The 57,671-nt window shown below is 70.1% G+C and carries 49 protein-coding genes and 2 pseudogenes (1 of these 51 running past the window's edge); 30 read left to right on the top strand and 21 right to left on the bottom strand.

From position 1 onward, the window contains the following. The 4 genes in view from IE107_RS12580 to IE107_RS12565 are tightly spaced (at most 17 nt apart) and all read left to right on the top strand, a layout consistent with a single transcriptional unit that may run on beyond the window. A protein-coding gene (locus IE107_RS12580) for an amino acid ABC transporter ATP-binding protein (protein ID WP_189543827.1) crosses the window boundary here: on the top strand, positions 1 to 649 show its 3' portion. Its footprint begins 95 nt before the window's first position; only the last 649 of its 744 coding nucleotides appear in the window; its start codon lies off the left edge, out of view; the stop codon is at positions 647 to 649. 14 nt (positions 650 to 663) lie between these two features. Beyond that, positions 664 to 1,575, top strand: a complete 912-nt coding sequence (locus IE107_RS12575; RefSeq protein WP_189544055.1) for a glutamate ABC transporter substrate-binding protein — start codon at positions 664 to 666, stop codon at positions 1,573 to 1,575. Positions 1,576 to 1,592: 17 nt separating this feature from the next. Next, positions 1,593 to 2,237 (top strand): amino acid ABC transporter permease, encoded by a 645-nt coding sequence (locus IE107_RS12570; RefSeq protein ID WP_189543826.1) that lies wholly within the window; start codon positions 1,593 to 1,595, stop codon positions 2,235 to 2,237. Next, positions 2,234 to 3,106 carry an amino acid ABC transporter permease gene (locus IE107_RS12565; RefSeq protein ID WP_189543825.1) on the top strand — a complete coding sequence of 291 codons (873 nt, stop codon included), beginning with the start codon at positions 2,234 to 2,236 and terminating at the stop codon, positions 3,104 to 3,106. Before IE107_RS12570 ends, IE107_RS12565 begins: the two co-directional genes overlap by 4 nt. Positions 3,107 to 3,165: 59 nt before the next feature. Here the strand turns inward: IE107_RS12565 and IE107_RS12560 are convergent, their stop codons facing one another. Together IE107_RS12560 and IE107_RS12555 are read right to left on the bottom strand one after the other, a co-directional pair. Continuing rightward, the gene (locus IE107_RS12560; RefSeq protein WP_189543824.1) at positions 3,166 to 4,761 is read right to left on the bottom strand and encodes a CocE/NonD family hydrolase; all 1,596 of its coding nucleotides are present in this window, start codon (positions 4,759 to 4,761) and stop codon (positions 3,166 to 3,168) included. 138 nt (positions 4,762 to 4,899) lie between these two features. Next, positions 4,900 to 6,120, bottom strand: coding sequence for a L,D-transpeptidase (locus IE107_RS12555; protein ID WP_373302432.1), 1,221 nt, complete (start codon positions 6,118 to 6,120; stop codon positions 4,900 to 4,902). 225 nt (positions 6,121 to 6,345) lie between these two features. On the opposite strand from IE107_RS12555, the gene IE107_RS34830 reads away from it, so the two are divergent. The 13 genes from IE107_RS34830 (at position 6,346) to IE107_RS12495 (ending at position 21,613) form a co-directional block, all read left to right on the top strand. Beyond that, a complete protein-coding gene (locus IE107_RS34830) occupies positions 6,346 to 7,512 on the top strand; it encodes a lipid II:glycine glycyltransferase FemX (protein WP_229866868.1) in 1,167 nt (388 codons plus the stop codon). Next, entirely contained in the window at positions 7,509 to 9,173 is a 1,665-nt protein-coding gene (murJ, locus tag IE107_RS12550; protein WP_229866867.1) for a murein biosynthesis integral membrane protein MurJ, read from the top strand. The genes IE107_RS34830 and murJ overlap by 4 nt, the downstream gene beginning before the upstream one ends. Before the next feature lie 66 nt (positions 9,174 to 9,239). Further along, positions 9,240 to 9,923 carry a response regulator gene (locus IE107_RS12545; protein ID WP_189543822.1) on the top strand — a complete coding sequence of 228 codons (684 nt, stop codon included), beginning with the start codon at positions 9,240 to 9,242 and terminating at the stop codon, positions 9,921 to 9,923. After that, on the top strand, positions 9,920 to 11,356 hold the full coding sequence (locus tag IE107_RS12540) for a sensor histidine kinase (RefSeq protein WP_189543821.1): 1,437 nt from the start codon (positions 9,920 to 9,922) through the stop codon (positions 11,354 to 11,356). The genes IE107_RS12545 and IE107_RS12540 overlap by 4 nt, the downstream gene beginning before the upstream one ends. Next, positions 11,353 to 11,880: a hypothetical protein gene (locus IE107_RS12535; protein ID WP_189543820.1), complete on the top strand. Its 528-nt coding sequence runs from the start codon at positions 11,353 to 11,355 to the stop codon at positions 11,878 to 11,880. Before IE107_RS12540 ends, IE107_RS12535 begins: the two co-directional genes overlap by 4 nt. Before the next feature lie 764 nt (positions 11,881 to 12,644). Continuing rightward, positions 12,645 to 12,815, top strand: coding sequence for a hypothetical protein (locus IE107_RS12530; protein ID WP_189543819.1), 171 nt, complete (start codon positions 12,645 to 12,647; stop codon positions 12,813 to 12,815). Positions 12,816 to 12,959: 144 nt separating this feature from the next. After that, complete coding sequence (locus IE107_RS12525; protein WP_189543818.1) at positions 12,960 to 15,977, top strand: lantibiotic dehydratase; 3,018 nt, start codon at positions 12,960 to 12,962, stop codon at positions 15,975 to 15,977. Beyond that, the gene (locus tag IE107_RS12520) at positions 15,974 to 17,275 is read left to right on the top strand and encodes a lanthionine synthetase C family protein (RefSeq protein ID WP_189543817.1); all 1,302 of its coding nucleotides are present in this window, start codon (positions 15,974 to 15,976) and stop codon (positions 17,273 to 17,275) included. The genes IE107_RS12525 and IE107_RS12520 overlap by 4 nt, the downstream gene beginning before the upstream one ends. A 65-nt stretch (positions 17,276 to 17,340) precedes the next feature. Then, positions 17,341 to 18,186, top strand: coding sequence for an HTTM domain-containing protein (locus IE107_RS12515; RefSeq protein WP_189543816.1), 846 nt, complete (start codon positions 17,341 to 17,343; stop codon positions 18,184 to 18,186). After that, positions 18,170 to 19,159 (top strand): alpha/beta fold hydrolase, encoded by a 990-nt coding sequence (locus tag IE107_RS12510; RefSeq protein ID WP_189543815.1) that lies wholly within the window; start codon positions 18,170 to 18,172, stop codon positions 19,157 to 19,159. The genes IE107_RS12515 and IE107_RS12510 overlap by 17 nt, the downstream gene beginning before the upstream one ends. Then, positions 19,156 to 19,689 (top strand): hypothetical protein, encoded by a 534-nt coding sequence (locus IE107_RS12505; protein ID WP_189543814.1) that lies wholly within the window; start codon positions 19,156 to 19,158, stop codon positions 19,687 to 19,689. Before IE107_RS12510 ends, IE107_RS12505 begins: the two co-directional genes overlap by 4 nt. 37 nt (positions 19,690 to 19,726) lie before the next feature. Further along, positions 19,727 to 20,719: an LLM class flavin-dependent oxidoreductase gene (locus IE107_RS12500; protein ID WP_308434221.1), complete on the top strand. Its 993-nt coding sequence runs from the start codon at positions 19,727 to 19,729 to the stop codon at positions 20,717 to 20,719. Positions 20,720 to 20,872: 153 nt separating this feature from the next. Next, positions 20,873 to 21,613 (top strand): GNAT family N-acetyltransferase, encoded by a 741-nt coding sequence (locus IE107_RS12495; protein WP_189543813.1) that lies wholly within the window; start codon positions 20,873 to 20,875, stop codon positions 21,611 to 21,613. A 310-nt stretch (positions 21,614 to 21,923) separates the two neighbouring features. On the opposite strand, the gene IE107_RS12490 is transcribed toward IE107_RS12495, so the two are convergent. The 6 genes from IE107_RS12490 to IE107_RS12465 form a co-directional block, all read right to left on the bottom strand. Further along, entirely contained in the window at positions 21,924 to 23,234 is a 1,311-nt protein-coding gene (locus IE107_RS12490; protein ID WP_229866865.1) for an MFS transporter, read from the bottom strand. Between the two features lie 248 nt (positions 23,235 to 23,482). Further along, the gene (locus IE107_RS12485; RefSeq protein ID WP_229866863.1) at positions 23,483 to 24,298 is read right to left on the bottom strand and encodes an IclR family transcriptional regulator; all 816 of its coding nucleotides are present in this window, start codon (positions 24,296 to 24,298) and stop codon (positions 23,483 to 23,485) included. A gap of 108 nt (positions 24,299 to 24,406) precedes the next feature. Continuing rightward, positions 24,407 to 24,910: a MarR family winged helix-turn-helix transcriptional regulator gene (locus IE107_RS12480; protein ID WP_189543810.1), complete on the bottom strand. Its 504-nt coding sequence runs from the start codon at positions 24,908 to 24,910 to the stop codon at positions 24,407 to 24,409. A gap of 49 nt (positions 24,911 to 24,959) precedes the next feature. Beyond that, positions 24,960 to 25,826 (bottom strand): fumarylacetoacetate hydrolase family protein, encoded by an 867-nt coding sequence (locus tag IE107_RS12475; RefSeq protein WP_189543809.1) that lies wholly within the window; start codon positions 25,824 to 25,826, stop codon positions 24,960 to 24,962. A 33-nt stretch (positions 25,827 to 25,859) separates the two neighbouring features. Beyond that, positions 25,860 to 26,897 (bottom strand): cupin domain-containing protein, encoded by a 1,038-nt coding sequence (locus IE107_RS12470; protein WP_189543808.1) that lies wholly within the window; start codon positions 26,895 to 26,897, stop codon positions 25,860 to 25,862. A 23-nt stretch (positions 26,898 to 26,920) separates the two neighbouring features. Next, positions 26,921 to 28,135 (bottom strand): FAD-dependent monooxygenase, encoded by a 1,215-nt coding sequence (locus IE107_RS12465; protein WP_189543807.1) that lies wholly within the window; start codon positions 28,133 to 28,135, stop codon positions 26,921 to 26,923. A 396-nt stretch (positions 28,136 to 28,531) separates the two neighbouring features. Here IE107_RS12465 and ggt point away from each other — a divergent pair, with 396 nt between their 5' ends. Both ggt and IE107_RS12455 read left to right on the top strand, forming a co-directional pair. After that, positions 28,532 to 30,340, top strand: a complete 1,809-nt coding sequence (gene ggt / locus IE107_RS12460) for a gamma-glutamyltransferase (RefSeq protein WP_189543806.1) — start codon at positions 28,532 to 28,534, stop codon at positions 30,338 to 30,340. A 169-nt stretch (positions 30,341 to 30,509) separates the two neighbouring features. Then, positions 30,510 to 31,223 carry a glycoside hydrolase family 75 protein gene (locus IE107_RS12455; RefSeq protein WP_189543805.1) on the top strand — a complete coding sequence of 238 codons (714 nt, stop codon included), beginning with the start codon at positions 30,510 to 30,512 and terminating at the stop codon, positions 31,221 to 31,223. Positions 31,224 to 31,244: 21 nt separating this feature from the next. Here IE107_RS12455 and map read toward each other — a convergent pair whose 3' ends face one another. After that, a complete protein-coding gene (map, locus tag IE107_RS12450) occupies positions 31,245 to 32,012 on the bottom strand; it encodes a type I methionyl aminopeptidase (protein ID WP_189543804.1) in 768 nt (255 codons plus the stop codon). A 41-nt stretch (positions 32,013 to 32,053) separates the two neighbouring features. Between map and IE107_RS12445 the strand changes: the two genes are divergently transcribed. Both IE107_RS12445 and IE107_RS12440 read left to right on the top strand, forming a co-directional pair. Further along, entirely contained in the window at positions 32,054 to 32,323 is a 270-nt protein-coding gene (locus tag IE107_RS12445; RefSeq protein WP_189543803.1) for a helix-turn-helix domain-containing protein, read from the top strand. A gap of 77 nt (positions 32,324 to 32,400) precedes the next feature. Then, complete coding sequence (locus tag IE107_RS12440) at positions 32,401 to 32,763, top strand: leucine-rich repeat domain-containing protein (RefSeq protein ID WP_189543802.1); 363 nt, start codon at positions 32,401 to 32,403, stop codon at positions 32,761 to 32,763. Between the two features lie 221 nt (positions 32,764 to 32,984). Here the strand turns inward: IE107_RS12440 and IE107_RS12435 are convergent, their stop codons facing one another. Continuing rightward, a complete protein-coding gene (locus IE107_RS12435) occupies positions 32,985 to 33,230 on the bottom strand; it encodes a helix-turn-helix domain-containing protein (RefSeq protein WP_229866862.1) in 246 nt (81 codons plus the stop codon). A gap of 200 nt (positions 33,231 to 33,430) precedes the next feature. Next, a complete protein-coding gene (locus tag IE107_RS12430; RefSeq protein WP_189543801.1) occupies positions 33,431 to 33,739 on the bottom strand; it encodes a hypothetical protein in 309 nt (102 codons plus the stop codon). A 503-nt stretch (positions 33,740 to 34,242) separates the two neighbouring features. Here IE107_RS12430 and IE107_RS12425 point away from each other — a divergent pair. Both IE107_RS12425 and IE107_RS36280 read left to right on the top strand, forming a co-directional pair. Beyond that, positions 34,243 to 35,013, top strand: coding sequence for a hypothetical protein (locus tag IE107_RS12425; RefSeq protein WP_229866861.1), 771 nt, complete (start codon positions 34,243 to 34,245; stop codon positions 35,011 to 35,013). Positions 35,014 to 35,518: 505 nt separating this feature from the next. Continuing rightward, positions 35,519 to 35,748: pseudogene (locus IE107_RS36280) on the top strand (DUF7848 domain-containing protein). A 122-nt stretch (positions 35,749 to 35,870) separates the two neighbouring features. On the opposite strand, the gene IE107_RS12420 reads toward IE107_RS36280, so the two are convergent. The 4 genes from IE107_RS12420 to IE107_RS12405 all read right to left on the bottom strand — a co-directional run bounded on the left by IE107_RS12420 (position 35,871) and on the right by IE107_RS12405 (position 40,170). Continuing rightward, the gene (locus IE107_RS12420; RefSeq protein WP_189544052.1) at positions 35,871 to 36,209 is read right to left on the bottom strand and encodes a VOC family protein; all 339 of its coding nucleotides are present in this window, start codon (positions 36,207 to 36,209) and stop codon (positions 35,871 to 35,873) included. Between the two features lie 97 nt (positions 36,210 to 36,306). Next, on the bottom strand, positions 36,307 to 37,545 hold the full coding sequence (locus IE107_RS12415) for a serine/threonine-protein kinase (RefSeq protein ID WP_189543800.1): 1,239 nt from the start codon (positions 37,543 to 37,545) through the stop codon (positions 36,307 to 36,309). A gap of 143 nt (positions 37,546 to 37,688) precedes the next feature. Next, positions 37,689 to 38,786 carry a Rieske 2Fe-2S domain-containing protein gene (locus tag IE107_RS12410; RefSeq protein ID WP_189543799.1) on the bottom strand — a complete coding sequence of 366 codons (1,098 nt, stop codon included), beginning with the start codon at positions 38,784 to 38,786 and terminating at the stop codon, positions 37,689 to 37,691. Positions 38,787 to 38,901: 115 nt separating this feature from the next. Beyond that, the gene (locus tag IE107_RS12405) at positions 38,902 to 40,170 is read right to left on the bottom strand and encodes an aspartate aminotransferase type Ic (protein WP_189543798.1); all 1,269 of its coding nucleotides are present in this window, start codon (positions 40,168 to 40,170) and stop codon (positions 38,902 to 38,904) included. A gap of 291 nt (positions 40,171 to 40,461) precedes the next feature. On the opposite strand from IE107_RS12405, the gene IE107_RS12400 reads away from it, so the two are divergent. The 5 genes from IE107_RS12400 (at position 40,462) to IE107_RS12380 (ending at position 47,162) form a co-directional block, all read left to right on the top strand. Continuing rightward, entirely contained in the window at positions 40,462 to 41,304 is an 843-nt protein-coding gene (locus tag IE107_RS12400; protein ID WP_189543797.1) for a nitrilase-related carbon-nitrogen hydrolase, read from the top strand. Beyond that, entirely contained in the window at positions 41,301 to 42,584 is a 1,284-nt protein-coding gene (locus IE107_RS12395; RefSeq protein ID WP_189543796.1) for an aspartate aminotransferase family protein, read from the top strand. Before IE107_RS12400 ends, IE107_RS12395 begins: the two co-directional genes overlap by 4 nt. A gap of 492 nt (positions 42,585 to 43,076) precedes the next feature. Then, entirely contained in the window at positions 43,077 to 44,477 is a 1,401-nt protein-coding gene (gene hydA, locus IE107_RS12390) for a dihydropyrimidinase (protein ID WP_189543795.1), read from the top strand. An 11-nt stretch (positions 44,478 to 44,488) separates the two neighbouring features. After that, positions 44,489 to 45,490 carry a TIGR03842 family LLM class F420-dependent oxidoreductase gene (locus IE107_RS12385; RefSeq protein WP_189543794.1) on the top strand — a complete coding sequence of 334 codons (1,002 nt, stop codon included), beginning with the start codon at positions 44,489 to 44,491 and terminating at the stop codon, positions 45,488 to 45,490. Between the two features lie 112 nt (positions 45,491 to 45,602). Next, positions 45,603 to 47,162, top strand: coding sequence for an NCS1 family nucleobase:cation symporter-1 (locus tag IE107_RS12380; RefSeq protein WP_189543793.1), 1,560 nt, complete (start codon positions 45,603 to 45,605; stop codon positions 47,160 to 47,162). On the opposite strand, the gene IE107_RS12375 is transcribed toward IE107_RS12380, so the two are convergent. From IE107_RS12375 to IE107_RS12365, 3 genes and pseudogenes are all read right to left on the bottom strand, one after another. Continuing rightward, complete coding sequence (locus IE107_RS12375) at positions 47,125 to 47,907, bottom strand: hypothetical protein (protein ID WP_189543792.1); 783 nt, start codon at positions 47,905 to 47,907, stop codon at positions 47,125 to 47,127. The genes IE107_RS12380 and IE107_RS12375 overlap by 38 nt on opposite strands. Positions 47,908 to 48,427: 520 nt before the next feature. Beyond that, a pseudogene (locus IE107_RS34815) lies at positions 48,428 to 48,895 on the bottom strand (nucleotidyl transferase AbiEii/AbiGii toxin family protein); the annotation flags it as partial. A 374-nt stretch (positions 48,896 to 49,269) separates the two neighbouring features. Continuing rightward, positions 49,270 to 49,932 carry a hypothetical protein gene (locus IE107_RS12365; RefSeq protein ID WP_189543790.1) on the bottom strand — a complete coding sequence of 221 codons (663 nt, stop codon included), beginning with the start codon at positions 49,930 to 49,932 and terminating at the stop codon, positions 49,270 to 49,272. 232 nt (positions 49,933 to 50,164) lie between these two features. On the opposite strand from IE107_RS12365, the gene IE107_RS12360 reads away from it, so the two are divergent. Both IE107_RS12360 and IE107_RS12355 read left to right on the top strand, forming a co-directional pair. Then, positions 50,165 to 51,631: an amidase gene (locus tag IE107_RS12360; protein ID WP_189543789.1), complete on the top strand. Its 1,467-nt coding sequence runs from the start codon at positions 50,165 to 50,167 to the stop codon at positions 51,629 to 51,631. A gap of 92 nt (positions 51,632 to 51,723) precedes the next feature. After that, entirely contained in the window at positions 51,724 to 54,237 is a 2,514-nt protein-coding gene (locus IE107_RS12355) for a SpoIIE family protein phosphatase (protein ID WP_189543788.1), read from the top strand. A 36-nt stretch (positions 54,238 to 54,273) separates the two neighbouring features. Here IE107_RS12355 and lplAB read toward each other — a convergent pair whose 3' ends face one another. From lplAB to IE107_RS12340, 3 genes are all read right to left on the bottom strand, one after another. Next, on the bottom strand, positions 54,274 to 55,329 hold the full coding sequence (lplAB, locus tag IE107_RS12350) for a lipoate-protein ligase LplAB (protein WP_189544051.1): 1,056 nt from the start codon (positions 55,327 to 55,329) through the stop codon (positions 54,274 to 54,276). A 111-nt stretch (positions 55,330 to 55,440) separates the two neighbouring features. Next, positions 55,441 to 56,607, bottom strand: a complete 1,167-nt coding sequence (locus IE107_RS12345; protein ID WP_229866860.1) for a sensor histidine kinase — start codon at positions 56,605 to 56,607, stop codon at positions 55,441 to 55,443. Then, positions 56,604 to 57,299: a response regulator transcription factor gene (locus tag IE107_RS12340; protein ID WP_189543787.1), complete on the bottom strand. Its 696-nt coding sequence runs from the start codon at positions 57,297 to 57,299 to the stop codon at positions 56,604 to 56,606. The genes IE107_RS12345 and IE107_RS12340 overlap by 4 nt, the downstream gene beginning before the upstream one ends. Positions 57,300 to 57,671 lie beyond the last annotated feature (372 nt).

Raw genomic sequence — 57,671 nt, 5'->3', positions numbered from 1 at the left:
GGAGGTGGTGGTGGTCATCGGCCCCTCCGGCTCCGGCAAATCGACGCTCTGCCGGACCATCAACCGGCTGGAGACGATCGAGTCCGGCCGTATCGCGATCGACGGCAGACCCCTCCCCGAGGAGGGCAAGGGCCTCGCCCAGCTCCGGGCCGAAGTGGGCATGGTCTTCCAGTCGTTCAACCTGTTCGCGCACCGGACCGTGCTGGCCAATGTCTCGCTCGCCCAGCTCAAGGTCCGCAAGCGCAAGAAGGACGAGGCGGACCGGCGCTCCCGCGAACTGCTGGAGCGGGTCGGACTGGCCTCGCACGCCGACAAGTTCCCCGCCCAGCTCTCCGGCGGCCAGCAGCAGCGCGTCGCCATCGCCCGCGCCCTCGCCATGGACCCCAAGGCGCTGCTCTTCGACGAGCCCACCTCGGCGCTCGACCCGGAGATGATCAATGAGGTGCTGGAGGTCATGCAGCAGCTCGCCCGGGACGGCATGACGATGGTCGTGGTCACGCACGAGATGGGCTTCGCCCGCTCCGCCGCCAACCGCGTGGTCTTCATGGCCGACGGACGCATCGTCGAGGACCGCACTCCCGAGGCGTTCTTCACGGCTCCGGAGAGCGACCGCGCCAAGGACTTCCTGTCCAAGATCCTCAAGCACTGACGGGGGGTTCCGTGTTGCGTACGAGAAGAGTTCTGGCCGCCTGTGCCGGCCTCCTGCTGGCCGTGCTCGCCGCCGCGTGCGGCAAGGAGGGCAGCCCGCCGGTGAAGGGCCCGAAGCCCGAACAACTGCCGGTCTACAAGGTCGACACCGCCTTCCGGCTGCCCGCCTCGCCGACCTGGACGAAGGCGAAGAAACGCGGCTATCTCCGGGTCGGTGCCAAGGAGGACCAGCCCTACCTGGGCGAGAAGGACCCGGCCACCGGCATCTACTCCGGCTTCGACATCGAGATCGCCAAGATGATGGCGGCCTCGCTCGGCTTCGATCCGAAGACGATCCGCTTCAAGACCATCGCCTCCGCCAACCGCGAGACGGCGCTGCAGAACGGGCAGATCGACTACTACGTCGGCACCTACACCATCAACGCCATGCGCAAGAAGCTCGTCGGCTTCGCCGGTCCCTACTACATGGCCGGACAGGGCCTCCTCGTCCGCACCGACGAGCACGACATCAACGGCCCGCAGGACCTGGCCGGCAAGACGGTCTGCTCGGCCGCCGGGTCGACCCCGTACCAGCGCATCGCCGCCGATTATCCCAAGGCGATCCTGGTCGCCTACGACACGTACTCGATCTGCGTCGACAACCTGCTGACCTACCAGGTCGACGCCGTCACCACCGACGACGCCATCCTGCTGGGCTTCGCGGCCAAGGCGCCCAAGGAGATGAAGGTCGTGGGCAAGCCGTTCTCCGAGGAGCCGTACGGCATCGGAGTCCCGCGCAGCGACAACGCGCTGCGGTTCGCGCTCAACGACGCCCTGGAGGCGAACGAGAAGAACGGCAACTGGAAGAAGGCGTTCGAGGCCACGCTCGGCCTGTCCGGGGCGCCCGCGCCGCAGCCGCCGCCCATCGACCGCTACCCGGCGACCTGAGAGGGCGGGCATCGACCATGGACGTACTCACCGAGAATTTCTCGCTCTATGCCCAGGGTTTCCTGGGCACGGTCGAACTGACCGTCTACTCCTCGATCCTGGCCCTGCTCCTCGGCTTCGTCATGGCCTCCTTCCGGGTGGCCCCCGTCGGTTCGCTGCGCGTGCTCGGCACGGTCTGGGTGACGGTGCTGCGCAACACCCCGCTGACGCTGCTCTTCTTCGCGGTCCTGCTCGGACTGCCGCGCTTCGGTCTGGTCCTTCCCTTCAAGGTCTTCGCGGTCCTGGCGCTCGGCTGCTACACCTCCGCGTTCATCTGCGAGGTGCTGCGCTCGGGAATCAACACCGTGCCGACGGGGCAGGGCGAGGCGGCCCGCAGCCTCGGCATGACGTTCGGCCAGACGCTGAACACCGTGGTGCTGCCCCAGGCGTTCCGGTCGGTGATTCCACCGGTCGGATCCACCCTCATCGCCCTCGCCAAGAACTCGGCGATCGCCGGGGCGTTCAGCGTCACCGAGCTGCTCGGCACCTACAAGAACCTCAACGAGCTGGGTTACAGCATCATCTGGACCTTCGTCTGGATCGCCGTCGGCTACCTGATCATCACCCTGTCCATCAGTGCGCTCTTCAACCTGATGGAGAAGCGCTGGGGAGTCGCCCGATGACCACCCGCACCGCGCCGTCCGCCACCGCCCTCTACGACATCCCGGGCCCGGCGACCCGCAGGCGCCATCTCCTGTACGGCGTCGTCTCGACGGCCCTGATCCTCGCCCTGATCGGCTGGGTCGTCTATCTGCTCTTCGACACCGAACAGTTCACCAGTGCCAAGTGGACCCCCTTCACGTACAAGGGGATCCAAAAACTGCTGCTGCGCGGACTGGGCAACACCCTCAAGGCGTTCGCGTACGCCGCGGTGCTCTCCCTCCTGCTCGGCGCGGTCCTCGCCGTGGGCCGGCTCTCCGACCACCGGCCCGTGCGCTGGATCGCCACGGTGCTCGTGGAGTTCTTCCGGGCCATGCCCGTACTGGTGATGATCTTCTTCATCTTCGTGGCGCTGAAGGTGCAGCCGCTGCCCGCCCTGGTCACCGGTCTGACCCTGTACAACGGCTCGGTGCTCGCAGAGGTGTTCCGTACCGGGATCAACTCGGTGGAGCGCGGCCAGTCGGAGGCCGCGTACGCGCTCGGGCTGCGCAAGACCCAGGTCACCACGTTCGTGCTGGCCCCGCAGGCCGTGCGCGCCATGTTGCCCACCATCATCAGCCAGCTGGTCGTGGCACTGAAGGACACCTCGCTCGGCTATCTGATCACCTATGAGGAATTTCTCCACGCGGGCAAGCTCATCGCGTCCAACCTCGACTACGATCTGCCCTTCATCCCCGTGGTGATGGTGATCTCGCCGATCTACATCGGGATGTGCATGCTGCTCTCCTGGTTCGCGACCTGGGTGGCCAAGCAGGAACGGCGCAATCCGAAGGTGAAGGCCGTGGAGATCGCACCGGCCGAACCAGGAACGCTGCTGCCGGGAGTGCAGTAGCCGGGGCCCGCCGCGAGGCGGTCCCAGCGGAGCGTTGCCCGCCCGGCAGCAGCCGGTGATCACTTCTCGCGCAACGGTACGGACAGGTACGACGGGTCCGCCGGGGACGAGGAGAAGGTCAGCTGTGATCCGGTCGGGTTGTGCTCGATGTAGAGGGGGTCGACGGTGTCGATCACCAGGGTGAGACGGTGACCGGCCGGAACGTCGTAGGCGGTGGAGAACAGCTCCAGGTCTACGGGGAACGGCCGGCCCGGCGTCCGCCCGTGGAAGGTATAGGGGGCGTTGCTGACCAGCTTGCCGAGGCCGAGCGGCCCTTCGTCGTAGAGATACGCGACGAAGGTGCCGCTCTCCTTGTTCGCGGTCACCGTGGTGTGGAGCCGCGCCGTGCCCCGGATGTGCTGCGGTGCCGCGTACTTCCCGGACTGCCAGACGCCCGCGAAGGCACGGGGCAGCAGTGGTACGGAGGCGAGCGGCGGCAGCTTCACGAACTGGTCGAGGGCGTTGGACAGCATGACGAGGCCGCCGTTGGCGCCCGAGTCGACGTTCGCGAGGATCCGCTGTGTGCCGTCGAGCGCGATCCGCTCCTGGGCGGCGCCCACCGACTTCCAGTCCGGGTAGCCCTCGTAACCGCTGTCCGTACGGGACTTGAGCTGGACCGGCGGCTCCTGGTCGATGCCGTTGCGCTCGCCCTTGAGGTAGCGGTCGAACCAGCGGTGGGCATCGGTCCAGGTGTCGTTGGGCAGACCGAGCAGCCCGGTGGCTTCCGCCGTGGCGTGGTCGCCGGGGCGGAACTCCAGGCGCTTGGGGCCGCTGAGCTTCTCGTAGAACGAGGCGTACTGGTTCGGCGGGAAGATCGTGTCGCCCCAGGCGTTGCCCATCATGACGGCCGCGCCGTTGGCGTTGATCTCATCGAGGAAGGCGGCGGGGGAGCGCTTCTTTCCCCAGGCGATCATGTTCCCTTCCTTGGCGAGGTCGGAGCCGAGGAAGCTCGCGAGCGTCCGGCTCAGCTCCTCGCTCGGGCGTCCGGTGAGCAGGCCGGCGCCGCCGAGGAGGGCGGCGGCCTGGAGGTGCTGGGTCCGGCCGCTGTAGATCGATTCGATGAGATCGGCCCAGCCGCTGAGCGCGACCACGGCCTTGATCCGCTTGTCGTGCCCGGCGGCGAGGAGGCTGATGCCCGCACCGTAGGAGACTCCGCCCATGCCGATGCGGTCCGGGTCGGAGGGGGTGTTGGCGAGGGCCCAGTCGATGACCGAGGTGACGTCAGCGAGGTCCGGCGGGCCCGCCACCTCGATTTCGCCGCCGGAGAGCCAGAAGCCCCGCGAGGTGTAACTGACCACCACATAGCCGGAGTCGGCGAGCTCCTGCGCCTGGGCGAAGTACTCGAATTGCGGCATGCCCCAGCTGGTGGGCAGCACGATCAGCGGGTGCTTCGAGCCCGGCTCCGCTCCGGCGGGCGTGAACACATTGCCCTTGAGCGTGATCCCGCCGGAGCCGGGGATGTCGTGGAACTCCGGGCCCGGTGCGGAGGCCGCGGGGGCAGGGGCGGCGGGCAGCGCTGCGGCGGCCGGAGCCGCAGTGAGGGCGGCTCCGGCGAACAGGACGGCGGCTGTTGCGATGGAAGCGGTGGTGCGCAGAGCCGGGTACGGACGTCCCACGGATCACTCCTCACGCGTGCAGGGCGAAGTGAACCGACGGTAACCCTCGCCCCTCAACTGTGGTAACTCACCGGTAAGTTACGTGAGGGTAACAATTGTCGGCCGCCCCGCCGGAGGTCGGGCGCGGCTCCGTGGCCCCTACAGCGCGCTCTTCGCCTGCCAGTCGGACCACGACACGTTCCACGCCCCGTACCCGTTGCCCTCCGCGACCGTGCCCTTGGCGTCCGCGCCGGTGATCTCGAACGGGTCGCCGACCCGCACCTGCCGGTAGAGCGCGGCGGCGTTGGCGTCGCTCATCCCGACACAGCCCGAACTGCGGTTGGCCACCCCGAAGTAGGCCGCGTTCCACGGCGCCGCGTGGGCGTACATCCCCGACCAGGTCAGCCGCATCGACGAGTCGACCATCTTGTCGTAGGCGTCGCCGAGGCCGACCGTCTCGGAGCGCATGTTGATCGTTCCCTCCTTGGACATCAGTACGGCGGTGCCGCGCCAGGACGCCTTCTCGCCGCCGGGGGTGCCGGCCGACATGGGCACGTCCATGACGGTCTTTCCGTCCCGCTTCAGCGCCAGCCGGTGGCGGTCGAGGTCGACCTCGACCACCTGGTCGGCGCCGATCGTGAAGGTGGTCCGGTAGTCGCGTACGAACCAGCCGCCGGAAGGGCCCGAGTCGATGCCGTTGAGATCGGCGTCGAGCGTGACCTTCGTACCCGACTTCCAGTACTCCTTGGGCCGCCAGTCGACGCGGTCCTTGCCGGAGTAGTCCTGCAGCCAGCCCCAGGAGCCCTCGGTGTTGTTCGAGGTGGTGACCTTCAGGGCCTTCTCGACCGCCGCCCTGTCCTTGACCGGGTTGTCGAAGACGATCGAGAGCGGCTGGGCGATGCCGACCGTGGTGTTCTTCCCGGGGGCCAGCGTCAGCTTGTTGACCTTGTCCGCCGCGGCGGTGGTGAAGCCGGCCTCGGCGCTGCCGCCCTCGGTGTTCTTCGCCTCGACGCCGTACGTGGTGCCGGGCGCGGCCGGCCGGTCGGAGGTCCACGTCCTGCCGTCGGCGGATATCCGGCCGGTCAGCGCCTCGCCCCCCTTCGCGCTCACCGTGACCGTCTTCAGCTTCCCGCTGCCGAGCGTCACCTTCACCGGCGACCCGGGAGCGGCCTGGCTGCCCCGGAGGTTCACCGAGATCCTGGCCTCGGAGGCCGGTGCGGCCGCGCCTCCCTTGCCCGAGCCCTTGTCCGAGTCCGACGCGGAGGCACCGGTACAGGCGGTGAGCACGGTACCGAGCACCGCGGTACCGGCGATCAGGGTGAGCCGGACCGGGCGGCCGAGTGGAGCGGTACGGCGTACGGACCGGGGTGCAGCGATCAACGGAAAAACCTCCAAGGCATTGCTTCTCGTCGAGGGAGAGGTGTTCATCCGACGATAGGTTCCGCAAATCGGCCGAAAACCGGGAAATGCCCCGTGTGACATGTGCCGCAGCGCAACGGTCATCGTCCGGTCACATACGTCGCTCGGCTCCGTCACGGACCGCTGTGAGCATCCTGTGCGGCCCCGCAGAGCCGACAGCGGGGCGGACCAGGAAGGGCCACGAACATGTCAGCGCTGCTCGCGACCGGAGACCGTCGCCACGACCAGGAACTGCGGATACGCGGGCTGACCGCCGCCGAGCACCGGGCGTTCCTGTCCACCCGCCCCGGGGCGAGCTTTCTGCAGTACCCGTCGTGGGCGGGAGTGAAGGACCGCTGGACCTCCGAAACGGTCGGCTGGCACGGCGGATCCGGCGAGCTGACCGGCGCCGCTCTGGTGCTCTACCGGCAATTCCCGGGAACCCGCAAGTACTTCGCCTATCTGCCCGAGGGCCCGGTCGCCGACTGGGCCGACCCGGACCTCGACGGCTGGCTCGGCCCGCTGATGGCGCATCTGCGAAGGGCCGGTGCCTTCGCCGTACGGATCGGTCCCTCACCGGCGTACCGCCGCTGGGACTCCGGCCGTCTCAAGGCGGCCACGGGGCCGGGCCGGACGGTGTCCGACGTGCTGGCGAGCGAGGTGGACCCGCTCGGCGCGGCCGTTGCCGAGCGGCTGAGGGCCCGTGGCTGGCACCGCTGCGGCGGTGACGGCGGCGAGGACGCCGACGCACAGCCGCGCCATGTCTTCCAGGTGCCGCTCGCCGGACGGACCCCCGACCAGCTCTGGTCCGGACTCAACCAGGAATGGCGCCGCAACGTCCGCAGGGCCCAGAAGTCCGGGGTGCGTATCGTCATCGGCGGCGAGGCGGAACTCCCCGAGTTCCACCGGCTGCTGCGGATCACCGAGGAACGCGACGGCTTCCGGCTCGGCCGCTCCCTCGCGTACTACCAGCAGCAGTACGCCGTGCTCAACGCCGAACAGCCCGGCCGGATGCGGCTCTACCTCGCCGTCCACCAGGGCGAGATCCTGGCCGCCCACACCATGATCAGCACCGGCCGGCGGGTCTGGTACCAGACCGGGGCGTCCGCCGACCACCGCCGCGAGGTCCGCCCCAGCAACGCGCTGCAGTGGCGGATGATGCTCGATGCCCACGGGCTCGGTGCCGATGTGCACGACATGCGCGGGGTACCCTCCACCCTTGACCCCGACGACCGCCCCTTCGGGCTGCTCCGCTGGAAACTCGGCACCGGCGGTCAGGTCGTCGAGACGCTCGGAGAGTGGGAGACATCGGTGGGCGGAGCCACGAACAACACCCTTTACCGGGCGTTCCAGGCGTACCTGGCCCGCCGGTGACGGCCACCGGAGCGGCCCTCACGAAGGCCGCGGACCACAAGCCCCGCTCGGTGCTGCGCAACGGTGCCGTCATGGCGGCCGGCTCCGTCGTCTCCCGGGCGACCGGCTTCATACGCTCGGCGGTCGTCGTCGCCGCGCTCGGCACCGGACTCGGGGCCGACGGCTACACGGTCGCCAACACCGTCCCCAACATCCTCTACACACTGCTCATCGGCGGCGCGCTCAACGCCGTCTTCGTCCCCGAACTGGTGCGGGCGGCAAAGAACCACGCCGACGGCGGAGCCGCGTACACCGACCGGCTGCTCACCGTCTGCGCCGTCGCCCTCCTCGCCCTCACCGGCGTCACCGTCCTCGCCGCCCCCTGGATCGTCGAGGTCTACGCCCCCGGCTACCACGGCGCACAGGCGGAGATGACCGTCGCCCTGGCCCGCTACTGCCTGCCGCAGATCCTCTTCTACGGACTGTTCACCCTCCTCGGGCAAGTTCTGAACGCCCGGGGCCGGTTCGGGGCGATGATGTGGACCCCGGTCCTCAACAACGTGGTCGTCATCGCCGTGTTCGGGATCTACCTCGCCATCGCGGCGGGCTCCGACGGCACGCTCACCCCGGCGCAGGCCCAGTGGCTCGGCTGGGGCACGACGGCCGGGATCGTCGTCCAGACGCTCGCCCTGGTGCCCGCGCTGCGCGCCGCCGAGTTCCGCTGGCGGCCCCGGTTCGACTGGCGGGGCAGCGGCCTCACCCGGCCGTTGCGCGCGGCCGGCTGGCTGGTCACGCTGGTGCTGACCAATCAGCTCGCCTACTGGGTGGTGACCCGGCTCTCCACCACCATCGGCCAGCGCGCCCACGACATGGGCCTGGCGGGAGGCGCCGGCTACACCGCGTACAGCTACGCCTTCCAGCTGTGGGTGGTGCCGCACGGCATCGTGACCGTCTCGCTCGTCACCGCGCTGATGCCCCGGATGAGCCGGGCGGCGGCCGACGACGACCTGCCGGGCCTGCGGCGCGATGTCTCGTACGCCCTGCGCACCTCGGCCGCGGTCGTGGTGCCCGCGGTGGCCCTGCTGTTCGCGCTGGCACCGTGGGTGATGGGAGCGGTGTACGGGTACGGGGCCACGGACGACGCGGACATCGCCGTGATGGCGGGCATGACGATGGCGTTCGCGCCCGGACTCATCGCCTACTCGGGGCAGTACGTGCTCTCCCGGGCGTTCTACGCGATGGGCGACACCCGCACGCCGTTCCTCCTCAATCTGGTGATCGCGACGCTCAACGCCGGGCTCTCGGCCGCCGCGTATCTGCTGCTGCCGGTCCGCTGGGCCGTGACGGGGATGGCCGGCGCCTACTCCGTGGCACTGTTCGCCGGCTTCGCGGCCACCGCGTACGCGCTGCACCGCAGGCTCGGCCGGGGCGACGTAGCCCGGACCTCACCGGTGCGTTCGCCCGCGCTGTGGGCGCAGTTCCGGCTGGTGGCGGCGTCCGTGCCCGCCGGGCTCCTGGGATACCTGGCCGCCGGGAGCTGCGCGGGGCTCGGGGACTTCGCGGCGGTGGGCGCGGGCTCCTTCGTGCTCCTGCTCACGGTGGCGCTGCTGGCCCGGCCGTTGCGGCTGCGGGAGGTCAGCGCCGTGATCGCGGCGGGCCGGGGGCGGCTGAGGCGGGCGTGACCCGCAGGCACCACCTGCCCACCCGCCCATTCGCATCCATTTCTTGATCGCTGGGATACTGCTGCCATGCCTCGCGTTCTGCTGATCGAAGATGACCCCTCCGTACGGGAAGGGGTCGAGCTGGGGCTGCGGCGGCGCGGCCACGAACTGCGCGCCGTGGAGAGCGGGGAGGCGGGGCTGGCCGCGCTGGGGGAGTTCCGGCCCGATCTGGTGCTCCTCGACCTGATGCTCCCCGCCATGAACGGGGTCCAGGTCTGCCGCCGGATACGCGAGACCAGCCAGCTGCCGATCATCATGCTCACGGCCCGGGGCGACGACTTCGACGTGGTCGTCGGGCTGGAGGCCGGTGCCGACGACTACATCGTCAAGCCGGCCCGCACCGAGGTGATCGAGGCCAGGATCCGTGCCGTGCTGCGCAGGCTCGCCGAACCGACAGGGCGTGGCGGCACCGAGATCCATGGCGAACTGGCCGTCGACCGGGCCGGACTCTCGGTCACCAAGGCCGGGCAGCGCGTCCTGCTCGCACCCTCCGAACTGAAGCTGCTGCTCCACCTTTCGGCCTCGCCCGAGCAGGTCTTCAGCAGGCAGCAGCTCCTCGAATACGTCTGGGAGCACAGCTACCACGGGGACGCCCGCCTGGTCGACGCCTGTGTGCGGCGGCTGCGGCAGAAAGTCGAGGACGTGGCGGGCAGCCCGCGGTACATCCAGACCGTCCGCGGCTTCGGATACCGCTTCGGGCCGCTCGGATGAGGGTCTTCGCCGCCCCGTTCGGGCTGCGCACCCGTCTCGTCGGAGCCTTCCTCCTGGTCGCGGCGATCAGCGCCGCCACCACCGCCACCCTCACCTACCGCGAGGCGCGCTCCGCCATCCTCCAGCAGGCCCAGGACACGGCCGTCGACCAGTTCCGCGACCGGATCGGCTCCCAGTCCGTGACCCTGCCGGTGGACGAGGAGCAGCTGCGGCGGGCCTGCCGCAGCCTCGCCAGGGAGGGCAAGCCGCATCCCTGGATCGTCTTCGCCGAGTACGGGGCGATCCGGGTCTCCTCCTCGAACCGGCCCACCTCCGACGTGATCACGCCCGAACTGCAGGCAGCCGCCCGCGGCAACGCGCACGGCTCCTTCCAGCGGGTCGTCAAGGACGGCGCGCCCTGGCTGACCGTCGGAATGCCCGCGCTCATCGACCGCGGCGACGGAGGCCAGCCCACCGGGCTCGTCCTCTACGCCGTGATGCAGCTCTCCACCGAGGAGGCCAATGTCGAAGCCATGGTGACCGCGGCCCGCGACGGCGCCCTGCCCGCCCTCCTGATCGCCCTGGTGCCCGCACTGCTCGCGGCCCGCAGTGTGCTGCGTCCGGTACGCGACCTGCGACGGGCCGCCGCGGGCATCGGCCGGGGCGAGCTCGACACCCGGATCGAGGTCCGGGGCTCCGACGAACTCGCCGGACTCGCCAGGACGTTCAACGACTCCTCGATCAAGCTCCAGGAGTCCGTGGCGGAGCTCCGGCAGGCCGAGGTGCGGGCCCGGCGCTTCGCCTCCGACGTCTCGCACGAGCTGCGCACCCCGCTCGCCGGAATGCTCGCCGTCACCGAGGTGCTCGACGAGGACGCGGCCCAGCTGAACCCCGACACCGCGGCGGCCGTCCGGCTGATCAGCGCGGAGACGGGCAAGCTCGCCACCCTCGTCGAGGACCTGATGGAGATCTCCCGCTTCGACGCCAAGGCCGCGGATCTCCACCTCGATGAGGTCGATGTCGCCGAAGCGATCCGAAAGACCCTCCAGAGCAGGCGCTGGGAGGACCGGGTTCAGGCCGAACTCCCCGAGGGGATACGGGCGATGATCGATCCGCGCCGCTTCGATGTCGTCGTCGCCAACCTCGTCGGCAACGCCCTGCGGCACGGCGCGGAGCCCGTCGCGGTGCGACTGCGGACCGAGCGGCAGGGCGCGGCGGAACGGCTGGTGGTCGAGGTGGCGGACAGCGGCCCCGGCATCGACCCCGCCGTGCTGCCCCATATCTTCGACCGGTTCTACAAGGCCGACGCGGCCCGTACCCGGTCGGCCGGCAGCGGACTCGGGCTGGCGATCACCCAGGAGAACGTACGGCTGCACGGCGGCACCGTGCGCGCCGCGGGCGGGCCCGGAGGCGGCGCGGTCCTCACGGTCGAACTGCCGCTGGAGGGGCCGTGAGAGGCGTACGCGCCCTCGGCGCCCTGCTTCCTCTTGCCTTGCTGGCGACCGGGTGCGGGATACGGGCCACGGATGTCATCGAGGTCGGCGACCCGGCGGTCGTCGATGTGGCGCCGGGACGCGAGCAGAGCACCCTGCTCTACTTCGTGTCCTCGTCGTCCGCGAAGCGGCTGATGCCCGTCGTACGGCCCATCGAGATGCCGGCGGAATTCCCCTTCTACGGCGGTACGGAAGTGGTGCGAGGGCCGAGCCGGGCGCTCGCCCTGCTCTTCGAAGGGCCGAACAAGGTCGAGGTCGCGACCGGCCTGCGCACCGAACTCCCCTACGCCCGCGCCGCTCCGAACATCGAGCTGGGCCCGGACGGAGTCCTGGTCCGGTTGAACACGGCCGTCACCACACTCTCCGAGGTCGCCCGCCAGCAGTTGATCTGCACTGCCGCACAGGCCCGCACCGCGGACCGGGGCGAGGCGGTGAAGGTGGTCGGTACCGACGGCGTCATCGGACCGGCCCGCTGCTCCGTGTGAGCCGAGGCGGTGCCGTGCCGTGTCCGGCCCGGCCGACCCGGTGAAGAGCGGTACGAGACACGCAACACCGTCGAACGGGCGGTCAACCGCTTGAAGCAGCACCGGGCGGTCGCCACTCGCTGCGACAAGCGCAGCTGTGTCCGCCTCGGAACCGCGACAGCAGCAGCCCTCGTCATCCGGCTGCGAACATGATCGCCCGGACAAGTCCTTGCCGTACAGGAACCTTTCCCGGTCGCCAGGACCTTTACGCCCTCAGTGGGGGAGGGGCATCCGTCTGGCCGGAAATCGCTCCCACCTCGGACTGCCGTGGCATTTCGTTCTCCGGCTTGCCGGCGCGAAGGCTGAAGTGCCGGAATTGTCCCCATGGGTGATGGTTCGATCGGGGGGAGTCACGGCGGCCGCATCTGCCGCAGGGAAGGTGTGGCGGAATTTCGCAGCTCAATCCTTTAATCCGAACTGCATCGAGCGGCCGCGCAAGGGTGGGCGGGCGTCAAGTGCTCGGTGAATTTCAATGGCAGAGTGGCGCGATATAACCCCTGTGGTCAATATTCGCATATGGGGCATACTCCGGAGAATCCTTCCTTCTTTTTGAGGGGTTGTTGACACGTATGATCATCGGCACTTAGGTTCCTGAGCCGTAAGTTCTGGCGTTCGGCGTGGAAACCTGTAGCAGATATTTCTTCCTCGCAGGAGCCGGGCCTTTGGGCCACGGGAAATATCCGTTACTTTCCATGCGCGCCCTGACTATGAACAGGAGTTGCATCATGAGCACGGATCTCCTCATCGCAGCGGCTGACGAGGAACTGGGCGACCTCGACCTCGACGTTCATTTCATGTCGAGTGGCGACGTGGCCGACCAGATGTACAGCTGTGCCGTCGACAGCATGGGTAACGGATCCAGCACCTCCAACGGTTGGCGCACCTGCTGCGCGTAATCATCCCGTGAGGGATCTTCGGAAATGCCAGGCCTGTGAAAAGAGGCTCTGCCTTCTTTTCACGGGCCTGGCGGCTCGTTCTTATGGAGGCAGGGGATGAAGGCGGGTTATTTCACGTCACGGGAACCGCTGATGCTTCGTGCGGTGGCCACTTCTCAAAGCCCGGCCGAAATTCCCTCGCCTCCGGCGAGCGCGACGTACGGCTTCAGCGAAACGGATCTCCTGGCCCAGATCCGGCTTCTGGCGTCGGACCGGCGCCTCCGTGACGCCGTGGCGGTGTCCAGCCCTTCTCTCGACGAGACGTTGGAACGGCTGCTCGATGGCGCGGAACTGCCGCGGAAGCGCCTGATGAAGACGGCCGTCTCGCTCACCAAGTACGCCCTGCGCATAGCCGGCCGGCCGACACCCTTCGGCCTGCACGCCGGAGTCTCTGTTCTGGAGACGGCGGACACCGCGCGCGTGGAGCACACGGAGCGCCGTGTGAGAGCACGGTTCGACGAGGCATGGTTCTCCGAGGTGGCGCGGACCCTGCTGACGTACCCGAGCGTGCGTCACTCGCTGACCGTCGTCGTCACCAACCTCGGCTATGTCCGCGGGGACAGGCTCGTCCTGCCCAGCACACACGCCCCGGCCGGTACGGGGGAGAAGGGCAGCGGCCAGGCGAGTATCCGCATGACACGGCTTCTGGCCACCGTCCGCGAGACGGCGGCGAGGCCGATCCGGTACGCGGAGCTGGCCGACCGGCTGGCCGGCACACTGCCCGAGACCCCCGTCGAGCAGATCGACCGCTACCTCCTCGGGCTCGTGCAGAACGGTGTCCTGCTCACCTCGCTGCGCTCCGACCTCCTCGACGAGCTGCCGCACGACGGCACCTGTCCGGAGTCCGGCACAATGCGGGAACTGCGCACCCGCCTACGGCGATACGAGGAGCGCCCGGAGTCGGCGGAAGGGATCGAGGAGCTCAGAACGGCCTCCCGTACGGCCAAGGGGCTGGCCGAGACGGCCAAGGGCGCCATCCAGGTGGACCTGGAGCTGGGCGTCCGGGCCGCTGTCCCGCCCGGCGTGCTCGCGGAGATCGAGTCGTACGCGTCCACGATGTGGCGCATCACTCCCGACGAGCCCTCGCACCCGCACATGGTTTCGTACTTCTACGCGTTCATGGACCGCTACGGCAAGTACGGCGCGGTCCGGCTCGAACAGCTCATCGACTCGCACCGAGGCCTGGGCTTCCCCACCGGCTACCGCCACCCCCTCGTCAACTCCCGGGTCTTCCCCGACGCCACGGGCACCAAGGACGAGCTCCGCCAGGCGCGGCGCGAGGAGCACGTGGCCGCGCTGCTGCACAGCGGACTGACACACCCGGACGGAGAGGTCGTCCTGGACGAGTCCGATGTGGAACTGCTCGCGGACAGCACACAGTCACCCCCGTACGACATGGATCTCTGCTTCCAGCTCAGGGCCCGGGACACCGACGCCCTGAACGCCGGTGACTTCGAGCTGGTCTCGTCACCGCTGGTGGGCGCGCGCGTCATGGGCGCCACCATGGGGCGGTTCGCGGAACTGACCGGCAGCGTGGACCGGCTTGCCGCGCTCTACCCGTCCGACCACTCCTCCGGTATTCACGCGCAGGTCTTCTTCGAGCCGACCTCGGCGCGCGCCCGCAACGTGATGCGCACGCCGCGCCTCGTCCCCTTCACTCTGCCCATCGGCACCTTCGTCGGCCGGGACGACGGCGGCCGTCCGATCGACTGGCGAGAGCTCGTCGTCCACTCCGACGGAACGAGGCTCCGTCTCCACTGGCCGCGTGAGGACACGGAGGTGCATCCCTTCGTCCCGCACATGCTCGCGCTTCAGGGCGGTGCGCCGAACCTGGCGAGATTCCTCAGCGAACTGCGGTACACGAGCGGCCGGAAGGCCTGGCGCGAATGGAACTGGAAAGGGTACGACGCGCTGCCCATGCTGCCACGCGTCCGCATCGGCAAGGTCGTCGCCTTCCCCAGGACCTGGCGTGCAACCCCGGCCCTGCGCCGGGCCGCAGGGGACCCGTCGGCCTGGCACGAGGCGGTCCCGCGGTGGCGGGACGCGTCACGCGTCGACCGACGGGTCGGCGTCGTGGACCAGGACCGCGTCTACGGGCTGGACCTCGACGACGCCTTCCACCGCGAGATCCTCCGTCGCGACCTGCTCAAGGGCGGGATCACCCTGATGGAGGGACCGGGCATGGGCGAGGAGGACTTCGGCTGGCTCCAGGGCCGGTCCAACGAGATCGTGGTTCCGCTGCGCGGGAATGCCCGGACGGACGAACCCCGGCCGCCGCACCCGCCGGCAGTGATCGAGCCCGTGCACCACGGTCTCGGCGGCGAGTGGGCGTACGTACGGCTGTACGCCGACCTCGACACCCATGACGAGCTGATCGCACGCCATCTGCCCCAAGTGGTGAGGGAGACGGCCGATCTGGCCGACCAGTGGTTCTTCATCCGCTTCAACGATCCGGAGCCGCACCTCCGCCTGCGTCTGAAGAGCGCCGACGCGAGGACGACGGGACGGATGCACGAGCGGCTGCACGAGAATCTGCGGGCGCTCATCCGCAAGGGTCTCCTCCGCCGCGTCGGCGCAGAGTCCTACGAGCCGGAGACCGAGCGCTACGGCGGGCCCGAGGCGCTGTCGCTCGCCGAGAGGATCTTCTGCGTCGACAGTCAGGTCGCCGTCAACCAGATCCGTCTGCTGAACCGTGGCCAGGCCCTCGGTGTCGCCGCGAACACTGTCCTGGTGGCCGGCTACGCGTCCCTGCTGGAAGCCCTCGGGGTGGACTGGACCACGTGGGCGGCGGAACGTTTCATGAAGTCCAGGGACGGGGCCGTCGGCCGTGACCAGATCGACGAGGTGTGCCGGATCGTGACGGCCAAGGACGTCGCACGAAGCGTCACCGAACGCCTTCCGGCGCTCGACCTGGTACGGGCCTGGGGGGACAACGCTGCTGCGCGCGGCTACGGCGAGAGCATCTCGCGGGATCCGTCCCGGTTCTCCGAGAAGCAGCAGAACTACGCGATCTCCAGCCTTCTCCACATGCAGCACAACCGTCTCGTCGGCGTGAACCCGGAGAACGAGGAACGGAGCCTCGTCCTGCTCGGCCATGCGGCGCGAAGGCTGCGGCACCGATGACCGACAGAACCAGCCGTGTGCGCCGAGTCTGCCAGGACGTCTCGGCCGGGCTCGTCGACCCCGCGTCCGTCCTGAGGACGTTCACGGACTCGCTGGGCGACGACGCGACCTCGGCGCAACTGGAAGCACAGGCGCGGAGCCTGGGCAGCGGCCTGCCCGGCGTGGCCCTCCTCTTCGGCGACTGCGCACCTCCCGGCCTGCGGGCGGACCGGGTGGCACACCGGCATTTCACCGCGGCCGTCCAGTTGTTGCAGGGCGGTCCCGCCAGTGACCCCGGCCTGCACTCCGGGCTCAGCGGCCTGGCGTTGTCGCTCCTCCTGTGCCGTGGGAGCGGCAGCGGGTATGGACGCGCCCTGCAGCGGATCGACGCTTCCCTGGGCGCCGTCGTGGCAGCGGTGTGCACCTCCGTCGCACGCGATCCCATCGGCGACCGGGCCCGCTTCGACGCCATCAGCGGTCTGGCGGGCGTGGGCCGGTACGCCCTGTTGAGGGGCGCCCCGATGCGGGACACCCTCGTGTCGGTCCTGAAGACACTGGTCGCTCTCGGAACGAGTCGCTCCGTCGACGGTCACCACCTCCCCGGTTACTGGACGTTGACGAGACCGCGCGGCGGTCTCGTCGCCTCGCCACGCGCCGGCAACCTGAACCTCGGGATGTCGCACGGCATCGCCGGCCCGCTGGCACTGCTGGCCCTCGCCCACGGGCAGGGGGTGTCCGTACCCGGTCAGCTGAAGACGATGGAGACGCTGGCCGGCGTCTACCGGGATCGTGCTCGGGTGGGGGAGCACGGCGTCTTCTGGCCCGACTTCATCTCGTGGGACGAGTGGCTGTCCGGTGACGGCGACGAGGAGAGCGGAAGAACGGCGTGGTGTTACGGCAGTCTCGGTATCGCCTCGGCGCTGCGTCTCGCGGCGGACGCGACCGGTCAGGAGGAACTGCGCCTGCTGGCCCACTCGGCCGTGGAATCCGTGGTCCGCGTACCGCTGAACCGATGGCCGGTGCGGAGCGCCGGACTCTGCCACGGCTGGGCCGGTGCGCTCAACTGCCTCAAGTTCTTCGCGACGGGGCCACTTGCCGAGGAGGTGAACCAGGTTCGCGACGAGATCGCCGACATGGTTCTCCGGCTCCACGACGAACGGGAACCCTTCGGGTTCGGATACCCGGACGAAGACGGGCGTACGACGCTCGCGCTCCCGGGTTTCCTGGACGGCGCCGCCGGTGTCGTCCTGGCACTGGACGCCTACGCCTCGGGAAGCACCGAGGCGGCGCCGTGGGACGCGGCGCTCTTGCTGGCCTGACAGCGGCCCGGCGGACGATCGGAACAGGTGGGGAATCAGACATGCGGTGGTCAGGGAGAATTCGAGTGCCGCGGCCGGGCCGCGCACGCACACTGACGACGACCGAGCAGATTTGCGCGATCACGCATCTGGTCGCAGCTCTCGAGTCGCTGACTATCGAGCGCCGGGCGCACAACGCGCCCCTCGTGGACTGGAACCTGGTCCGTGAGGAGTTCGCGTGGGCACCACCCCCGGTACAACGGGTCCTGGACTTCGTCGGCCGGCCGCGGGTGAGCCGGTCGATTCAGATCGCCCGGGTGGCCGCGGCGGCAACGCTTCTGGTGCCGTCGACAGGGCGCCGGACCAGAGCGGCCGCCGGGTCCTTCCTCGCCCTGTCCTCGCTGGTGGTCAATCCTCGCCAGCACTTCGGGACGGACGGATCCGACCAGGTGGCCTTCACGGTGCAGGGGGTCGCCGCCGTGGCCCGGCTGAGCGAGCGGCAGCCGAAGGTGGTGGACGCCTGCCTCTGGTTCGTCGCACTCCAGTCGGCCCTGTCGTACTTCGCCGCCGGCGTCACCAAGCTCGCTGGACCGGGCTGGCGTTCGGGCGAAGCGCTGCCGGGCATCCTCCGGACCGAGATCTACGGCGACGAGGGAGCCTACCGGCTCACGCAGCGTTTCCCGGAGCTGTCGAAGTACGTGAGCCACGGGGTGCTGTTGTTCGAGTGTGCGTTCCCCGTGATCTTCGTGGCGAACGGGAGGGCGGCTCCGCTCATGCTGGCCGTCTCCGGCTCCTTCCACCTGGTCAATGCCCGGGTCATGGGGCTCTCGCGCTTCGTGTGGGCCTTCTTCTCCACCTATCCCGCGATCCTTTACGTGACGCGGCCGAACAGCATCGGCACAGTGGAGGGAATCCGTGGACACCAGGGATGACGCGCTGCCGCGCCTGATCACCGCGGTGCTCGGTACTGCTCTGCTCACAGGAGCGGTCGCACAGCGGCGGACGGCCCGCCGGGCCGCGCGGGGAACCGGTGCGGAGCGATTCGTACGCACCGGCAGCGGCAGCACCATCGCGTATCGGTTCCGGCGCACACCTCGCCCGGCGCTCGCCACGGATCCCGTGGTGATGCTTCTGCCGGATCTGGGCGACACCGTGGAGCGATGGAGCGCGGTCGAGGCCGCGCTCGGCGAGGACTTCTCGGTCCTGGTGGCCAACCGCGCCGGTTATGGCAGGAGTCGTCTCGGGAGCACCGCCGCGTTCACCCTCGCCCTGCTCGTGGAGGACACCGTGGACCTCGTGCGGGTGACTTGCGAGGGCCGCCGCGTGGTGCTGGTCGGGCACGGACTCGGCGGGCTCCTCGCTCTGCGGGCCGCGGCGGACGCGCCCGGGCTGGTCGACGGAGTGGTGGTGATCGATCCCCGGTACCCGGGCGAGCTCCATCGGTCGAAGCTGCTTCGATCGCTCTCCGAGCAAACCGGGTTCGGCTTCACCCTGATGCCGCGGTCCCTGCGTTGCGGCCTCTCCCCGCTGCTGCTGCCGCCCCCGTGGATCGACCAGGTCCCCCGACGGGTGAGGTCGCTCTGCCTGGATCAGTACCGTGCGGCCTCGACCTGGACCGCGGCGGAACGCGAGTGGCGGGCCGCACATCGTGAACTGACCGAGCCGGCCACGATCCCGAAGGTCCCCGTCCCGGTGTCCCTGCTCATGTCGAGCCCCAGGACCGCCGAGAGCCTCGCGTATCAGGAGATGCATGCGGAGCTCATGGACCTGCCCGGCTTCGCCGGCACCACGGTCCTCGACGACGTCAGGCGAGAAGCAGTGCCGTACGAGGAAGGAGCGAAGGGGATCGTCCATGGGACACAACGCTTTCTGCATGCCCTCTACGAGGTGGAGGCCGACCGTTGAGCCGCAGTGTTCTCGACCGTTCCGTTCGGGCCGCTCTCGCGGGCTGGTTCACCGCGACGGTCCTCAGCCAGCACCCCCACCGGGTGTTCGACGGGCTGCGGCGGTTCGACCGTCTCGGTCTCATTCCGAACTGGCGGTTCTTCGCGCCCATCCCCGCGCAGCACGACTACGTCGTGCTGTACCGCCTCGTGCGCGCCGACCGCTCGACCGGCGGGTGGCGTCGGCCGTCGCAACCGTGCGAGAGGGGCTGGACCTCCGTCCTGTGGTCCCCGCAGCGGCGGCACGTCAAGTCCGTTCTCATGGTCTGCGGCAAGTTGAGCGGGGTAGTCGCTTCCGCCGGTGTCCAGGGGGTCACGGAGAACCACCTGTACCGAATCCTGAGGGAGTACGTCCGCGCCGAGATCGCGTCGCACCCCGCGAGCGAGCGGGAGGATGGTGTGGCGTTCCAGTTCGTCATCGTCAAGAGCGGGGGCTACGATCCGGGCCTCAAGCCCAAGTTCATCTTCTCCTCGCCGTCCGTTCCGCTGTGATCGCGGCCGGACCTCTCTTGTGCATATGGGGGTTGACGTGCGACGGAACACGATGATGCCGGACATCGCGCTCATGATGCCCGTCGGAGGCGCGCGGATGCAGGCCGTCCTGCCCTACGCCGCGCTCGCTCAGTCGCGGGGCGGGCGCACGCTCTGGCTCGGCCAGGTACTGAGCGGCGACACACACCATCCGTTCATTCACGCGGCGGCGGCCGGATTTCCGGTTCCCGCGGGCATCGGTGTGTCGCTGATGCCGCTGCGCCATCCTTACGACGCGGCTGTCCAGGCCCAGTCGGTGGCCGCCGCGACCGGGCACCCGGTCGTCGCCGGCTACGGTCCCGGCAGTGTCTCGTTCCAGAAGAGGCTGCTGGGCGCGCCCTATCGCAGCCAGCTGGGGGCGGTGCGGGAGTACGCGAGCATCCTGAAAGGGCTGCTGGACGGGGGAGAGGTGGCCGTCACGGGCGAGTACTTCTCCTTTCACGGCAGACTCCCCAAGGTCACTCGTCCCCGGGTCGAGGTGGGCTTGGGCGTGCTCCGGCCCGGGATGGCGCGGCTTGCCGGAGAGGTGGCCGATGTCGCGATCACCTGGCTGGCGCCTGCCGCATACATCCGTGACGTCATCCTGCCGGCGCTGCGAGAGGGGGCGGCCACTCGCGGTCGTGCGGTCCCGCGCGTCGTCGCGATGGTGCCTGCCGCGCTCGAAAGGGCCGACCGGGCGGCGGAAGAACTCGTCCTCGCCGGAAACCGGGCCCATCTCGGTCTGCCCCACTACCGGGACATGCTGAGACAGGCCGGCATGGACACCGATGTGGACTCGGATCCGGTGAAGGCGGCGAGGGCCCTCGTGGACGGTGGTGCCTTCCTGTACGGGGACGCGGCCGAGCTGAAGGACCGCGTGACCGAGTACGCGGCGGCCGGCGTGGACGAAGTCGTGGTCAGCGCCGGCGGTGTGGTCGCCCTCGAGGGGCCACGAGCCGGTCTCTCGGAGGCGCAGGCACTACTGACTGCGTTGGGGCATCCCGCGGTCTGACCGATCGCATGCGGCTCGGGACGGCAACCGGGGAGGGGCATGGAGCGGTCGGGGGATCTCCGCCTTGTGGAGGCGGCATCCGAGGGTGCGCCGGGCGCGGATCCGACGGTCGAGGAGTACGTCCTGCGAGTGGGTGCACGGGATGTCGGGTCTGTGCGTCTGGCCACGGGCGGCAAGGCACCCGTCGGCAGGATCCACTCGTTCCAGGTGGAGGACGACGATCACGAACGCCGTCTCGCCCTCCGGGCGGTGCGCGCAGCGGAGCGAGTGCTGTTCAGTGCCGGATGCGATCACGTTCTCCTGACACTTCCCTCCTTCCGGTTCGGCGATCTCCCGATGCTTTCGCTTGCCGGATACAAGGAGTTCGCCTATGACCTGGGCAAGCGGGTCGGCCCGGTCGAGCGGGCCGGCACGGAACCGGGCGAGGGCTATGCGACCGTGTGGACGTCGCAGGCCGGGCGGGAGTCGTGGGAGCGGGGGTTCTTGCGCGGGTACGCGGCGGTGCTGCGCGACCTGGGACTGCCCGGCGGCTACGCGGAGTCCAGCGCGCAAAAGGCCCTCACTTCCCTCGCGCGACCGGGTGGAGCGGCGGGGTCCTATCAGCTCCAGGACCTTTTCCATCAGGGTGAGCGCGTCGGACGTCTGTGCCTCGGCAGGAGCGCGGACGGCCGCACGGGATTCGTCCACGACGTAGGGGTCGAGAAGAAGCATCAGGGACGAGGGCATGGGCGAGTGCTGCTCCAGGTTGCGGAGGACCACGCCGCGTCCACGGGGAACACCGACATGGCTCTGACAGTGTTCAGGCAGAACACACGCGCCGCCAATCTGTACCGGGCGACAGGTTTCAGCCGGACATCCATCCACCTGATGCGACAGCTCATCGGGATGCCGTAGACATGCCCGTACACGGCAGCTGCGCCGTCAGGCTGCTCGCCCGTCCGGCCTGGTCGAGACGGCTGCGGAGCAGCGTCCGGCACAGCCACGCCGCGGCAAAGGCGCAGTCGCCGCCGCTGCTCCCGCCGCAGATGCCCCTTTCGGACGCGTTCCAGGAGGTGCACCTTGAACCCCCGGCCCCGGTACCGCGTACCTGTTCCGTCGTCGGGTGAGGTGCAGGTGTCTGTGAGGTGCAGGTGTCTGCGAAGACGCCCACAGACGCGTCGGCATCCGAGGGCGTCGTCCGCTTGTTCTCCGGATTGCCGGAACGCTATGAAGCCGAGCCGGCGGGCTCCGCCATGGGTGCGGCGCCCGTTGCGGGCCGCTTCGCGCGCATGGTGAACAGGAGCAGGCCCGCTGCGGCGAACACAACACCAGTGGCTACGTAGAGCCCCCGTGGTGTCCAGCCGGAGTGGAGCAGCCAACCCGCCGCGGAGGGAGCGATGATGGCGCCCACGCGACCGACACTGATGGCCGCTCCCACGCCGGTGGCCCGGAGGTGCGTCGAGTAGACGGCCGGTGTGAGGGCGTAGAGGCCGGCGATGCATCCGTTCACAGCCACGCCGATGACCGCACCGGTAGCAAAGGCCAGAGCGAGCACGCCGGTGGAGGCTGCGAACACTGTGACCAGTGCTCCTGCCAGAAGGAGGTAGGCCCGCAGGACGCTGATCAGGGCGAAGCGCGCGGCCAGCGCGCCCAGGAGTGCCGTTCCGAAGATGCCGCCCAGGTTGAGCAGCGTGCCGCCGGTCAAGCCCTGGTTCGAGGACATGCCGGCTTCCACCAGCAGCGTTGGTGTCCAGCTGGTGACGAAGTAGAAGGCCGCCATCACCAGGAAGAAGGCCGCCCAGAGCGTCAGGGTGGGGCGGCGCAGCTCCCCTGCGAGCAGCGGACGGAACCCGGCCGGACGGGATTGCTCGGCCCGGGGCGGGTCGGGAAGCGCGGTGAGTTCGGGATGTCCCATGCGGCGCGCGAGCGAGTTGACCCTGTCCAGGGCGTTCCTGGGCCTCCTCGTGATGAGGAAGTCGAGGGACTCGGGCAGGAGCCAGAAGGTGAGCGGTACGACCACCAGAGTGGCCGTTCCGCCGGCCAGGAACACCGATCGCCACCCGTAGTGGTCGATGAGTGCCACGGACGAGAGCCCGCCGACTGTCGCCCCGATGGCATAGCCGGTGGAGTTGAGGCTCACCGCGAGGCCGCGCCAGCGTTGCGAGGCGAACTCGCCGGCGATGACGTTGCTGCAGGCGAGAACGGCGCCGATCCCGACGCCCGTGACGAGGCGCAGGGTTCCCAGCTGCTGCCAGTTCTGGCTGGCCGAGGAGAGCATCATCCCGACCGCCGCCACGATCAGTCCGGCGAGGATGACGGGCCTTCTGCCGATCCGGTCCGCCCAGGGGGCGACGAGGAGGGCGCCCAGAGCCATGCCGGCCAGACCGCTGCTGAGGAGAAGACCCAGCGTGCCGGAGTCCAGGTGCCACTCACCGGAGATCGTCTTCCCGGTGAAGGACATGACCAGCACGTCGAAACCGTCGAGGGTGTTGAGAAGCACACAGATCACGATGGCGCGCCACTGGAAGCGGCTCATGCGCCCCGAGTCCAGGGCTTCTTGCAAAGAGGGGCTCATCGGACGACTCGCTGAGCGGCGACGCGACTGAAAAACATGTACATGGCAGCACTCCACTGTCGACTGCGGTATGGATGACGGGGCCCGGAGAGGGGCAGATGGCCGGTGGCGGATTCGGCTGTCGGCGCAGACATGTTCCGAGCACCTGCCTCCGGTGGCCAGGGCCTTTTCCGTATGCCGGGAAAGCAATCGTGGCGGGCGCGTGCACCTCAGGAAATAGGTGTGTGAAGTACCCGCGAGATGGCCCGGCTGCTGGTCCGGACGAGATCTGCCAGTGCTCCCACCGGCATGGATCCGTGCCGGACGACGAGGGAGACAGCGGCCGCGACCTCACCGGCGGCGGTCGTGACGGGTGCCGCGACCGAGAGGGTGTCGGCAGACAGCTGCCGGTCACTCACCGCGTAGCCGCACGTCCGCACCTGCGCGAGGACCCTCCTGAGCTGACCGCTGTCGGTCAGGGTGAAGGGGGTGTGGCGCTGAATCCGCCGGGCCAGCGCGGCATCCTGCACATGGGCCGGGGCGTGGGCGAGCAGGACCAGGCCCACGCCGGTGGCCGTGATGGCGAGCCGTCCGCCCACGCGTGTCAGCGTGGGTACGGCGCTGCTGGAGCCGATGCGCTCCACGAAGACGATCTCCGACTCCTCACGGACGGCGAGTTGCACGTTCTCGCGTGTGAGGGCTGCCAGGTCCTCCAGATAGGGCAGCGCGCGCTCACGCAGCCCTTGGGTACGGGGCGCCAGGGACCCGACCTCCCACAAGCGCAGTCCGACGCGGTAGCGCCCGTGCTCGTCCCGTTCGAGGGCTCCCCAGGCGAGAAGCTCTCCCAGCATGCGGTGCACGGTGGACACCGGCAGGCCGGTCTTGCGGGCCAGTTCGCTCAGGGACAGAAGAGGGTGCTGGGCCGTGAAGGTGCCGAGGATCTGCAGGGCGCGGCCGATGACGGGACCGGTGCCGGTGACCAGGCGGGGCTGCGGCTGTTGCCGCAGACCGGCCGGCGCTGCTTCAGGAATGCGAGAGTGAGGCAAGATGTGACTCCTCATCCGGACCCGGGGCCTGGACACCTCTTCCTGCGTTGACACGCGGGATGTCCGGGCGCCGGGTCGGCCGTTGCCGAGGCAGCCGCGTACCGGGTGTTACGCCTCGTCGTGGAACGACCTGTCGTCCATGGTGGCAATTCTGCGGAGGATGTCCACGGCCAGAGCCCGCTCGCTCGCGGGGAGTGCGTTCAGGAGTTGCTCGTTGACCCGTTCTGCCGGAGGGATCAGTGAGTCGAGCAGCTCGGCTCCCTGGTCGGTCAGACTCAGCAGGGTTCGTCTGCGGTCGTCTTCGTCCCGCACCTGACTCACGTAGCGCTGGTCGGTCAGACGGCGGACCATCTGGTTGACCGTGGAGCGGTCCAGCGAGGTGAGGTGCGCGAGTGTGCGCTGGTCGACGCCCGGTTTCTGGCTCAGAGCGTTCAGGACGGAGAACTGCTGGGAGGTGATCTCCCGGGACACGTGCTGGGACCACAGAGCGGTGTGTACCTGTTCCGCACGTCGGATCAGGTGTCCGATGTAGTTGTACAGATCCAGTGCGCGCGCCACAGTGCTCCGTTCGTCCGCTGCCGAGGTGGTGCCGGCCAAGGAGACAGCCGGCACGCCCAGGAGTCTACGAGTGCGCGGCACCACCTCGTGTGCGGCCGGTCCGTCAGCGATCCCGGCTCCCGGGACGCTGCTCATAGGGGGCGGCCCGGGAGCCGTCGACGCCCACTTCCAGGCGACCGACCTGCTCGATCTCCAGAACGACCCGGTCGCCGTGGCTGAGCGGCCCCACGCCGGCCGGCGTGCCCGTCGCGATCACGTCGCCCGGGTGCAGCGTCATGACGGAGGAGGTGTAGGCGATGAGTTCACGGACGCCGAAGATCAGGTCTGCCGTGTTGGTCCGCTGCCGGGTGGCGCCTCCCACGTCGCATCGCAGATCGAGGGTGTCCGGGTCCGGGATCTCGTCCGCGGTCACGACCCAGGGGCCGATGGGGGTGAAAGTGTCGAACGACTTCCGCGTGGAGCGGTCCTCGCCGGACCGGACGGTGATGTCCAGCACGCATGTGTAGCCGAACACGTGGTCCAGTGCGTCATCGGCGCTGACGTGCGTGGCGGTGCGTCCGATGACGACGCCCAGTTCGCCTTCCTGGTCGGTGCGCTTGTCGGTGTAGGGCAGGAGGATGTCCTGGCCGGGGCCGATGACGGACGAGTTCGCCTTGAGGAAGACGCCGAGGTCGGCCACCGAGGTGGTGTACTCCATCTCGGCCTTGTGGTCGAGGTAGTTGACCGGCGCGCCGATGATCTTGCCGGGGCGTGGCAGAGGCGCTTCCAGGACTGCCTCGACGAGCGGAACGCGTGCGCAGCGGGTGAGGTCGATCTCCGCCGCGCCGCCGCGGGCGACGGTCTCGATGTGCTGGTGGAGCGCACCGGCCGCACCGGGGGTGCCGGAGCCGGCGAGTTGTTCGGTCACATCGACGAGTTCGTAGCCGTCGACGAGTCCGAGTCGCCCCTTGTTGAACAGGGCCAGACGCATCATGGCCTCCTTCTGAGGTGTCGAATGGGCGGATCAGGCGCCGGGATCGGCGCCTTCCGTGCGGTAGAGGCCGAGCGAGCGCATGACGGGCTCGTCGCTGTAGGAGAACAGGACGGCGTCCCGCGAGGTGGAGGCGTTCAGGTGCCGGTAGGACGCCCAGCCGGGCACGGCGAAGGTGTCGTTCTCGGACCACTCCAGCCGCACGCCGTCCACGATCGTGGCCCCTTCGCCGCGTACGACGCTGAAGACGGTGGAGGCCGTGTGCCGGCGTCCGGCTCCCTGGAAGCCGGGGCGCAGGCGCTGGATGCGGCATCCGATGGTGGGCATCACCGGACCGCCCGTCCACGGATTCGTGTACTCCAGGACGATGCCGTCGGTATCGCTTCCGTCGGCGCTGTCGGCGATGCCCTCCAGGGCGCGATGTGTTTCCTGCCAGGTGTAGCGGGTGACAGGGGAGTTGGGCCCGTCCTGGGAGAGCCAGAGGGGGGTCAGCCGGCCGTGCAGGAACTGCCTGCTGCCCGCGTCGTCGGGCCGGGTGACAGGCTGGAGACGCCGGGGGTACTGCTCGTAGAAGCCGGCTTCCAGAGCGTTGACGAGGGGGTAGTCGAGAGCGTCGAGCCAGATCATCGGCTCGTCGCCCTCATGGGTGTGGTCGTGCCAGTGCCAGCCGGGAGTGAGCAGCAGATCGCCGGGGGACATGAAGACCCGCTCGCCGTCGACCGTCGTCCACGCACCGCTTCCCTCCAGGATGAACCGGAAGGCGTTGGACGTGTGCCGGTGCGCCTGCGCGGTCTCGCCGGGCAGGATGATCTGCAGGCCCGCATAGAGGGTGTTGACGGTGGCCGGGGGATCGGTCAGGCCGGGATTGACCAGCATCAGGACCCGCCGCTCGGCCTCCTCCAGCGAGAGGGTCTTGGAGAAGTGCAGCAGGTGTGGGCGCAGTTCCTGCCAGCTCCAGCGGTAGGGCACGGCGCGGCTGCGCGGCTGGGCGGGGAACAGGTTCCCGTAGAAGTTCCACAGCGGCGCGGCCCCCAGGCCCTCCAATGCCTTGTAGGCGAGTTCGTCGCTCATCGTCTCCTCCTGTGGTTGCGGGCTCACAGGGCAGGAACGCCGGCCGCGGCCGGTGTCCACACCCAGGAGATGTCGTCGAAGTCGTCAGGCGTACGGGACGAGAGGAGGACGTTGCGCAGGGTGGCCCCCATGCCCTCCAGGTGACAGATCTCGCCGAAGCGGCGGGCGTTGGTCTGGATACGCGCTGCCCGCTCGCGGCGCTGGGCGGCGTACGCCGCGAAGGCGTCGGCCGGGTCGGGGAACCGGCCGAGTGCCTGCCCCAGGGCGACGGCGTCCTCCAGCGCCTGGCAGGCTCCCTGGGCCAGGTACTGCAGCATCGGGTGGGCGGCGTCGCCGAGCAGCAGGATCCGGCCGTGCACCCAGTTGTCGATGGGCAGGCGGTCGTACAGGGGCCAGCGCCGATCGCGCGACACCAGCGGCAGAGAGTCGCGTATGGCCTGGCAGGTGCCGGCGAAGCGTTCCTCGAGCTCCGCCTCGGTGCCCCAGTCGTCGGAGTCCGGCGTGTAGTGGTCGCTCTCGAAGACAGCGACCTGGTTGTACAACTCCCCGCGCCGCACGGGGTATTGCACCAGATGCATGCGGGGACCGGCCCACACCATCACCGCCTCCGAAGCGGCGTGCTGCGACATCCGGCCGGTCATCTTCCCGGTCGGCAGAGCGCCGCGGAAGGCCACGTAACGGGAGCAGACCGGCTCCCCGTCGCCCACCAGGGCCTGGCGCAGACGTGAGTGCAGGCCGTCCGCGGCAACGACCGCGTCCGCGGTCAGGATCGCCGACGATTCGGCGAAGTGCAGCTGCGCCCCGGATGCGTCCTGCTCGACGTGGGTGACGGTGTGCCCCGTGCGAAGTGTGACGGCAGGGTGTTCCCGGCAAGCGGTGAGCAGCGCGGTGTGCAGATCCGTGCGGTGCGTGACCAGGTAGGGATGCCTGAAGCGCTCGGTGTAGGCCGCGCCGCGAAGGTCGAGGGAGGTGATCTGGTCGCCCGTCAGAGCGTCCATCATCACCAGCCGGGGTGGGGCGACCGCGGTGTGCTGAACAGCCGTGAGGACGCCGAGTTCCTCAAGCGCGAGAGAGGCGTTCGGTGCGAGCTGCAGGCCGGCTCCGATCTCGCCGAACCGGGCGGCTCGTTCCACGAGCGTCACATGGTGCCCGGAGCGGGCTGCTGCCAGAGCCGCGGCCAGTCCGCCGATGCCGCCGCCGACGACGGCGATGCGGAGAGGATCAGGAGTCACAGGCATATGGCCTCCTAGCGTCGAAGGAGTGGAGGACACCGAGAGAGGAGCCGGCGAGCGCCGCCCTGAATGATCTGTACGTCAATCATTGGTGTGCGGATCATCTTGCGGTGGTCTTGCCCCGATGTCAATGGGCTGCCGTGAAGGCATCGAGCCCGGTGAACGAACAGGGCGACGCCGACGGGTCATCGAGCACACCGACGCCGTGGCCCACCGGCCACCGCCGACTCGGCCCCGGCGCGGCGCCGATGCCGGCGGTTCTCACACCCGGCGCCATGCCGCGTACGTCGCCCGTCATCAGCAGGAGTGCCGGCGGGTATTCGGAATCGGCTTCACGGCGGCCCTGACGGGGCAGGCGGCGCGGCGTTACCCTGCGCGGACGATCCTGCACTGGAGGTGCGCATGCGACGTTCCGTTGCGCGGAATGTGTCGTTGTCGGCTGTTCTCGCCGCTGTCGTCACGGTCGGGGCGGCTGCCCCGTCCTCGTCCGCGCCACCGTCGGCGGCACCGCCCAAGTCACCTGTCGCGGTGGGCTACGGAGGGGCGGTGGCCAGTGTCGACGCGGATGCCTCGGCCGCCGGTATCGAGGTGCTCCGCAAGGGCGGCAACGCGGTGGACGCGGCCGTGGCGACCGCGGCGGCGCTCGGTGTGACCGAGCCCTATTCGGCGGGCCTCGGCGGGGGCGGCTACTTCGTCTACTACAACGCCAAGAGGCGCACCGTGGAGACGATCGACGGCCGGGAGACCGCGCCGCGCAGCGCGGACTCCTCGCTGTTCCTGGAGAACGGCAAACCGCTCGCCTTCGACGAGGCGGTCACCAGCGGGCTGGCCGTGGGGACCCCGGGCACCCCGGCCACCTGGGACTCCGCGCTCGACGCCTGGGGCAGCAAGTCGCTGCGACAGGTGCTGAAGCCGGCCGAGCGGCTGGCCAGGGACGGCTTCGTCGTCGACAGCACGTTCCGCTCGCAGACCGAGGGCAACCAGGCCAGGTTCGCCGACTTCCCGGCAACCAGGAAGCTCTTCCTGCCCGGCGGCCAACTGCCCGTGGTCGGCTCCGTGTTCAAGAATCCCGACCTGGCACGTACCTATGAAGAGGTGGGCCGCAAGGGTGTTGACGAGCTGTACCGGGGCAAGCTGGCCGACGACGTCGTACGGACCGTCCGGAATCCGCCCGTCGACCCGGACTCCACGCGGGTGGTGCGGCCCGGTGACCTGACCGCGAAGGACCTGCGGTCCTACCGGGCGCTGCGGCAGGCCCCGACGAAGACCGGCTACCGCGGCCTCGACGTGTACGGCATGGCGCCGTCCTCGTCCGGCGGTACGAGTGTCGGTGAGGCGCTCAACATCCTTGAGTCCACGAACCTCTCCAAGGTGAGCGAGGCGCGGTATCTGCACCGCTACATCGAGGCGAGCCGGATCGCGTTCGCGGACCGCGGGCGCTGGGTGGGCGACCCGGCGTTCGAGGACGTGCCGACGCGGGAGCTGCTGACTCAGCGGTTCGCCGATGCGCGGGAGTGCCTGATCAAGGACGACGCGGTGCTGACCAGCCCGCTTGCGCCGGGCGACCCGAGGCATCCGGCCGACTGCGAGGCCGGCGCAACGGCCGCCCCGACGACGTACGAGGGAGAGAACACCACCCATCTGACCGCGGCCGACAAGTGGGGCAACGTCGTCGCGTACACCCTGACGATCGAGCAGACCGGCGGCAGCGGCATCACCGTGCCGGGGCGTGGCTTCCTGCTCAACAACGAGCTGACGGACTTCTCGTTCGCGCCCGCCAACCCCGCCGTCCACGACCCGAATCTGCCCGGCCCGGGCAAGCGCCCCCGTTCGTCCATCTCGCCCACGATCGTGCTGAAGCAGGGCGAGCCGGTGCTGGCGCTGGGGTCGCCCGGAGGTGCCACGATCATCACGACGGTGCTCCAGTCGCTCATCGGTACGGTCGACCGGGGGCTCCCGCTGGTCGACGCCATCGCGGCGCCGCGGGCCAGCCAGCGCAACTCGACGACGACGGAGCTCGAACCGGGGCTGTGGAGCAGCCCGCTCAGGGCGCAACTGGAGTCGCTGGGGCACATGTTCAAGCTCAACCCGGAGATCGGGGCGGCAACCGGTGTGCAGCGGCTGCCGGACGGGCGGTGGCTGGCGGCTGCGGAGAAGGTACGCAGGGGCGGAGGCTCGGCGATGGTCGTCAGTCCGAGCGGACGCCCATGACGGCGAGCGGACACCTGGGCTGATGGCTCGTCAATAACACCTGATGCGGGGCTGGTTCCTCGTGATCCTTCACGGCGAACCGGCCCCTTGGTCTTGACGGCGGCATCCGCCCCGGGCCATGTTGAGCGCGTCGGTAAGGAAAGTTTCCTGATGGAAGGGCACCCCCACTGTGCGTATTCGAACGCTCGCCCTCGCTGCCGCCTCCGGCGCCGCCCTGCTCGCGGCCGTCACCCTGACCCCGGCCGCCCACGCCGATCCGGCCCGGGGCGCGGCCCCGGCCGCTGCGGACCTCAAGGAGGGCTCCGTCAGCGCGGCCGACCTGCTGGCCAAGGTCACGTCGTGTTCGCAGATATCCAACGGCAAGTACCGTACGGACGAGGAGACTTCGGCGACCATTCCGGTCTGTGGCAAGAACGGCGCCGTGTTCTGGAAGGCCGACATGGACATCGACTGCGACGGCGAGATCACCGCCGCCTGCAACGAGGACACCGACCCGTGGTTCCAGAACGGGACGGCGTTCACCACCTCCGCCGGAAAGCCGCTGAACGCCGAGAAGCTGCCGTACGTCGTCGTGCCGAGCACCAGCAGCATCTGGAACTACGCAGATGCCGGTATCAAGGGTGGTGGCGTCGTCGCCGTCATCTACAACAACAACGTCGAGTACGCGGTCGTCGGCGACACCGGACCCAACAAGATCATCGGTGAGGCCTCGTACGCCACCGCCAAGGCCCTCGGCATCGACCCGGACCCGGAGACCGGCGGCGCGGAGTCCGGCGTCACCTACATCCTGTTCAAGAACTCCAAGGTGTCGCCGATCGAGAGCCACAGTGCCGCCGTCACCGCCGGTGACGCCCTCGCCAGGCAGTTCATCCAGAACAACTAGGGCCGGACGGATCTCCGGGCGTCACAGTGCGGTCAGGATGCGCGGGCCGTCGTCGGTGATCGCCACCGTGTGCTCGGCGTGCGCGGCGCGGCTGCCGTCGGACGTGCGCAGTGTCCAGCCGTCCCGGTCCGCGTGGTAGGCGTCCTCTCCGCTGCCGATCAGCATCGGCTCGATCGCCAGCACCATCCCGTGCCGCAACGGCATGCCGCGACCCGGTCGTCCCTCGTTGGGGACGGCCGGGTCCTCGTGCATCGACCGGCCCACGCCGTGGCCGCCGAAGCCCTCCGGAATGCCGTACCCGGCCCTGCGGCAGACCGTGCCGATCGCATGCGCGATGTCACCGATCCGATTGCCGACGACCGCCGCCGCGATGCCCGCGTCCAGCGCCTCGAAGGCCGTCTCGACGAGCCGGGTGTCGGCGGGCCGGGCGCGCCCGACGGTGAAACTGATCGCCGAGTCGCCGGCCCAGCCGTTCAGTGTGGCGCCCGCGTCGATGCTCACCAGATCGCCGTCGCGCAGCCGCTGGACGGTCGGGATGCCGTGCACGATCGCGTCGTTCACCGACGCGCAGATCACGGCGGGGAAGGGGGTGGGCGCGAAATGCGGCCGGTAGTTCAGGAACGGCGACCCGGCGCCGGCCTCACGCAGGACCTCGCGGGCCACCTCGTCCAGTTCACGCAGGGAGATGCCGACCGCAGCGGATTGCCGCACGGCGGTCAGGAGCTGCGCGACGACCCGGCCGGTCTCGCGCATGGCTTCGATGGACGTGTCTGTCTTGAGCTGCACCATGCCAATTACTATACCGGTCTCGGCGGTATTAGAATGACGGCATGGTACGAACCCCCCTGACCCCGGAAGAGCGCCGCCGCGGCGAGCGGCTCGGAGCGCTGCTGCGTGAGGCGCGCGGCGGGCGCAGCATGATCGAGATCGCGGCGAGCGCCGGCATCTCCGCGGAGACGCTGCGCAAGATCGAGACGGGCCGCGCCCCCACACCCGCCTTCTTCACGGTCGCGGCGCTGGCCGGGGCGCTCGGACTCTCGATGGACGAGATCCTCACCCGCTGCGCCCCGGAGCCGGATGCAGTGCCCCTGGCCGGGTAGGGCCCCGGCGGTCCGACCGGGGCCGCTTCGCGCTCGAAGAGCCCGCGTAGCCGTGGCGTAACACGGCCGCTCGCGCGGTGTCACCGGCCAGGGTGTTGGAGTCCGCCCAATGGACGTACCAGCCCGAGCCGGACCGGGATCTGCTCTCCGGCATCTGGGCCGTCACCACCCTGGAGGAACTGGAGATCGACCGCTGGGGCGAATGCACGGTGCATGGCCAGATCGTGCGAACCGCTTTCACCGCGCTGCCCGACGACGCGTTCGCGCGAATGCAGGGACTCAGGCGGCTGGACATCTCCTCCAACGAACTGACGGTCCTGCCGGAGTTCTTCTTCCGGCTGCCACGTCTCGAAGCCGTCGATCTGCGGTACACGAAGCTCAGCCGGCCGGTCCTGGACCGCCTGCGTGACGAACTTCCGCACGTCCGCGTAGAACCGTGAGCGGACACCGATCCCTCGTCCGGTCCGTCGGTGCGCCGATCGCCGCGGCAGCAGCACGCACAGGCACACCATGCCGACGAGTCTGCCGCGGCGCCCGCGGCATCCGGCTCGACCGCCCGCTTGTCGGGACGCTGGAAGGTCAACCCCCAGCGCTAGAGGTACTCGCCCACACCAGGCTCGGTGAAGCGGATGCGGTACAGCTTGAAGATCAGCTCGCCTATCTACCCTCGTTTCCACAGCTGTCCCGAAAGTCCCAGGTCGGAGGTGTGATCGAGGGCAGCCCGCCGAACGGCGGCCTGCTCGGCGTCAGAGAGGACCTGGTGTTCTCCTACCCGCCGACCTCGCGGCCGCGACCGCAGCGCGTCCCGGCCGTCGGCCTGCCACCTCGCCCACCAGCTGTCCACTGCCCTGACTGACACCTTGAAGAGGGCGGCAACCTCAGCCCGGTCCCGACCCTTCACAACCATCTAGGTCCGCCTGTGGCCGGACGAGACGGAAGCGCTACGCCGGATCTCTGAGGCATCCGGACGCAGCTTCAACAAGGTCATGCGCGAGGCACTGCGCAGGCTGGCCGACATGGACGAGCCAGAAGAGGCGTAGCCAGCGCCCCGCCCCGTACCCGCTACCTCCCCCGGTGGCCGGTACGGGGCTTTTCGAGTTTGTACAGCTACTTCCCGCCGTTGCCATTCTCCGGGTTGTCGCCATCCGATCTCATGGGCTCGCCAACCTTGGTCTTCAGAATCTCTTTTGACTCGTCAGCCAGTGCTTCACGGGCTGCTCTTCGAGCGTCCAAGGAGCGTTTCACAGCGGCTGCACCCCCGACTGCCGCTAGTGCGCCAGCCACCCCTAGCCCGACGCCCTTACCGAACGCCTTTGATGCGGCAGCCTTTTCGATGCTGCTGATCAGCTTGTCTACGCCCCCCGCTTTGCCTGCTGCTGTCGTGAATTCCTCATACGGACCAAGGTTCCCCGCCATACGCCCTCCCTCGAATTTGTGCCCATTCCCGGCACGGAGCACCGATCATGCCCCCCAACAGCCGGACGCGAACCCGGCTTGACCTAACGGCGCTGCTCCGCTAAGGCGAGTGCGTACCCTGGGTGTTGAGGTGGTGCCGATGTACACAGGGCGGGCACGTCAGCATGGACACCCTTGCCCTGCTCGCTGGTGCGCTGGGGGTGTCGACTTCCGACCTGTTCGCCAGCGAGGCGCCCGAGCCTGTACTAGGCCCGCAGGACGAAGCCAACCGGCGCCACCTTGCAGAGCTGCGCCGTGCCCTCATGCCCCCTGTCGGGCTCGCTGCGCCCCTGGCTGAGCCTGGTGAGGCTGCGCAGCCATCGGCCATCCGGTAGGGCGTACAGGACGGTCACGCGCTCTACCAGGCGGACCGGTACACCTCGGTCGCCCGGAAGCTGCCCGGACTGCTGCGCTCCTCCGAAGCGGCCGTTGCGATCCCTGAGGGCGAAGAGCAGCAACACGCCATGATCGCGCGGGCTCATGCGCTGCTGTTGGCGGGCAAGTACCTGACCCAGGTTCGGCAGTACGACATGGCCTACTTCGCGCTGGCCGAGGCAATCCGGCTCGCCCGCGAGACTGGACAAACTCAGTTGGCAGCAACGGGAGTTGTGGGGCTGTGCTGGCTGCTGCTCAGGCAGGACCGATTCGACGAATCGGAGACTCTTGCAGTGCAGACGGCAGCGGAGATCGAGCCGCGCATGTCCGAGGCAACGCCCGCCCAACTCGCTGTCTGGGGTGAGCTGTGGCTACGGGTTGCGGCCGCAGGGCGGAGGAACAACCGGCTGGACATGGCGAAGCATGCCCGCCGAATGGCAGGAACGGCCGGGGGTGCGCTGAAACGGGAACACACCGACTTCCCGACCCATTGGAGCGCGTTTGGCCCCGTGACCGCTGAGGCAAAGGCCGTCGAGGATCTCGCCCTTGTCGGTGGTGCGCGGGGTGTTCTGCGGCGCGCCGACGATGGGCCCCTGAGTCCCAAGGCCGTGCAGAATTTCGGTCGGCTGAGTACGAACAACTGGGGTCGTCACCGGCTGGACGTCGCACGGGTTCACGTCCTGCTCGGCTCCCACCAGGAGGCCATGGACGAGTTGGTCAACCTGCGCCAGACGGCCGATGTGTGGCTGACTCATCAGCCCATGGCACGGCGCGTGATGGCGGACCTCCTGAAGACTCGCAAGCGGACGCTGACGGAAGACATGCGCAGCATGGCGGCACACCTCGGGGTCGATGGCTGAGGTACTGCGGAGCGTGGTGGTTCGGCGCGCTGTGCTTCGCAACTACCGCTCTGCGCACGTGGATTGGGTCTCCGGTCGCTCGTACGGTCCCCTTACCGATCAAGGCGAAGGGGGCCGAAGCGATGCAGAGAACAGACGGCGACCGGCAGCGACGGCAGCACCTTGCGGACGTGCCGACGGGACACCGGCCCCGGTTGCTGCGCTGGACGACTGAGGACGGCAAGCGGTGCATGTTGAGCACCGACGACCCGGGCGGGTTCCTTGTCCCGACTCGCTGACGACCGTGAGGCCGTACAGCTTGCGATGGGTGCGGATGTGCTCAGCGCTGCGCGCAAGGTGCTGGCCGACCCGCTGTCACCACACGCTGAGGTGCGTTACGCGACCCTGCGTCTGTCCGAGTGCCTGACTGACGCTCTGCGGATCGCTGAGAGCCGGGGACTGCGCCTGTCTGCGCCCGACGCTGAAGAGGACGACAGTGACAGCGAGCACCCGCCGAGGCTTCCACATGACCCGCGCGATTCTGCGGTACGTCCCGCACACGATCCGCCACCAGGAAGAGGGCGGGTGGATCTACGAAGCGTTCTGCGCTGCGCCGGACTGCTCGGAGGATTCCGGCCCGCAGGACACCAGGAGACGGCCCAGGAGTGGGCGCTGGCTCACACCGGCCGCAACCCTACGCATGACCTCTTCCGGCGCGTGGTGACCGACCATGCGCCCGTGACACGGGACGAATGACCCCGGCTCGCTGGCTACGCCGATGGCTCAGCGTGTCGGCTGCCCCGTCCGCGCGTTGCTCCCCCGTGGCGCATGGGCGGGGCTTCCGCCTGTCCGCTGACCTGGTGTAACGTCCAGAACTACTAGTGAGACGCGTTCGGATCCGCGAGAACGGCCCAGCCGGCACCGCCGGGCTCCCGGCGGTCGTCGACGAGGGTGGCCCCGAGGTTCAGCAGCCGCTCGACCTCCTCTTCGCGCATGGTATTCGGACGCAGGCACAGGTGAAACCTGTTCTTGATCGTCTTTGGTTCCGGTACCTGGTTGAAGTGCAGCAGCGGGCCCTCCGGCACCATCACCTCGGTCTCCGGATCGCCTGGCTTGTCGTCCCGGTGCAGCGGACAACCGAGCACCTCACTCCAGAACCGGGTCAGCTCATAGGCATTCGCGCAGTCGATTGCCACATTCTGCAATACCGAGACCATGGCGCGAGAGCCTGCCTGAAGCACCGCCCGGTCCGCCATCGAATTGCGGCCGGACAGCACCAGCACCCCGCAGCAGGCCCTGGACGCTGTCCGGCGGCTATGTGAAGCACTCCAGGATCAGCGGCAGGTCCTCCAGCCACTCCTGGAGACGGGCCCGCCTGCGAGCGGTGAGCAGGCACCGGTGGGTGGAGCCGTCATGGAGGCGGACGGTGACGCCGAGGTGTTTGGGGCCCTCGGCCACGTACTCGACGGCACTGATCTCGGCCCAGGCGAACTGCGCCTCCCCGGCCGCGGAGCTGAGCGCGACCCCCGAGGCGTCGACCAGGAGGGAGCCCTCGGTGGCCATCGCGACGAAGGCGAGGTCGGTGTCGTTGTTCCCCGGTGCCTCGTTCACGGGGGCCGACCGGGTCGGGGCCTGGTGCAGCGGGACGGCGTCGGGCGATGAAGGTGAAGGCGGCGGGGGCGGCGGAACGACGTCGGACGGTGACCAGGAAGGCGGCGCGGGCAGCGCCACCGTGGGGGAGTACGCCATGGTGCCCGGCACGAAAAGGTCCAACAGGCCCTCCGGCGTGGGTCGTTGGCCCGGCTCCTTGGCCAGGCACGAGGCCAGCACCGGCCGCAGGCCGTCCGGTACCGCGGTCAGGTCCGGCGGCTCGTGCACCGACCGGTACATCAGGCCCATCGGTGTGCCCACGCCGAACGCGCTGCCGCCCGCCGCCGCGACGAGCACCGCGCCCAGGGCGAACACATCGGTGGCGCCGCTGACTTCCAGCCCCTGCGCCTGCTCGGGCGCCAGGAACCCCGGCGTCCCGAAAGCCGTCCCGGTGGCCGTCAGACGGGTCGACTCCAGCGCCCGCGCGATCCCGAAGTCCAGGACCCGAGGTCCGTCCCCGGCCATGATGATGTTCCCGGGCTTCAGGTCACGGTGCACCAGGCCGCAGCCATGGATCGCCGCCAGCGCCTCGGCGAGCGCCGCGCCCAACTGCCGCAGCCGCGCCTCGTCCATCGGCCCCTCGGCCTCCAGCAAGGCGGCGAGCGTGGGACCGGGAACGTACGCCGTGGCCAGCCAGGGCGCAGCGGCGTCCGGGTCCGCGTCCACCACCGGAGCCGTGTGGAAGCCGCCCACGCTCCGCGCGGCCGCGACCTCGGCGCGAAACCTCTCCCGGAAGTGCGGGTCGGCCGCGAGCTCGGGGCGAGCCACCTTCACGGCCACCGCACGCCCGCCGCGCGAACGCCCCAGATAGACGGTGCCCATTCCGCCGGCCCCCAGCTCGCGCTCCACGGCGTACCCGCCGATCCGCTCCGGCAGGCCCCTGCCGTCCGCCCCGTACCCCATGCTGTGTATGCCTCCCCCTGTGCTCCGGCGCCTCAGTATGACTCAGGCGCGCACCCCGCTCAGCACAGGTCCGGGCCGGAGCGCGCACGCCGGTCCGGCCCGGAATTCCCCTCCCGGAGCACGTCACCCCGGGCCCGTCGATCTCAGGACACCACCTCGGCCCCGTCGGCCTGCTCGATGCGGTCGAGCCGCATCACGCGGTCCTTTCCCGGCTGCGGCGGGTAGAACCGCCGGGCCCAGCGCCGGAACGGGCCGATCGGGCCGTCGCCGGAAGCGAGCCGGGGCGGCTGCTGGTACTGCTTGTGGTGCCAGATCGGGAAGTCCGCGGCGGTGAACTCGCAACTGGACCGGAAGACGGCGCGATCCAGCAGCCTGGCCGCGGTGCGGCTCACCATGCGGGCGAGCGGGGCCGGCAGCCGGGCCGGCTCGGCGAAGGAGATGCGGTTGAGCTGGCGGAACTGCATCCGGTTGGGCGCGATCGCCGTCGGCATCACCATCGTGCACATCCGCAGACCCAGCCGGGGCGTGTGCACATCGGCGTGCAGACAGCCGAGTCCGTAGCCGTCCACCTCCACGTCCACGACGAAACTGCCCAGCAGCGGCGCGGATTCGTGGGCCCGCATGGACACATGGAACGCGGCGTCGTCGTAGACCACGGGCCCGCCGATCTCGGCCCTGTCCCAGCCGTGCAGGGTGGCGAAATGCCCGAGGTCCACCGAGTTCTCGATGACTTCCTGGACATTGCCGGCCAGCTCCCAGGCCGCGCTCCGGGCAGGCCGGTGACCGATCCTGTGCCACTCGGGGACGAACCAGTCCGGAGCGCGGCCGTCGTGGTGCCGCCAGACGAACACGGCGCCGTTGACTTCGAGCACCGGCAACTGCGACAAGGGCGACCTCGGCGGTGCGGTGTCGTAGCCCGTACGCACACACGCGCCGTCCGGGCCGAACGCGAAGAAGTGGAAGGGGCATACGAGATCGTCCCCCTCGACCCTCGCCAGCCCGAGGTGGGCGCCCAGATGCGGGCAGTACGGGCGGACGGCGCGGACCGCTCCCGTGCCCAGCCGGTACAGCACCACGTCCTGACCCGCCAGCGGGCGGGTGAGCACGGTGCCCGGCCGCAGCTCCTCGGAGAACGCCAGTGCGGCCCAGCCGCTCGGATAGGGCAAGGCGGGCGCGCCCGCAGCATCGGCCGATGTCGGCCCCTCGCTGATGGCGCGCCCGTACTCGCGTGACTGTCCCACCACATCCCCTTCCGGATTCGGTCGCCTGGAGCGTGCCCAGACCGACCCGGAATCCTCCCGAATCAACGCATATCACCCGAACGGGAAGAAAAGTGGCAGGAGTTGACGCGCGGGGTCAGTGTGCCAGCTGCTCGTACCCCACGAGCCTGACGCAGACGGCGAGCCCCGTGATCGCCTGTTCCAGCTCCGCGAGCCCCGGGTAGCTGGGCGCGATCCGGATGACCGCGTCGCGCGGGTCGTCGCCGTACGGGTGGGTGGCGCCGGCCGGGGTCAGCACGATGCCGGCCTCGGCGGCACGGCGCACGACCTCCTTGGCGCAGCCGTCCGGCACCTGAAGGGTGACGAAGTACCCGCCCCTGGGCGAGGTCCAGGCCGCGAGCCCGGTGCCGCCGAGCTCGGCGTCCAGAATCCGGGCCACCGCCTCGAACTTGGGCTGCAGCAGGGCGCGCTGGCGCTCCATGTGGCTCCGCACCCCGTCGGCGTCGCGCAGGAACATGACGTGCCGCAGCTGGTTCACCTTGTCCGGGCCGATCGAACGCCTGGCGTTGTTGCCGAGCAGCCACTGGAGGTTCGCGGGCGACGAGCCGAAGAACGCGACGCCCGCGCCGGCCGCGGTGATCTTCGAGGTGGAGCCGAACACGAACGCCCGGTCCGGGTTCCCGGCCGCGGCGCAGGCGGCGAGCAGATCGGCGATCCCGACGGGCTCGTCGGTGAGGTGGTGGGCGGCGTAGGCGTTGTCCCAGAAGATCCGGAAGTCGGGAGCGGCGGTGCTCATCGAGGCGAGCCGGGCCACGGTCGTGTCGCTGTAGCAGGCGCCGTCCGGGTTGCTGTACTTCGGTACGCACCAGATGCCCTTGACCGTCGGGTCCTCGGCGACGAGCCGCTCCACGGCCTCCATGTCCGGGCCGTCGGCGGTCATCGGCACCGGGATCATGTCGATTCCGAAGCGCTCACAGAGTGCGAAGTGCCGGTCGTAGCCGGGCACCGGGCACAGGAACGCGATCCGTTCCTGGTCCACCCAGCGCGATTCGGCGCCCGGCACCACGCTCAGCAGGGCGTGCACCAGGCAGTCGTGCATCAGCTCAAGGCTGGAGTTCCCGGCCGCGAGCAGCTGGCCGGCCGGCACCTGGAGCACCCCGGCGAAGATCTCCCGGAGCTCGGGCAGCCCCTGCAGCCCGCCGTAGTTGCGTACGTCGGTGCCGTCGGCGGAAGTGTGCCGCCCGCCGGGCAGACTCAGCAGGTCCTCGGAGAGGTCGAGCTGCTCGGGGGCCGGCTTGCCCCGGGTGAGGTCGAGCGAGAGGCCCAGCCCCGCCAGGTCCTGGTAGTCCCGACGGGCCCGGTCGAGGAGCCCGGACAGGGCGTCGGGGCTCAGCTCGGTGGTCATGGTGTTTCCTCTCGCAGGTGCCGCTCGGACGGGGGCGCCTGCCGAGAATACAAACCGGCTCGGGGGTCCGGCGGCCCGGGAGCCGCGCGGGGCGCCCGCTCGTCGGTGCCGCCGTCCGGCCGGCCGGACGGGTGTGTGGACCGCACGGGTGTGAAACATGATCGACTCCGCCGGTTCACGGTGATGGTCTTGCCCCGCTGTGTGACGGGGCTTACGTTCTCCTCTACGCACGTGTCTACGGGCGTAGAAAAAGCGTTGAGGCTCTCTGACGCCGCGTCGAAGGAGCAGCTCATGTCCCCAGTCGTTCGCGCCGCACTCGTCCAGGCGACCTGGACCGGCGACACCGAATCCATGATCGCCAAGCATGAGGAGCATGCGCGCGAGGCCGCCCGCCAGGGTGCGCAGATCATCGGCTTCCAGGAGGTGTTCAACGCCCCCTACTTCTGCCAGGTGCAGGAACCCGAGCACTACCGCTGGGCCGAGGCCGTCCCGGACGGGCCGACCGTCCGCCGGATGCAGGAACTCGCCCGCGAGACCGGCATGGTGATCGTCGTGCCGGTCTTCGAGGTCGAGCAGTCCGGCTTCTACTACAACACCGCCGCCGTGATCGATGCCGACGGCTCCTTTCTCGGCAAGTACCGCAAGCACCACATCCCGCAGGTCAAGGGGTTCTGGGAGAAGTACTACTTCAAGCCCGGAAACGTCGGCTGGCCGGTCTTCGACACCGCGGTCGGCAAGGTCGGCGTCTATATCTGCTACGACCGGCACTTTCCCGAGGGTTGGCGTCAACTCGGCCTCAACGGCGCGCAGTTGGTGTACAACCCGTCCGCCACATCGCGTGGCCTCTCCGGTTACCTCTGGCAGCTGGAGCAGCCCGCTTCCGCCGTCGCCAACGAGTACTTCGTCGCCGCGATCAACCGCGTCGGCCAGGAGGAGTACGGCGACAACGACTTCTACGGAACCAGCTACTTCGTCGACCCGCGCGGCCAGTTCGTCGGCGAGGTCGCCAGTGACAAGGAGGAGGAACTCCTCGTCCGTGACCTCGACTTCGGTGTCATCGACGAGGTCAGGCAGCAGTGGGCATTCTACCGGGACCGCCGCCCCGACGCGTACGAAGGACTGATGGAGCCGTGAGCAGCCTGCACGATCGCCACCGCGCCGTCAGCCCCGACTGGCTGGCCCTCTATTACAAGCACCCGCTGGAGATCACCCACGGCGAGGGCCGGCACGTCTGGGACGCCGACGGCAGGCGCTACCTCGACTTCTTCGGCGGCATCCTCACCACCATGACCGCCCACGCCCTGCCCGAGGTGACCAAGGCGGTCGGCGAGCAGGCCGGCCGGATCATCCACAGCTCCACGCTCTACCTCAACCGGCCGATGGTCGAGCTGGCCGAACGCGTCGCCACGCTCTCCGGCATCCCGGACGCCCGGGTCTTCTTCACCACCTCCGGCACCGAGGCCAACGACACGGCGCTGCTGCTCGCCACCGCGTACCGCAGGTCGAACCAGATCCTCGCGATGCGCAACAGCTACCACGGCAGATCGTTCTCCGCGGTGTCCATCACCGGCAACAACGCCTGGTCGCCGACCAGTCTGTCGCCGCTCCAGACGCTGTATGTGCACGGCGGGGTGCGCACCCGGGGGCCTTACGCGGACCTCGGCGACGCGGAGTTCATCGAGGCGTGTGTCGCCGATCTGGAGGACCTGCTCGGGCAAACCCGGACACCGGCCGCGCTGATCGCCGAACCCATCCAGGGCGTCGGGGGGTTCACCTCACCGCCCGACGGCCTCTACGCGGCGTTCCGCCGGGTCCTGGAGCGGCACGGCGTCCTGTGGATCTCCGACGAGGTGCAGACCGGCTGGGGCCGCACCGGCGAACACTTCTGGGGCTGGCAGGCGCACGGGCAGAACGGGCCGCCGGACATCCTCACCTTCGCCAAGGGCATCGGCAACGGCATGTCGATCGGTGGTGTGGTGGCGCGGGCCGACGTCATGAACTGCCTGGACGCCAACTCCATTTCGACCTTCGGCGGTTCCCCGGTCACCATGGCGGCCGGTCTCGCCAACCTCTCCTACCTCCTCGAACACGATCTGCAGGGCAACGCCCGGCGCGTCGGCGGTCTGCTGATCGAGCGGCTGCGGGCGATCGGCGCGGGCTCCGAGTGCGTACGCGAAGTGCGCGGCCGGGGGCTGATGATCGGCATCGAGCTGGTGAAGCCCGGCACCGACGAGGCGCATCCGGAAGCGGCCTCGGCCGTGCTCGAAGCGGCCCGCGAGGGCGGTCTGCTCATCGGGAAGGGCGGTGGCCACAACACCAGCGTGCTGCGGATCGCACCACCGCTCTCGCTGACCATCACGGAGGCGGAGGAGGGCGCGAAGGTCCTGGCCGAGGCTCTCCGGTCGGTCGGCTGAGGCAGGTCGGCCGAGGCCGACGGACCGAGCGGTGGAGGGGCGAACGGTGACCGGGCCCCGGCCGGTGGGTGCGGGGTCCGGCCGGCCGGTCGGCCGGGTCAGGTCCAGGCCGTGGACCGGGTCGAGCTCGCCGTAGTGCGCGAGGTGCTGGTGGCACATAGCGCACATCGGTGACGTCCAGCGGGCCCCGGCAACGCCCCGGCGCACCGTCGTCCTGAAGCTGACCGGGCTGTCCTTCCTGGTCGTGCCGGTCAGCTTCTGCGCCTCGCCGCCGGCCGTCGGCTCGGCCGTGACCTTCGTGCCCTTCACCGTGGTCGCCGCGTGAGTCGTCGTCATGGTTGTGGGCCGGTGGAGTGCCGGGCGGATGAAACAGAAACGTCTTCAGCGGTTGGCGGCAGCGGTATTGCCACAGTGGGTAGCCCACTTCTACGTTCTTCATCACGCACCTTGTCTACGTGCGTAGACCCATTCCGCCACAGTGAGGAGGGGTACATGAGCCGCACCGTCATCCACGGTGGTCTCGTCATCACCGCGTCCGACGAAATCCATGCCGACGTACTCATCGAGGGCGGCCGCATCGTGGCCCTCGCGGCACACGCCAGCGGCGCGGCCGAGAGCTGGAGCGCCGACCGGAGGATCGACGCCACCGGCAAATACGTCATCCCGGGCGGTGTCGACGCGCATACCCACATGGAGATGCCGTTCGGCGGCACCTACGCCGCCGACACCTTCGAGACCGGCACCCGGGCGGCCGCCTGGGGCGGCACCACCACGATCGTCGACTTCGCCATCCAGTCCGTGGGCCACGCGGTCCGTGAGGGTCTCGACGCCTGGTACGCGAAGGCCGACGGCAAATGCGCCATCGACTACGCCTTCCACATGATCCTCTCCGACGTGAACGAGTCCACGCTCAAGGAGATGGACCTGCTGGTGTCGGAGGGCGTGACCTCCTTCAAGCTGTTCATGGCCTATCCCGGCGTCTTCTACAGCAACGACGGCCAGATCCTGCGTGCCATGCAACGGGCCTCCCACAACGGCGGCCTGATCATGATGCACGCGGAGAACGGCATCGCCATCGACGTACTCGTCGAACAGGCCCTCGCCGAGGGACGCACCGACCCCCGCTACCACGGCGACGTGCGCAAGGTGGCGCTGGAGGCCGAGGCCACCCACCGCGCCATCCAGCTCGCCCGCGTCGCCGGTTCCCCGCTGTACGTCGTGCACGTCTCCGCGGACGAGGCCGTCGCCGAGGTGGCCGCCGCCCGCCACAAGGGACTTCCGGTCTTCGGCGAGACCTGCCCGCAGTACCTCTTCCTGTCCACCGACAACCTCGCCGAGCCGGACTTCGAGGGCGCCAAGTACGTCTGCTCCACCCCGTTGCGGCCCAGGGAACACCAGGAAGCGCTCTGGCGGGGGCTCAGGAACAACGAACTCCAGGTCGTCTCCACCGACCACTGCCCCTTCTGCTTCTCCGGCCAGAAGGAGATGGGCCGGGGCGACTTCTCGAAGATCCCCAACGGCATGCCCGGCGTGGAGAACCGGATGGACCTCCTCCACCAGGCGGTCGTGGACGGTCACATCTCGCGCCGCCGCTGGATCGAGATCGCCTGCGCCTCCCCGGCCCGGATGTTCGGCCTCTACCCGAAGAAGGGCACCATCGCCCCGGGCGCCGACGCCGATGTCGTCATCTATGACCCGGCGGCCGAGCAGACCATCTCCGCCGAGACCCACCACATGAACGTCGACTACTCGGCGTACGAGGGAAGGCGGATCACCGGCCAGGTCGAAACGGTCCTCTCCCGCGGTGAAGTCGTCATCGACGAGAGGAAGTTCACCGGCCGACCCGGACACGGCAGCTACACCCCGCGCGCCACCTGTCAGTACCTCGACTAGGAGCACCCGTCATGGACTTCGGACTCGTCCTCCAGACCGACCCGCCCGCCTCGGCCGTCGTCGGCCTGATGCGCCGCGCCGAACGCAACGGTTTCCGCTACGGATGGACCTTCGACTCGACGGTGCTCTGGCAGGAACCGTTCGTCATCTACAGCCGGATCCTGGAACACACCGATCACCTCATTGTCGGCCCCATGGTCACCAACCCGGGCACGCGCACCTGGGAGGTGACCGCCTCCACCTTCGCCACCCTCAACGACATGTACGGCAACCGCACCGTCTGCGGCATCGGACGGGGCGACTCGGCGATGCGCGTCGCCGGTCGCAAGCCCAACACCCTGGCCCGGCTCGGCGAGGCCATCGACGTCATCCGCGACCTCGCCGAGGGACGCGAGGCGACCGTCGACGGGCAACCGGTCCGGATCCCCTGGGTGAAGGACGGCAGGCTGCCCGTCTGGATGGGCGCATACGGCCCGAAGGCACTCGCCCTCGCCGGACAGAAGGCCGACGGCTTCATCCTCCAGCTCGCCGACCCGTTCCTCACCGAGTGGATGATCAAGGCGGTACGGGACGCGGCGACGGAGGCGGGCCGCGACCCGGACTCCGTGACGATCTGCGTCGCCGCCCCCGCCTACGTGGGCGACGACCTCGACCACGCCCGCGAGCAGTGCCGGTGGTTCGGCGGCATGGTCGGCAACCACGTCGCCGACCTCGTCTCCCGGTACGGCGCGCACTCCGGGCTCGTCCCCGAGGCTCTGACCGCCTACATCAAGGACCGGCAGGGCTACGACTACAGCCACCACGGCCGGGCCGGGAACCCCGACACGAACTTCGTGCCCGACGAGATCGTCGACCGGTTCTGCCTGCTGGGCCCCGCCGAGGCGCACATCGAGAAGCTGCGGGCCCTGCGCGATCTGGGCGTGGACCAGTTCGCCGTGTACGACATGCACGACGCGCGGGAGGCGACGATCGACGCCTACGGCGCGCAGATCATCCCCGCCCTGTCGGACTGACCCGCCCCTCCCCGCACGGTTGTCCGCACCCCCGTCCCCGTACCCCGCGCGCCCCGTACTCCCCGCGCCCCGCCCCGCACGGCACCGTTCCCGAGCGAAGGGTCCAGCCGCCATGACCTCGACCGTCCCACCGATCCCACCGATCCCACCGCAGGACCCGATATCCGACCCCTCGGGGCGCATCGAACTCGCCCCCGGCGCCGTTCCCACCGACAACCGGTTCGTCAACGAGGACCTGTTGCCCGTCCCGCTGGAACGGCGCCGCTGGACGACGTACAACTTCGCCGCGCTCTGGGTGGGCATGGCCCACAACATCCCGTCCTGGCTGCTCGCCTCCGGCCTGGTGGCCCTCGGCATGGACTGGAAGCAGGCCGTGTTCACCATCGCGCTGGCCAACCTGATCGTGCTCGGGCCCATGTTGCTCACCGGGCACGCCGGACCCAAGTACGGCATCCCCTTCCCGGTGCTGGCCCGCGCCTCCTTCGGGCTGCGCGGCGCCAATCTGCCCGCGCTGATCCGGGCCGCGGTGGCCTGCGCCTGGTTCGGCATCCAGACCTGGATCGGCGGCGTCGGCATCTTCACCCTGCTGGGGAAGATCTTCGGCGGCTGGGCGAAGGCGTCCGAGATCGGCGGGCAGCCGTGGACGCTCTGGCTCTGTTTCATCCTCTTCTGGGCGCTCGAACTCGCCATCATCCACCGGGGGATGGACGCGCTGCGACGCTTCGAGAACTGGGCGGCGCCGTTCGTCATCGTCGGTGCCTTCGTGCTGCTGGTCTGGATCGCCGTCAAGGCGGGCGGCTTCGGCCCGCTGCTCGACCAGCCCTCGAAGCTCGGCTGGGGCAAGGAGTTCTGGCCGGTCTTCTTCCCCTCACTGATGGGCATGATCGCGTTCTGGGCCACGCTCTCGTTGAACATCCCCGACTTCACCCGCTTCGGGGCCGGCCAACGCGCCCAGATCCGGGGCCAGGTGCTCGGGCTGCCCACCACCATGACGCTCTTCGCCCTGCTCTCGGTCCTGGTCACCTCCGGCTCGCAGGCCGTGTACGGCGAGGCGATCTGGGACCCGGTCCAGCTCGTGGCGAGGACCGACAGCGTCTTCGGGCTGCTCTTCGCCCTGGTGACGGTGCTGGTCGCGACGGTCTCCGTGAACATCGCGGCGAACGTCGTGTCACCCGCGTACGACCTGGCGAACCTCGCGCCCCGCTTCATCAACTTCCGTACCGGCGCCCTGATCACGGGTGTCGTCGGCGTCCTGATCATGCCGTGGAAGCTCACCGAGACGCCCGAGCTGTACATCTTCACCTGGCTCGGGCTGGTCGGCGGACTCCTCGGCACGGTCGCGGGCATCCTGATCGCCGACTACTGGATCGTCCGCCGCACCGTGCTCGACCTGGCCGACCTCTACCGTCCCGGCGGCCGCTACTGGTACACGAACGGATGGAACCGGCGGGCCGTCGCCGCGTTCGCCGTCGGCGGCGTCCTTGCGATCGGGGGCTCCCACTCCGCCCCCGGGGAGGGCCCGTTCCCGGCCGACGGTCTGGTCCCGTTCCTCGAACCGCTCGCGGACTACGGCTGGGCGGTCGGGCTGGTCTCGTCGCTGCTGCTGTACGTGGTGCTCAGCGGCCGGTCCGGCGTCACAGCGGCGCGGACGTACGGCCCAGCAGAGCACTGATGTCGTACGTCTGGTCCGGCGGCGGTGTGGTCGTGGGCACCGGCTTGTCGAAGGCCGAGAAGCCGACGACCGCGTCCGTCCCGCCGCCCTGAGCCGTGATCCTGACGGGGTACGGCTTGCCCGTGGCGGCGACGTACATCACCAGCGTCTGGCCGTCGCGCATCCTGGTCAGCGGCACCACCGGAGCCCCGTCGAGGGTGGTCTTCCTGCCCTTGTTCAGCGTCCCCCGGTCGTTCTTCGCGTTGCTGCTGACGAGTTTCTGGAAGTTGTCCAGATCGCAGCCGTTCGCCACACCGCGCAGCCGCGGGTCGTCGGCCGAACCCTTCATGTAACGGCCGTTGAGGATCGCGGCGAAGGCCGAACCACCGCTCGGAACCTGGTTCTTCCAGAAGTTCGCGTCCGGCTTGACCCAGACCTCGTCGCCGCGCTTCACGATCTGGACCGAGCCCTGACTGTGGCCGAGATCCACCGATCCGTTGCAGTTCCCGTCCCGGTCCAGGGTGAGTTCCAGGGTCATCGACGGCAGGTCGCCGCCCAGGTCGCCGCGCACGCCGATATGCAGGGAACGGGCGCTCAGCAGGGCGTCACGTGAGCGGTCCGCGATCTGCTGCGCGGAGAGTTTCTCGATGCCGTTGCCGTCGTCCGCCCGGGCCGCGCCGCCGCCGAGGACGCTCCCGCCGGTGAGTCCCAGCACGACGACCGCCGTCCAGGCGACCCGGCGGGTGCCGCTGTGTCGACCGGTCACGTCGCCTCCCTCGTAGAACCCGCCGGGCGCGAAGCCCGTCGAGCCTGTTCAGGTGCCATCCGATGCCGGCCGTTCGCAGGCCATCGGATTCTTCCGAGCGTACGCCGGGGCCGGACCGGTCGCGCGGTGGAGAACACCGCCACAGCACATACACAGTGTGATGTTTTGCCTCTTGCGGCTGGTCCCCGGACGCGGACGGCGAGCACGTCACGCCGGCCCCCGGCCAGTCCGGTCAGTCCACCGCGCACTGCTCCGCGCTCGGCACCGGGATCGGGGAGATCGGCGTCCAGCCGTAGGGCGCGTCCGCGCCATGCCGGGCCGGCTGCCATGACTGCGGAGTGCTCCGCTCCAGCAGCCGCGGCAGCGCGGCGGCCAGCCGCTCCCGCAACCGGTCCGGACCGCCGTCCACCCACGGGTGCGCGGCGTGGAACGTGGACCAGTCCACCAGCCAGTCCAGCACCGTCCGGGGCGTGAAGCCGTCCGCGTGCGGGCCGAGCACGGTGTGCAGCAGCCGGGGCGGGAGCCGCGTCCGCTCGTACTCCGCGAGCAGCACCGCGTCGTACAGGTCCTTGGCCCCCGACCGGCCCTCCGCCTCCTGGTCCTCGGCGAGCCACAGCAGCTTCCAGGCGAGCGAGAGCCCCGGGTCCGCGGTGCGGACCGGTGTCGGAGGTCCGCCGTCCCCGCGTGGGCAGGCCGTCCACACCGGTGCCCGGGGCAGCCACTCGTCCTGGGCGAAGTCCATCCGCAGCTCGCCCGGTGGCAGCCCGTCGGCCTGCCAGGGCACGACGACCCGCACGCCCGGCGTCTCGTACTCCCGGTACATCCACACGCCGTCCGACGTCACCCGGCCCGGATCGATGCGTATCCCCTCGGGCGGCTGCGGCCCGGCCGCCAGGGCGGCGACGACCTCCTCGGTGGGCGAGGAGGGCGGATCGATGTCGTCGGGCCCCTCGATCTCGACCCAGCACAGCCCCTCGGGTGCGAGCACGGGCCGGGCACCGGCAGTCTCGTGGGAATCCTCGTCCGTCCACAGCTCGGCAGCGGCCGCGCCGTGCGCGGCTTCCGGCCAGTGCTGGACCGCCTCGATCCCGTTGACGTAGGGGTAGGGATCGAGACGGTCGACGAAGTCCTCCGGCAGCGGCCCGTACACGATCCAGTCCAGATCGCCCGGTTCCCGTGCCGCCTCGCCCACCCACGCCTGGAGCGGGAGGCTGCCGCGCAGGACCAACTGGTCGCCCCACGGCGACCCGGCGATCACGGACAGCAGATGGTCCTGGACAGCGCGCCGGGCGGCCCGCCAGCGCGGAGCGAGTGCGGGGTCGTCGAAGGCCGGCTCCCCGGGAACGGGGCGGCCGCCCGTGCTCACAGCGCCGCCCCGGCCTGCTCGTCGATCCAGCCCGCGTCCACCGCCGGGTGGTCGTCGTGCACCACGAACTCCTCCTCGGTCTCCAGCACTTCGAGCCCCGCGTCGTCCAGCGCGCGCAGCAGCGCGTCGAGCCGGGCCCGCGCCCCGGGCCGGCCGATCGCGCGGCAGCGCTGGGTGACGAACCGCTCGTGGCGCCCGCGCCCGTCGGTGCGGCGGGCGTTGTGCGAGAGGTGCGCGCTGTGCCGTTCGGCCGCGGCCCGCGCGGCGGCCAGGTCCCTCTCGCCGGAGAGCAGCAGCTTGACGTGGTGCTCGAAGTGGCAGTCGGGGGACAGCGCGGCGGCCTCGTCGGCCGTTCGGGGTATGTCCTCGTTCCACGGAGCGGCCTCGATCTTCACGCGCACGACGGGGAAGCCCGCCGCGCGCAGCGCGTCCGCCCGGAGCTCCGCGGCGGCCCGTTGCCGGGAGAGCGAGCCCCGGCCCTGCTCGGTCAGCATCGGCTGGTCCGGCACGGCACCGCGGTCCAGGACGATACGGGTGAGTTTCAGACCGTGCCGCTCCGCCCAGCGCGCCAGCCGGGCGCCCTCCTCGGCCCCGTCGGCGCGGGGATCGAACCGCACCGTCAGATGCGTTTCGAATTCGCCCTCGAACTCCGCTTCCACTTACCCCTCCAGCAGTGCTTCTGCCACCCGTTTCCACCGTGGAACGTAGCAAGCGGCACTGACACTCCCCCGAGCGATGCCCGGCCACATTCCACCGAACGGTTGAGCGGACCGCTCACCAATCGTTACCCTCCGGTAAGTTCGTTCGGGCACAGATGCTTCAGGCACACAGATGCTGCCGGCACACAGACGCGTCGCGCGCCTGTGCCGATGCGAGGAAGGCGGTCAGCCCATGTCCTCAACGGAAGCCGTGGAAACCACCGGACCGCCCGGCCCGGCGGGACTGGCCGAGAGCGCACGGGAGCTGACCGAGGGCCGCACCACCTCGGTCGAGCAGGTGTCCGCCGCGCTGGACCGTATCGAAGCGAGCCAGGGCACCCTCAACGCCTTCCGGCACCTGCGCGCCGAGGCCGCGCTCGCCGAGGCCGCCGAGGCCGACCGCCGGCTCGCGGCGGGGGAGCGGCTGCCCCTGCTCGGCGTGCCGGTCGCCGTCAAGGACGACACGGACGTCCTCGGGATGCCGACCCACTTCGGCTGCGAGGGCGAACGGCCCGCCGCGACCGCGGACAGCGAGGCGGTACGCCGGCTGCGGGCGGCCGGGGCCGTGATCGTCGGGAAGACCAACTCCTGCGAACTCGGCCAGTGGCCGTTCACCGAGGGTCCCGCCTTCGGCGCCACACGCAACCCGTGGCACGCCGGCCACACCCCCGGCGGATCGTCCGGGGGTTCCGCGGCGGCCGTGGCGGCCGGGCTCGTACCCGCCGCGCTCGGCTCGGACGGCGCCGGGTCCGTCCGTATCCCCGCGGCCTGGACCCATCTCGTCGGCATCAAGCCCCAGCGCGGCCGGATCTCCGGCCATCCGCACATCGACGCCTTCCAGGGCCTGACCGTCAACGGGCCCCTCGCCAGGACCGTCGCCGACGCCGCACTGCTGCTCGACGCGGTCGCCGGATCCCACCCCGACGACGCGCACCGCCCGCCCCCGGTCGCCGCCGCGGCCGCCGCCCGCCGCGACCCCGGCCGACTGCGCATCGCCCTCGCCTGGCGTCCCCCGCTCACCCTCACCGGCTCCGCACCCCACCCCGAGGTGCGGCGGGCCGTCCTCGCCCTGGCCGAGGCCCTCGCCCGCCTCGGCCACGACGTCGAGGAGGCCAGGCCCCGGTACGGGCTGATCGGTCTCGGCTTCGTCCCCCGCGCCACCGCCGGGATCGCCGAACTCGCCGCCCGCCACCCCGAACCCGCCCTCCTCGATCCGCGTACCCGCAGCGCGCTGCGCACCGGCACCCGGCTCGGCGGCCGGGTGGTACGGGCGGCCAGGGAGCGCGAGGTGCGCCAGCACCGCAGGATCGGCGCGTTCTTCCACACGTCCCGAGGCGGCACCGGGTACGACGTACTGCTCACCCCGACGACCGCCCTGCCGCCGCCCCCGATCGGCCGGTTCGACGGGCTGAGCGCCTGGCGCACCGATCTGGCGATGACCGAGGCCTGCCCGTACGCCTGGCCCTGGAACGTACTGGGCTGGCCCGGCATCAACGTACCGGCCGGGTTCACCGCCGACGGGCTGCCCGTCGGGGCGCAGCTGCTCGGCCCGTCCCGCAGCGAGGAACGGCTGATCTCCCTCGCCGCCCAGCTGGAGGCCGACCGGCGCTGGTACGAGCACCGGCCCCCGGCCCCGCCCGGTCCGGCCGGCGGACGCTGACCGACCCGTGCACGTCCAGGCCCGCTCCGGTCGCTCGCACCCGAGCGCGGGAGGCGGGATCATGGAAACCGAGTCGATGGGTGGTGGCCAGAATGGCGTGTGCAGGTCCGCAGCCGACGCCCGGTGCCGAGCCCCCGCCGCCCAGCGCCCCGGGGCACTCCTACGACACCGCGAACGACGCGACCGCGGTGGTCTCCGGCACCGGAACGGTCGTCGGCTGGACGCAGAGCGCGCAGGACCTGCTGGGGTACCGCGCCGGTGACGTGGTCGGGCGGTCGGCCGGGTTCCTGCTCGCCATGCCCGAGGACCCGGTCCGGGTGGCCGGGATCGCCGAGCGCTGCCGCGCGGGCGTGGGATGGCGGGGCGTGGTCGACGCGCGGCGGCGTGACGGCGGCCGGATCGAGCTGGACCTCCGGGTCTCGGCCTCGTTTCACCTGGACGGCCGGGAGTGCTTCCTGGTCTCCGGACGCGAACGAAGGCCGGAGTGGACGGTCGGGCAGTCCGTGCTCGACGCCTTCCTGAGCGGTTCGCCGATCGGCGTGGCGGTGCTGAGCCCGGAGCTGCGCTACGTCTGGATGAATGACACCCTGGAACGCTTCAGCGGAGTGCCGCGCGAGCGCCGGGTGGGCCTGCGGCTGAGCGACGTGCTCCCGGGGCTGGAGACCGACGCCCTGGAGACCTTGATGCGCGGGGTGCTGGAGACCGGGGTGCCCGTCATCGACTACGAGTACGTGGGCTGGACGTGGGCCGATCCGCGCCGCAAGCGCGCCTACTCCACCTCGTACCTCCCGCTGACCGACAGCGACGGCGGCATCACCGGCCTCTGCTACATGGTGCTGGACGTCACCGACCGGTGGAACGCCCAGCAACGCCTGGCCCTGGTCAACGACGCCGGGGCCAGCATCGGCTCCACCCTGGACGTGATGCGCACGGCTCAGGAACTGGCCGACTTCGCGGTGCCGCGGTTCGCCGACTTCGTCGTCGTCGACCTGCTGGAGCCGGTCGCCAACCCGGATGAGCCCACTCAGTGGCCCCTGGGCGCGGGGCTGTCCGGCCAGGATCCCGGCCGGTCCGGCGCCGTCACCGGCTCCGCCCGGCCCAGGATGCGCCGGGCCGGGATGAGCTCGGTGCGCGAGGGGTGCCCGGAGGCGGTCTCCCGGATCGGGGATCCGGTGGACTCCGTGCCCCCGCCGCACGACATCCGGTTCCTCATCGACGGCGAACCCGTCCTCATCCCGGTCCTCGACCCCGGCAACCACATGTGGGCCGTCGACCAGCCCGTCAGGGCGGCGCGCATCCGTGAGTACGGGCTCCACTCCCTCATCTCCGTACCCATGCGGGCCCGGGACACCGTGCTCGGGCTGACCACCTTCATCCGGTCGGTGAATCCCGCCCCCTTCGAACCGGACGACGTGCTTCCGGCCCGTGAGATGGTCGCACGGGCCGCCGTGTGCGTGGACAACGCCCGCCGCTACACCCATGAGCACACCGCGGCGCTGACCCTCCAGCGCAGCCTGCTCCCGCACACCCTGCCCGGCGGGATGGCCCTGGACGTGGCCTCCTCCTACCTCCCGGCGGACGCCAAGGACGGTGTCGGGGGCGACTGGTTCGACGTGATCCCGCTGTCCGGCGCCCGGGTCGCCCTCGTCGTCGGCGATGTCGTCGGCCACGGCATCGGCGCCGCCGCCACCATGGGTCGGCTCCGCACAGCGGTCCACACCCTCGCCGACATGGACCTGCCGCCCGACGAACTCCTCGCCCACCTCGACGATCTCGTGCTCCGCCTGAGCGACGAGGAACGCGAGGGCGAGGAGCACGGCACCTCCGTGCTCGGCGCCACCTGCCTGTACGCCGTCTACGACCCGGTCACCCAGCTGTGCACCATGGCGCGCGCCGGCCACCCGCCGCCCGTCGTCGTCTCCCCGGACGGACGCGTCAGCTTCCCCGAGCTGCCCGCCGGCCCCCCGCTGGGCCTGGGCGGGATGCCGTTCGAGACGGCGGAGATCTGCCTCCCGGAGGGGAGCCTGATCGGTCTCTACACCGACGGACTCATCGAGGGCCGGGACCGCGACGCCGAACTCGGCATGTCCCGCCTCGGCGGCGCCCTGGCCCAGCGCGGCCTTCCGCTCGACGCCCTGTGCGCGGCGGTCGTGGAGCAGCTGCTCCCGGTGCCCCAGCCCGACGACGTCGCCCTGCTGCTCGCCCGCACCCACGAGCTGAGCGCCGACCACGTCGCCTCGTGGGAGATCCCCGACGACCCGGCCGCCGTCGCCGGGGTCAGGGCCCGGACCGCCCGCCTGCTGAGGACCTGGGGCCTGGAGGAACTGGAGATGACGACCGAACTGATCGTCAGCGAGCTGGTCACCAACGCGTTGCGCTACGCCACCGGGCCGATCCGGCTCCGGCTGCTGCGCCAGTCCGTACTGATCTGTGAGGTCTCCGACACCAGCAGCACTTCGCCGCGGCTCAGGCACGCCCGCACCACGGACGAGGGCGGCCGCGGCCTCTTCCTCGTCGCCCAGCTGACCCGCCGCTGGGGAACCCGTTACACCGCCGAAGGCAAGATCATCTGGACCGAGCAGGAAATCCCGGCGACGGGAACCTGACCCTTTGCGGGGGACGCCCGCCCCGCAGGGCCCGGCTCACGGCACCCGAGCGGTCCACTCCTCGGTGCCGAACTTCGTCCGCACGAGCTCCTCGGCCCGCGCCATCTCCTCGTCCGTCACCCTGCCTCGGGTGAGACCGTGCCGGGTACGGAAGGAGTCGATCATCCGCTCGATGACGGCCTCGCGTGCCAGCCCCGTCTGACGGCGCAGCGGGTCGACGCGCTTCTTCGCGCTCTTGGTGCCCTTGTCGGAGAGCTTCTCCTTGCCGATCCGCAGCACTTCCAGCATCTTGTCGGCGTCGATGTCGTACGACATGGTCACGTGGTGCAGCACGGCGCCTTCCCCGCCGACCACGCGCTTCTGGGCCGCGCCCGCGATCTTCCCGGCGTCCGTGGCGATGTCGTTGAGCGGCTGGTACCAGGCTTTGATGCCCATCTCGGCGAGCGCGCCCAGCACCCAGTCGTCGAGATAGGCGTAGCTGTCGGCGAACGACAGCCCGGACACGAGGGCGTCCGGGACCGAGAGCGAGTACGTGATGGTGTTGCCCGGCTCGACGAACATGGCTCCGCCACCGGAAATCCGGCGCACGACCCTGACACCGTGGCGTGCGGCGCCCTGCGGGTCGACCTCGTTGCGCAGCGACTGGAAACTGCCGATGATCACGGCGGGGGAGTCCCATTCCCAGACCCGGAGCGTGGGCGGCCGGCGCCCCGCGGCGACCTCGGCGGTGATCACCTCGTCGAGCGCCATGTGCAGCGCGGGGGACTGCGGGGCCTCGTGGATGAGCTGCCAGTCGTAGTCGCTCCACTCGGTCGCGTGCGCGAGGGCCCGGCGTACGGCGACGGCGACGCCCTCGGATGTGAGGCCGAGCATCACGGTCGAGGCGGGGAGGGCCGCGTCGATCCGGGCGGTGAGACCGGCGGTGTCGGTGTTGGCCGGTGCGCCCTCCAGCGCCGCGTCGATCGCGAGGATCGCTTCGTCGGGTTCGAGGAAGAAGTCCCCGGCGACCCGTACGTTGCGCAGCGCCCCGCCCTCGACATCGAGGTCCACCACGACGAGCTTGCCGCCGGGGACCTTGTACTCACCGTGCACAGCCATGCCTCCACATCCGCCCGACCGCTCCATGAATCGGTGCCGATCAGCCATAACGTCGCCACTGCCCGGTTTAGTTCCGGCGCCGGGCGTGACGGGCGGGCTGCGGCCCTACCCGGTGCCGGGCAGCGACACCCGGACGGCGAGTCCTCCGCCGGGGTTGGGGGCCAGGGACAGCTCGGCGTGGTGCGCGCGGACGATGCTGGAGACGATCGCCAGGCCGAGACCGTGACCGCGGCGCGTGGGGTCCTGCTCGGCCAGCCGGCCGCTGCCGCGCAGGAACGGTTCGGTGAGGCGGTCGACGGTGTCGGACACGGAAGGTCCGGTGTTGGTGACGGCCAGGAGGGTGTGGCCGGGCCGGGCCGGGTCGGGGCCGGTGGCCAGGGAGAGCGATCCGCCCGTGGGCAGGTTGTGCCGTACGGCGTTGTGGAGCAGATTCAGGACGAGCTGGCGCAGCAGCACGCCATTGCCGGTGACCGGAGCCGGGTCGATGTCGGCAAAGAGGGCGATGCCGCGTGTCCTCGCCTCCTCGCGGACGGTGTCGACGGCGCCCCGGGCGGTGTCCGCGAGGTCGAGCCGCTCCATGGCCGGCTGGGTGTTGTCGAGGGCGGAGAGCTGCAGCAGGGCGTCGGTGATGTCGATGCCGCGTTGGTTGGTCTCGCGGAGCCGGGAGACGAGCCGCCGGTAGTCCTGGCCGTCGGGGTCGGCGACGGCCACGTCGAGCATGGTGCGGCTGACGGCGAGCGGGGTGCGCAGCTCGTGCGAGGCGTTGGCGGCGAAGCGCTGCTGGGCGTCGAAGGACCGCTGCAGGCGGGCGAGCATGTCGTCGAAGGTGTCGGAGAGCTCGGTGAACTCGTCGCGCGGACCGGTGAGTCCGATGCGGTGGTCCAGGGAGCCGTCGGCGGCCCGGCGCGCCGCCCGGGTGATGTCCTGGAGGGGGCGCAGCACGCGGCCCGCGATGAGCCAGCCGACGCCGAGCCCGACCAGCGCGAGGGACAGCAGAGCGACACCGGAGGCCTTGACCAGGGCCTGAAGGATGTCCGGACGCGTGGCGACGGCCGCGGCCTGCGGGTTCACGTCGCCCAGCGGGTAGTTGGGCACGAAGCGCATGGCCAGGTAGACCACGACCAGGCTGAACGCCCCGGCGACGACGACGAACAGGGCGTAGGTGAGGGTGAGCTTCATCCTGGCGGTCAGCCGTCGTGGCCGCCCGGACGGCGCCGGGCCCTCGGACGTGTCCGCGCCGCCGGCCCGGTGGGGTGCGGGTCCGCGTCTCACTGCTGGTGCCCCGTCGTCCCGCGGTGCCCCGCCGGCTCGTCGAGGCGGTACCCGACGCCGGGCACGGTGTGGATGGCCCATGGCTCACCGAGTCTTTTGCGGAGCGTGGACATGGTGATGCGGACCGCGTTGGTGAACGGGTCGGCATTCTCGTCCCAGGCCCGTTCCAGCAGTGTCTCCGCGCTGACTACGCCGCCCCGCGCGGTCATGAGGACTTCCAGGACGGCGAACTGCTTCCTGGTGAGCGCCACGTATCTGCCGTCACGGAAGACCTCGCGCCGGAACGGGTCCAGCCGGATTCCGGCGCACTCGATGACCGGGGGTGTGCTGTCCTTCGGCCGGCGGGCCAGCGAGCGGATGCGTACGACCAGCTCCTGCAGGTCGAAGGGCTTCGTCAGGTAGTCGTCGGCGCCGATCTCGAACCCGGTGACCTTCTCGTTGATCAGGCCCGCCGCGGTCAGCATGAGCACACGGCAGCCGAGGCGCCGCTCCACGATGATCCGGCACACGTCGTCGCCGTGCGTCCCGGGGATGTCGCGGTCGAGCACGACGACGTCGTACTCGTTCACACCGAGGCGTTCCAGGGCGGTGTCCCCGTCGCCGGCGATGTCGGAGGCGATGGCTTCGAGCCTCAGTCCCGCCTGCACCGCCTCGGCGAGATACAGCTCGTCCTCGACAATCAGCACCCGCATACGGCCTCTCCTGCTCTGCGCCTCACCCGGCCGGTCGTCGGCCTGCCGGTACCGAACCCATGGGAACAGTACGGGCATATCGAAAAGGTATCGGGAAATCGAAACGGCCCGACAACACGGCCCGCCGTTCACTCGGAGCATCAGTCCGCGGCACCCGCCGCCCGTCCGAGATGCCCGGAGGCGACCATGCACGACGACCCCACCGAGAAACGCCCCGCCAGGGCGGCGCGGCGCTTCCCCGGCCGGACGGCGACCGGGGCCGGCGCGGCCGCAGCGCTGGCGCTGGCGGTGATCTGGGGGGTGCCTCTATGTCTTTCGTCAAGGCGCCCCTGTTGGGTTTGGGGTGGTTTGGGTGTGGTGGGGTCATGCGGC

It is taken from the genome of Streptomyces gelaticus (assembly GCF_014649535.1).
In the GTDB taxonomy this organism is placed as follows: domain Bacteria; phylum Actinomycetota; class Actinomycetes; order Streptomycetales; family Streptomycetaceae; genus Streptomyces; species Streptomyces gelaticus.
The sequence above is the reverse complement of the archived record's forward strand: the minus strand, read 5'-3'. Positions and strand labels throughout refer to the sequence as shown.

What these genes read in the sequence shown, in the direction of transcription:
- IE107_RS12430 (WP_189543801.1), bottom strand. Translation starts at nt 33,739, where the DNA reads ATGGCGGGGAACCTTGGTCCGTATGAGGAATTCACGACAGCAGCAGGC.
- IE107_RS12470 (WP_189543808.1), bottom strand. Translation starts at nt 26,897, where the DNA reads ATGAGCGACGAACTCGCCTACAAGGCATTGGAGGGCCTGGGGGCCGCG.
- IE107_RS34830 (WP_229866868.1), top strand. Translation starts at nt 6,346, where the DNA reads ATGTCAGCGCTGCTCGCGACCGGAGACCGTCGCCACGACCAGGAACTG.
- map (WP_189543804.1), bottom strand. Translation starts at nt 32,012, where the DNA reads ATGGTGCAGCTCAAGACAGACACGTCCATCGAAGCCATGCGCGAGACC.
- IE107_RS12565 (WP_189543825.1), top strand. Translation starts at nt 2,234, where the DNA reads ATGACCACCCGCACCGCGCCGTCCGCCACCGCCCTCTACGACATCCCG.
- IE107_RS12425 (WP_229866861.1), top strand. Translation starts at nt 34,243, where the DNA reads ATGATCGCGCGGGCTCATGCGCTGCTGTTGGCGGGCAAGTACCTGACC.
- IE107_RS12380 (WP_189543793.1), top strand. Translation starts at nt 45,603, where the DNA reads ATGACCTCGACCGTCCCACCGATCCCACCGATCCCACCGCAGGACCCG.
- IE107_RS12360 (WP_189543789.1), top strand. Translation starts at nt 50,165, where the DNA reads ATGTCCTCAACGGAAGCCGTGGAAACCACCGGACCGCCCGGCCCGGCG.
- ggt (WP_189543806.1), top strand. Translation starts at nt 28,532, where the DNA reads ATGCGACGTTCCGTTGCGCGGAATGTGTCGTTGTCGGCTGTTCTCGCC.
- IE107_RS12435 (WP_229866862.1), bottom strand. Translation starts at nt 33,230, where the DNA reads ATGGTTGTGAAGGGTCGGGACCGGGCTGAGGTTGCCGCCCTCTTCAAG.
- IE107_RS12400 (WP_189543797.1), top strand. Translation starts at nt 40,462, where the DNA reads ATGTCCCCAGTCGTTCGCGCCGCACTCGTCCAGGCGACCTGGACCGGC.
- IE107_RS12545 (WP_189543822.1), top strand. Translation starts at nt 9,240, where the DNA reads ATGCCTCGCGTTCTGCTGATCGAAGATGACCCCTCCGTACGGGAAGGG.
- IE107_RS12420 (WP_189544052.1), bottom strand. Translation starts at nt 36,209, where the DNA reads ATGGTCTCGGTATTGCAGAATGTGGCAATCGACTGCGCGAATGCCTAT.
- IE107_RS12475 (WP_189543809.1), bottom strand. Translation starts at nt 25,826, where the DNA reads ATGCGTCTGGCCCTGTTCAACAAGGGGCGACTCGGACTCGTCGACGGC.
- IE107_RS12340 (WP_189543787.1), bottom strand. Translation starts at nt 57,299, where the DNA reads ATGCGGGTGCTGATTGTCGAGGACGAGCTGTATCTCGCCGAGGCGGTG.
- IE107_RS12530 (WP_189543819.1), top strand. Translation starts at nt 12,645, where the DNA reads ATGAGCACGGATCTCCTCATCGCAGCGGCTGACGAGGAACTGGGCGAC.
- IE107_RS12355 (WP_189543788.1), top strand. Translation starts at nt 51,724, where the DNA reads ATGGCGTGTGCAGGTCCGCAGCCGACGCCCGGTGCCGAGCCCCCGCCG.
- IE107_RS12405 (WP_189543798.1), bottom strand. Translation starts at nt 40,170, where the DNA reads ATGACCACCGAGCTGAGCCCCGACGCCCTGTCCGGGCTCCTCGACCGG.
- IE107_RS12570 (WP_189543826.1), top strand. Translation starts at nt 1,593, where the DNA reads ATGGACGTACTCACCGAGAATTTCTCGCTCTATGCCCAGGGTTTCCTG.
- IE107_RS12490 (WP_229866865.1), bottom strand. Translation starts at nt 23,234, where the DNA reads ATGAGCCGCTTCCAGTGGCGCGCCATCGTGATCTGTGTGCTTCTCAAC.
- IE107_RS12465 (WP_189543807.1), bottom strand. Translation starts at nt 28,135, where the DNA reads ATGCCTGTGACTCCTGATCCTCTCCGCATCGCCGTCGTCGGCGGCGGC.
- hydA (WP_189543795.1), top strand. Translation starts at nt 43,077, where the DNA reads ATGAGCCGCACCGTCATCCACGGTGGTCTCGTCATCACCGCGTCCGAC.
- IE107_RS12385 (WP_189543794.1), top strand. Translation starts at nt 44,489, where the DNA reads ATGGACTTCGGACTCGTCCTCCAGACCGACCCGCCCGCCTCGGCCGTC.
- IE107_RS12415 (WP_189543800.1), bottom strand. Translation starts at nt 37,545, where the DNA reads ATGGGGTACGGGGCGGACGGCAGGGGCCTGCCGGAGCGGATCGGCGGG.
- IE107_RS12445 (WP_189543803.1), top strand. Translation starts at nt 32,054, where the DNA reads ATGGTACGAACCCCCCTGACCCCGGAAGAGCGCCGCCGCGGCGAGCGG.
- IE107_RS12540 (WP_189543821.1), top strand. Translation starts at nt 9,920, where the DNA reads ATGAGGGTCTTCGCCGCCCCGTTCGGGCTGCGCACCCGTCTCGTCGGA.
- IE107_RS12520 (WP_189543817.1), top strand. Translation starts at nt 15,974, where the DNA reads ATGACCGACAGAACCAGCCGTGTGCGCCGAGTCTGCCAGGACGTCTCG.